This window comes from Leucobacter coleopterorum (assembly GCF_011382985.1).
GTDB lineage: Bacteria > Actinomycetota > Actinomycetes > Actinomycetales > Microbacteriaceae > Leucobacter > Leucobacter coleopterorum.
Window position 1 is genome coordinate 2,648,846 of the sequence record NZ_CP049933.1, and the last position, 57,671, is coordinate 2,706,516.

At 60.0% G+C, this 57,671-nt stretch carries 50 protein-coding genes and 5 pseudogenes (1 of these 55 cut by a window edge); 24 read left to right on the forward strand and 31 right to left on the reverse strand.

Annotation, left to right across the window (positions count from 1 at the left end):
* The first annotated feature begins 58 nt into the window (after positions 1–58).
* The 4 genes from G7066_RS12465 (at position 59) to G7066_RS12480 (ending at position 2,009) form a co-directional block, all read left to right on the forward strand.
* Positions 59–544: a GNAT family N-acetyltransferase gene (locus G7066_RS12465; RefSeq protein ID WP_166331423.1), complete on the forward strand. Its 486-nt coding sequence runs from the start codon at positions 59–61 to the stop codon at positions 542–544.
* Positions 545–656: 112 nt separating this feature from the next.
* Complete coding sequence (locus G7066_RS12470) at positions 657–1,115, forward strand: GNAT family N-acetyltransferase (protein WP_244302984.1); 459 nt, start codon at positions 657–659, stop codon at positions 1,113–1,115.
* Between the two features lie 49 nt (positions 1,116–1,164).
* Positions 1,165–1,677 (forward strand): GNAT family N-acetyltransferase, encoded by a 513-nt coding sequence (locus tag G7066_RS12475; RefSeq protein ID WP_166331424.1) that lies wholly within the window; start codon positions 1,165–1,167, stop codon positions 1,675–1,677.
* Positions 1,678–1,721: 44 nt separating this feature from the next.
* The gene (locus G7066_RS12480) at positions 1,722–2,009 is read left to right on the forward strand and encodes a putative quinol monooxygenase (protein ID WP_166331425.1); all 288 of its coding nucleotides are present in this window, start codon (positions 1,722–1,724) and stop codon (positions 2,007–2,009) included.
* 21 nt (positions 2,010–2,030) lie between these two features.
* Here G7066_RS12480 and G7066_RS12485 read toward each other — a convergent pair whose 3' ends face one another.
* On the reverse strand, positions 2,031–2,471 hold the full coding sequence (locus tag G7066_RS12485) for a MarR family winged helix-turn-helix transcriptional regulator (protein ID WP_166332065.1): 441 nt from the start codon (positions 2,469–2,471) through the stop codon (positions 2,031–2,033).
* 58 nt (positions 2,472–2,529) lie between these two features.
* On the opposite strand from G7066_RS12485, the gene G7066_RS12490 reads away from it, so the two are divergent.
* On the forward strand, positions 2,530–2,796 hold the full coding sequence (locus tag G7066_RS12490) for a hypothetical protein (RefSeq protein ID WP_166331426.1): 267 nt from the start codon (positions 2,530–2,532) through the stop codon (positions 2,794–2,796).
* Here the strand turns inward: G7066_RS12490 and G7066_RS17570 are convergent.
* Together G7066_RS17570 and G7066_RS17575 are read right to left on the reverse strand one after the other, a co-directional pair.
* Positions 2,784–3,065 (reverse strand): ASCH domain-containing protein, encoded by a 282-nt coding sequence (locus G7066_RS17570; protein ID WP_341873803.1) that lies wholly within the window; start codon positions 3,063–3,065, stop codon positions 2,784–2,786. The two genes, G7066_RS12490 and G7066_RS17570, sit on opposite strands and share 13 nt — an antisense overlap.
* The gene (locus G7066_RS17575) at positions 3,062–3,247 is read right to left on the reverse strand and encodes a hypothetical protein (RefSeq protein WP_341873804.1); all 186 of its coding nucleotides are present in this window, start codon (positions 3,245–3,247) and stop codon (positions 3,062–3,064) included. Before G7066_RS17575 ends, G7066_RS17570 begins: the two co-directional genes overlap by 4 nt.
* Before the next feature lie 144 nt (positions 3,248–3,391).
* Between G7066_RS17575 and G7066_RS12500 the strand changes: the two are divergent.
* Positions 3,392–4,425, forward strand: a pseudogene (locus G7066_RS12500) (NAD(P)-dependent alcohol dehydrogenase).
* A gap of 117 nt (positions 4,426–4,542) precedes the next feature.
* On the opposite strand, the gene G7066_RS12505 reads toward G7066_RS12500, so the two are convergent.
* Positions 4,543–5,502 (reverse strand): alpha/beta fold hydrolase, encoded by a 960-nt coding sequence (locus G7066_RS12505; protein ID WP_166331427.1) that lies wholly within the window; start codon positions 5,500–5,502, stop codon positions 4,543–4,545.
* 80 nt (positions 5,503–5,582) lie between these two features.
* Here G7066_RS12505 and G7066_RS12510 point away from each other — a divergent pair, with 80 nt between their 5' ends.
* Entirely contained in the window at positions 5,583–6,512 is a 930-nt protein-coding gene (locus tag G7066_RS12510; RefSeq protein ID WP_244302985.1) for a helix-turn-helix transcriptional regulator, read from the forward strand.
* 17 nt (positions 6,513–6,529) lie between these two features.
* On the opposite strand, the gene G7066_RS12515 is transcribed toward G7066_RS12510, so the two are convergent.
* On the reverse strand, positions 6,530–7,027 hold the full coding sequence (locus tag G7066_RS12515; protein WP_166331429.1) for an SRPBCC family protein: 498 nt from the start codon (positions 7,025–7,027) through the stop codon (positions 6,530–6,532).
* Between the two features lie 357 nt (positions 7,028–7,384).
* Here G7066_RS12515 and G7066_RS12520 point away from each other — a divergent pair, with 357 nt between their 5' ends.
* From G7066_RS12520 to G7066_RS12540, 5 genes and pseudogenes are all read left to right on the forward strand, one after another.
* Positions 7,385–10,702 (forward strand): S-layer homology domain-containing protein, encoded by a 3,318-nt coding sequence (locus G7066_RS12520; protein ID WP_166331430.1) that lies wholly within the window; start codon positions 7,385–7,387, stop codon positions 10,700–10,702.
* A 456-nt stretch (positions 10,703–11,158) separates the two neighbouring features.
* Positions 11,159–12,883, forward strand: coding sequence for an ABC-F family ATP-binding cassette domain-containing protein (locus tag G7066_RS12525; protein WP_166331431.1), 1,725 nt, complete (start codon positions 11,159–11,161; stop codon positions 12,881–12,883).
* A 263-nt stretch (positions 12,884–13,146) separates the two neighbouring features.
* A pseudogene (locus G7066_RS12530) lies at positions 13,147–13,775 on the forward strand (VIT1/CCC1 transporter family protein).
* 36 nt (positions 13,776–13,811) lie between these two features.
* The gene (locus tag G7066_RS12535) at positions 13,812–14,150 is read left to right on the forward strand and encodes an MGMT family protein (protein ID WP_166331432.1); all 339 of its coding nucleotides are present in this window, start codon (positions 13,812–13,814) and stop codon (positions 14,148–14,150) included.
* Complete coding sequence (locus G7066_RS12540) at positions 14,147–14,986, forward strand: LysR family transcriptional regulator (protein WP_166331433.1); 840 nt, start codon at positions 14,147–14,149, stop codon at positions 14,984–14,986. Before G7066_RS12535 ends, G7066_RS12540 begins: the two co-directional genes overlap by 4 nt.
* Before the next feature lie 22 nt (positions 14,987–15,008).
* Here G7066_RS12540 and G7066_RS12545 read toward each other — a convergent pair whose 3' ends face one another.
* From G7066_RS12545 to G7066_RS12565, 5 genes and pseudogenes are all read right to left on the reverse strand, one after another.
* Positions 15,009–17,084: an acyl-CoA dehydrogenase family protein gene (locus tag G7066_RS12545; protein WP_166331434.1), complete on the reverse strand. Its 2,076-nt coding sequence runs from the start codon at positions 17,082–17,084 to the stop codon at positions 15,009–15,011.
* A 339-nt stretch (positions 17,085–17,423) separates the two neighbouring features.
* Positions 17,424–17,609: pseudogene (locus tag G7066_RS12550) on the reverse strand (dihydrofolate reductase); the annotation flags it as partial.
* Positions 17,610–17,703: 94 nt separating this feature from the next.
* A complete protein-coding gene (locus G7066_RS12555) occupies positions 17,704–19,251 on the reverse strand; it encodes a DEAD/DEAH box helicase (RefSeq protein ID WP_166331435.1) in 1,548 nt (515 codons plus the stop codon).
* Between the two features lie 2 nt (positions 19,252–19,253).
* A complete protein-coding gene (locus G7066_RS12560) occupies positions 19,254–22,700 on the reverse strand; it encodes an efflux RND transporter permease subunit (protein ID WP_280116170.1) in 3,447 nt (1,148 codons plus the stop codon).
* Positions 22,701–22,708: 8 nt separating this feature from the next.
* Entirely contained in the window at positions 22,709–23,179 is a 471-nt protein-coding gene (locus G7066_RS12565; protein WP_166331436.1) for an efflux RND transporter permease subunit, read from the reverse strand.
* A gap of 84 nt (positions 23,180–23,263) precedes the next feature.
* On the opposite strand from G7066_RS12565, the gene G7066_RS12570 reads away from it, so the two are divergent.
* On the forward strand, positions 23,264–24,559 hold the full coding sequence (locus G7066_RS12570) for a DUF445 domain-containing protein (RefSeq protein WP_166331437.1): 1,296 nt from the start codon (positions 23,264–23,266) through the stop codon (positions 24,557–24,559).
* On the opposite strand, the gene G7066_RS12575 is transcribed toward G7066_RS12570, so the two are convergent.
* From G7066_RS12575 to G7066_RS12590, 4 genes are read right to left on the reverse strand one after another with little or no spacing between them, the layout of a single operon-like run.
* Positions 24,556–25,200 carry a hypothetical protein gene (locus G7066_RS12575; protein WP_166331438.1) on the reverse strand — a complete coding sequence of 215 codons (645 nt, stop codon included), beginning with the start codon at positions 25,198–25,200 and terminating at the stop codon, positions 24,556–24,558. The genes G7066_RS12570 and G7066_RS12575 overlap by 4 nt on opposite strands.
* A 41-nt stretch (positions 25,201–25,241) precedes the next feature.
* The gene (locus G7066_RS12580) at positions 25,242–25,382 is read right to left on the reverse strand and encodes a hypothetical protein (RefSeq protein ID WP_166331439.1); all 141 of its coding nucleotides are present in this window, start codon (positions 25,380–25,382) and stop codon (positions 25,242–25,244) included.
* Complete coding sequence (locus tag G7066_RS12585) at positions 25,376–26,644, reverse strand: hypothetical protein (protein WP_166331440.1); 1,269 nt, start codon at positions 26,642–26,644, stop codon at positions 25,376–25,378. The genes G7066_RS12580 and G7066_RS12585 overlap by 7 nt, the downstream gene beginning before the upstream one ends.
* 21 nt (positions 26,645–26,665) lie before the next feature.
* Positions 26,666–27,979 carry an LPXTG cell wall anchor domain-containing protein gene (locus G7066_RS12590; protein WP_166331441.1) on the reverse strand — a complete coding sequence of 438 codons (1,314 nt, stop codon included), beginning with the start codon at positions 27,977–27,979 and terminating at the stop codon, positions 26,666–26,668.
* A gap of 376 nt (positions 27,980–28,355) precedes the next feature.
* On the opposite strand from G7066_RS12590, the gene G7066_RS12595 reads away from it, so the two are divergent.
* On the forward strand, positions 28,356–28,544 hold the full coding sequence (locus tag G7066_RS12595; protein ID WP_166290408.1) for a DUF3073 domain-containing protein: 189 nt from the start codon (positions 28,356–28,358) through the stop codon (positions 28,542–28,544).
* Positions 28,545–28,630: 86 nt separating this feature from the next.
* On the opposite strand, the gene G7066_RS12600 is transcribed toward G7066_RS12595, so the two are convergent.
* From G7066_RS12600 to G7066_RS12660, 13 genes are all read right to left on the reverse strand, one after another.
* Complete coding sequence (locus G7066_RS12600; protein ID WP_166331442.1) at positions 28,631–29,371, reverse strand: phosphoglyceromutase; 741 nt, start codon at positions 29,369–29,371, stop codon at positions 28,631–28,633.
* A 9-nt stretch (positions 29,372–29,380) separates the two neighbouring features.
* The gene (gene ygfZ, locus G7066_RS12605) at positions 29,381–30,538 is read right to left on the reverse strand and encodes a CAF17-like 4Fe-4S cluster assembly/insertion protein YgfZ (protein ID WP_166331443.1); all 1,158 of its coding nucleotides are present in this window, start codon (positions 30,536–30,538) and stop codon (positions 29,381–29,383) included.
* A gap of 159 nt (positions 30,539–30,697) precedes the next feature.
* Positions 30,698–31,597 (reverse strand): class C sortase, encoded by a 900-nt coding sequence (locus G7066_RS12610; RefSeq protein WP_166331444.1) that lies wholly within the window; start codon positions 31,595–31,597, stop codon positions 30,698–30,700.
* 179 nt (positions 31,598–31,776) lie between these two features.
* Positions 31,777–33,189, reverse strand: coding sequence for a SpaH/EbpB family LPXTG-anchored major pilin (locus G7066_RS12615; RefSeq protein WP_166331445.1), 1,413 nt, complete (start codon positions 33,187–33,189; stop codon positions 31,777–31,779).
* Positions 33,190–33,252: 63 nt separating this feature from the next.
* The gene (locus tag G7066_RS12620) at positions 33,253–35,088 is read right to left on the reverse strand and encodes a SpaA isopeptide-forming pilin-related protein (RefSeq protein ID WP_166331446.1); all 1,836 of its coding nucleotides are present in this window, start codon (positions 35,086–35,088) and stop codon (positions 33,253–33,255) included.
* The gene (locus tag G7066_RS12625) at positions 35,085–36,149 is read right to left on the reverse strand and encodes a hypothetical protein (protein ID WP_166331447.1); all 1,065 of its coding nucleotides are present in this window, start codon (positions 36,147–36,149) and stop codon (positions 35,085–35,087) included. The genes G7066_RS12620 and G7066_RS12625 overlap by 4 nt, the downstream gene beginning before the upstream one ends.
* Before the next feature lie 26 nt (positions 36,150–36,175).
* Positions 36,176–36,685: a signal peptidase I gene (locus G7066_RS12630; protein WP_166331448.1), complete on the reverse strand. Its 510-nt coding sequence runs from the start codon at positions 36,683–36,685 to the stop codon at positions 36,176–36,178.
* A gap of 82 nt (positions 36,686–36,767) precedes the next feature.
* Positions 36,768–38,618 carry an RCC1 domain-containing protein gene (locus tag G7066_RS12635; RefSeq protein WP_205881450.1) on the reverse strand — a complete coding sequence of 617 codons (1,851 nt, stop codon included), beginning with the start codon at positions 38,616–38,618 and terminating at the stop codon, positions 36,768–36,770.
* Positions 38,619–38,718: 100 nt separating this feature from the next.
* Entirely contained in the window at positions 38,719–39,300 is a 582-nt protein-coding gene (locus G7066_RS12640) for a hypothetical protein (protein WP_166331450.1), read from the reverse strand.
* Between the two features lie 116 nt (positions 39,301–39,416).
* Positions 39,417–40,124, reverse strand: a complete 708-nt coding sequence (locus G7066_RS12645; protein WP_166331451.1) for a hypothetical protein — start codon at positions 40,122–40,124, stop codon at positions 39,417–39,419.
* 321 nt (positions 40,125–40,445) lie between these two features.
* Positions 40,446–41,171, reverse strand: a complete 726-nt coding sequence (locus tag G7066_RS12650) for a hypothetical protein (protein WP_166331452.1) — start codon at positions 41,169–41,171, stop codon at positions 40,446–40,448.
* 86 nt (positions 41,172–41,257) lie between these two features.
* A complete protein-coding gene (locus G7066_RS12655; RefSeq protein ID WP_166331453.1) occupies positions 41,258–41,554 on the reverse strand; it encodes a hypothetical protein in 297 nt (98 codons plus the stop codon).
* A gap of 20 nt (positions 41,555–41,574) precedes the next feature.
* Positions 41,575–42,912 (reverse strand): hypothetical protein, encoded by a 1,338-nt coding sequence (locus G7066_RS12660; protein ID WP_166331454.1) that lies wholly within the window; start codon positions 42,910–42,912, stop codon positions 41,575–41,577.
* A gap of 638 nt (positions 42,913–43,550) precedes the next feature.
* Between G7066_RS12660 and G7066_RS16490 the strand changes: the two genes are divergently transcribed.
* Both G7066_RS16490 and G7066_RS12665 read left to right on the forward strand, forming a co-directional pair.
* Entirely contained in the window at positions 43,551–46,148 is a 2,598-nt protein-coding gene (locus tag G7066_RS16490) for a hypothetical protein (protein ID WP_244302987.1), read from the forward strand.
* The gene (locus G7066_RS12665; protein WP_244302988.1) at positions 46,073–46,261 is read left to right on the forward strand and encodes a helix-turn-helix transcriptional regulator; all 189 of its coding nucleotides are present in this window, start codon (positions 46,073–46,075) and stop codon (positions 46,259–46,261) included. Before G7066_RS16490 ends, G7066_RS12665 begins: the two co-directional genes overlap by 76 nt.
* A gap of 14 nt (positions 46,262–46,275) precedes the next feature.
* Here the strand turns inward: G7066_RS12665 and G7066_RS12670 are convergent, their stop codons facing one another.
* Both G7066_RS12670 and G7066_RS12675 read right to left on the reverse strand, forming a co-directional pair.
* Positions 46,276–46,938: a DUF1345 domain-containing protein gene (locus G7066_RS12670; protein ID WP_166331455.1), complete on the reverse strand. Its 663-nt coding sequence runs from the start codon at positions 46,936–46,938 to the stop codon at positions 46,276–46,278.
* 51 nt (positions 46,939–46,989) lie between these two features.
* A complete protein-coding gene (locus G7066_RS12675) occupies positions 46,990–47,298 on the reverse strand; it encodes a hypothetical protein (RefSeq protein WP_244302989.1) in 309 nt (102 codons plus the stop codon).
* Between the two features lie 145 nt (positions 47,299–47,443).
* On the opposite strand from G7066_RS12675, the gene G7066_RS12680 reads away from it, so the two are divergent.
* From G7066_RS12680 to pstB, 8 genes and pseudogenes are all read left to right on the forward strand, one after another.
* Positions 47,444–48,118 (forward strand): winged helix-turn-helix transcriptional regulator, encoded by a 675-nt coding sequence (locus G7066_RS12680; RefSeq protein ID WP_166331456.1) that lies wholly within the window; start codon positions 47,444–47,446, stop codon positions 48,116–48,118.
* Positions 48,115–49,050: a mycothiol synthase gene (gene mshD / locus G7066_RS12685; protein WP_166331457.1), complete on the forward strand. Its 936-nt coding sequence runs from the start codon at positions 48,115–48,117 to the stop codon at positions 49,048–49,050. The genes G7066_RS12680 and mshD overlap by 4 nt, the downstream gene beginning before the upstream one ends.
* The gene (locus G7066_RS12690) at positions 49,047–51,170 is read left to right on the forward strand and encodes an RNA degradosome polyphosphate kinase (RefSeq protein WP_166331458.1); all 2,124 of its coding nucleotides are present in this window, start codon (positions 49,047–49,049) and stop codon (positions 51,168–51,170) included. The genes mshD and G7066_RS12690 overlap by 4 nt, the downstream gene beginning before the upstream one ends.
* On the forward strand, positions 51,167–52,120 hold the full coding sequence (locus G7066_RS12695; protein ID WP_166331459.1) for an NUDIX hydrolase: 954 nt from the start codon (positions 51,167–51,169) through the stop codon (positions 52,118–52,120). The genes G7066_RS12690 and G7066_RS12695 overlap by 4 nt, the downstream gene beginning before the upstream one ends.
* 173 nt (positions 52,121–52,293) lie before the next feature.
* Entirely contained in the window at positions 52,294–53,397 is a 1,104-nt protein-coding gene (gene pstS / locus G7066_RS12700) for a phosphate ABC transporter substrate-binding protein PstS (RefSeq protein ID WP_166331460.1), read from the forward strand.
* Between the two features lie 47 nt (positions 53,398–53,444).
* Positions 53,445–54,424 (forward strand): annotated as a pseudogene (gene pstC / locus G7066_RS12705) (phosphate ABC transporter permease subunit PstC).
* A pseudogene (gene pstA, locus G7066_RS12710) lies at positions 54,424–55,488 on the forward strand (phosphate ABC transporter permease PstA); the annotation flags it as partial. The pseudogenes pstC and pstA, both read left to right, overlap by 1 nt.
* A 36-nt stretch (positions 55,489–55,524) precedes the next feature.
* Positions 55,525–56,304: a phosphate ABC transporter ATP-binding protein PstB gene (gene pstB / locus G7066_RS12715; RefSeq protein WP_166332068.1), complete on the forward strand. Its 780-nt coding sequence runs from the start codon at positions 55,525–55,527 to the stop codon at positions 56,302–56,304.
* 101 nt (positions 56,305–56,405) lie between these two features.
* Here the strand turns inward: pstB and G7066_RS12720 are convergent, their stop codons facing one another.
* Positions 56,406–57,068 (reverse strand): hypothetical protein, encoded by a 663-nt coding sequence (locus G7066_RS12720; protein ID WP_244302990.1) that lies wholly within the window; start codon positions 57,066–57,068, stop codon positions 56,406–56,408.
* 280 nt (positions 57,069–57,348) lie between these two features.
* Positions 57,349–57,671 carry the final stretch of a putative Ig domain-containing protein gene (locus G7066_RS16495; RefSeq protein ID WP_244302991.1) on the reverse strand. It continues 916 nt past the right edge of the window, so the window shows 323 of its 1,239 coding nt (coding positions 917–1,239); its start codon lies beyond the right edge, outside the window; the stop codon is at positions 57,349–57,351.

The window sequence follows — 57,671 nt, forward strand, 5'->3', positions numbered from 1 at the left end:
TGCCGCCGCTCCCCTGATGGGGACCACGCAAGCATCTCATGACCTCTACGATGATTGAATGCAGACGAACGAGAGGATCGAATCGGCGATCCGCCAGGGGAGCATTCCCGACGACATTGAAGTGTGTGTCGAGATCTGGGTAAACGCCCTGCAGGCGCGGGACGGCGCAGTTGACGCAGAGTCCATGGCACAGAGAGTGCGTTCTTCGTTCGAGCGTCCGATCGTCAGATTCGCCATTACAGATGCGCCACACCGTGGGTTCGCACTGGTGGAGAGCGGTCTCGCTGACCCTGCGGAGGCATTCTTGCATTATCTGGCAGTTGATCCTGCAACAACCAAGCGTGGTTTGGGGCGCGCACTGCTCGCAGACGCCATTGAGCACACGGGTCGCCGCGGGTTCCGGTCGCTAATGCTGGAAGTGCGCGCCAACAACACACGCGCAATCGAGTTGTACACACGAGCGGGTTTTGTGCCGTTCGGGGAGCCAGTTCCCCACCCGCTTGCCGGGTATCCAATGCAGGCGTATCGACTTACGCTTCAGTAGATGTTCCTAGTTCGTGTGCCATAGGCGAGGATGAAGTGGCCCATAAAGTCGCGACTCCCAACAAGGAAAGCCCGCTGACACTTGAGCCACTCGGTGCCGCGATAATGGATCAGTGCACAACAACGTAGGTGGGTTGACGATTCGCCCCTGTAGTGGGGCTGCAGAGTACCCACAGCTGGTGGAGATCTGGCGCAGCGCAGTTCGGGCGACCCATGACTTTCTTGAGGAGTCCGACTTCGAGCGCATCGAAGCCAACCTTGCTTCAGCGTATTTTCCGGCGGTGACGCTTCTTGTCGCTGAGCGGGGCGGTCAATCCTTGGGGTTCGCCGGAATCGCCGAGGGGTCGCTCGAAATGCTCTTTGTCTCGGACGATGCCCGCGGAAAAGGGGTCGGTTCCGCCCTGCTTGCTGAAGCCATCTCCCACCGCGGCGTAACCATGGTCGACGTCAACGAGCAGAACCCTGCCGCGCTCGGGTTCTACCTCAGTCGCGGTTTCGTGCAGGTCGGTCGGAGCGAACTTGACGGCGATGGGTTGCCCTACCCAATTCTTCATCTGCAGCTTCCGGGCTGAAGGACCGTCACGGAGGGACGCGGTCTCAGCCGCCTGCCATAATCGAAGCATGATTCAGAGCCTGTCGCTGCCGACGATCTTGGATACCCGCGCAGGACCAATCACACTGCGACGCGCTCATACCGACGACATTGCGGCGGTGCTGGGCTTTCTCTACGACGATCCGATTAGCCAGGCCCGCGGTGACAGCTACGATCCGGCAGACCGCGCAGTCTACGTAGGGGCGCTCGAGGAGATCGCCCAAAGCCCCCAGAACGAACTCGTCGTCGCCGAGAACGCCGAGGGTACAGTCGTCGGCTGCCTGCAACTCACGACCATCCCAGGGCTGTCACGCAGGGGCGGCACAAGGCTTCTCGTCGAAAGTGTCCACGTCGCGTCGCAGTTCCAGTCCTCCGGCATCGGCGGTGCAATGATGAAGTGGGTCATGGAAGTCGCCGCCCCGGCCGTTGGCGCGGCGATGATCCAGCTGACCTCCGATAAGTCGCGGAAAGATGCTCACCGTTTTTACTTGCGGCTCGGATTCATCGATTCCCACGCCGGGTTCAAGCACAGGGTTGGGTAGCCGCGCAGCGTGACCACATCACAAACTCGAATGAGGCTAGCCACATGACCGAAGTCCGACTCACCGGAAAACTCATCTGCGCTACCGCGGAGGAGGCCGCACTCGTTGCGACCCTGTTACCGCACCACGTTGAGCTCACTCGGGCCGAAGTGGGCTGCCTCTCGTTTGAGGTCACACAAACAGCGGATCCGCTGGTGTGGTCTGTGAACGAGCGCTTCGACAGCGAGGCCGCATTTCAGTTACACCAGGATCGTGTGGCCACGAGCGAGTGGGGTCGACAGACCGCCGGGATCGCGCGCGACTACACGATCGAGGGCCTCTCAGCAGGCTAGTCAGCCGGGCCTAGCAGAAGCTCAGGCTCCGCGGTCCACCGCTTCAATCACAGCGGTGAGCTCATCACGAAGCGCCAGAAGCCGCTCGACCGGCAGTCCGAGCCTTTCAACAACTGCGGGCGGCACACCGAGAGCCTGTTTACGCAGCGCCCGCCCCGCCTCGGTGGGTGTCAGATAGAACGTGCGCTCATCGCCGTCAACGGGCGTGCGCTCAATGAATCCCAGGCGCTCCAGACGCTTGATGATCGGCGAGAGCGTCGCCGGGTCGAGCCGAAGCATGTCTGCGACCTCTCGGAAGCGCAGCGGCGCATCACCCCAGAGTGCCAGCATCACAAGGTACTGCGGATGGGTAAGGCCGAGGGGTTCCAGAATCGGTTTGTACACGCCGATCACACCTCTACTGGCGACGGCGAGCGCGAAGCACACCTGTCGATCCAGCTCGAGAGCGTCTTCTGGAAGCATATCCACGCCCCAATACTAGTGCCGTTAGCGCACAAACAAACGTGCTACGATTTCGTTTGTGGGCAAACAAAACAAGAAACGTCAGCTCTGGCACAAGACTCCGCACGATGGAGTCCCCGGGATCTACGCGGCGACCCAGCGGTTCCTCTATCAGTTCCAGGGTCCAGCGCAGCTCGGCGACAGAAACGAATCGGCGCATGTCGCGCCGCCCGATCCAAATTGCCCGGCCTGCAGGCAACCACTGCAGGATCACCACATCACCCCCGCCAGCCCGGGCAAATCGTCACACATGCAGTGCCCGCCGCCGAAGCCTCAGCTCGGCTGATACACCACCCGAAAGCGCTCGCAGATCACAGGCATATCGGGCTCGAAGCCCCGCGGGTTCTCGGAGTAGTTTCGCCAGTAATGCTCGTGGGTTTCGCACCAGTCAGCAAGAGTACGGTCACCCTCACCCTCGGAGTGAGCGTGCTCTGGGTCAACCTCGTTAAACGGCACGGTGCGAACCGAAGTTGTCTCGATGAGGGCGCGGGGCCGATCCTCACCATCAAGAATGATGCTGAACTCGCCGACATAGGGCAGAGGATCGCCGCTCACCTCGTAGTCCCAGAGCGACGAGGCGGTGCCAGTTTTGCCCCCTCAACCACAAGCGCGAGAAGCGAATCAGCGTGCGCCGGAGTAGCCCCGAAGGCCCAGGCCGGGGGTACCTGCTCTGGCAATCCGTCCACGTGTGCACGGCATAGCTCCCAAAACCCAGCAACATCGACGTTCTCGTTCATGCTGTCCACATTAACGCCCTTCGCGGCCCGGGTTGCTGCAGTTACAACAAGCTTAAGCTGCGAACCGCCCAGGACGCACCTCACTCAAGGGTGTAAGACTGGAGGTGCACCCCAACCGGGCGCGTTACCAATGAAGGGAACACTATGAAAGCCGTTCAGTATCGCGAAATTGGCAAGGGACCCGAAGTTGTTGAGATCCCAACCCCCGAACCAGGTCCTGGGCAGATCCGGCTGCGCGTCACCGCCGCTGGCCTCTGCCACTCCGACTGGTTCGTCATGGACCTGCCCGCCGAGGCCTACACCTACGGCCTGCCGCTCACACTCGGCCACGAGGGCGCGGGGTCGTCGACAAGCTTGGTGAGGGTGTCACGGGCGTCACGCTCGGTGAGCCCTACGCAATTTACGGCCCGTGGGGCTGCGGGCTCTGTCACGCCTGCGCTCAAGGCCAAGAGAACTACTGCACGCGCGCAGCTGAGCTCGGCATCCAGCCACCAGGCCTCGGGGCACCCGGCGCGATGGCCGAGTACGTGATCGTCGACGACAAGCGCCACCTCGTGCCACTCGGCGATCTCGACCCCGTCGAGGCCGTCTCCCTCACCGACGCCGGTCTCACGCCCTATCACGCGATCATGGCAGCTCAGGATCACCTCCGCGCCGGATCAACCGCCGTTGTTCTGGGTGTTGGCGGCCTCGGACACGTGGGTGTGCAGATCATCCGCGCAATCTCCGGTGCGACCGTGATCGCGGTCGACACTAGCGACGAGAAGCTTGCCCTGGCCCGCGAAGTCGGTGCTCATCACACGGTTATTTCGGGCCCCGAGGCCGCCGCGCAAATCCGCGAACTCACCAACGGTCAGGGTGCTGACGCGGTGTTCGATTTCGCGGGCGTGCAACCCACCATCGATATCGCTCGCGAGGTCGTTGCGGTGAACGGCAATATTCATATTGTCGGGATCGGCGGCGGGCTTCTGCCCACGGGCTTCTTCTCCACGCCCTTCGGCGCTTCGGTACGAGCACCCTACTGGGGCAGCCGCTCAGAACTTATGGAGGTTCTGGATCTCGCCCGCGTCGATGCCGTCAACGTGCACGTCGAGCGCTACCCCATCGACGAGGCACCAGAGGCTTACGCCCGCCTGCACCATGGCGAGGTACGCGGTCGCGCTGTCGTGATCCCGTAGCGGGGCATTTGCACGCCCTATCCCCGGCCCGCCCCTCTCATCCAATCCGGTGTAGCCATATGGCTAGTTGAGCGCTTGCCAACTAGCCATATGGCTACACCGGATTGAGCGCTTACTTTAGTCTGAGGCGACCCCGTGCCGCGCGAGCCAACCAAGGATGGCCTCATTCGTTTCAGCGTGCCGCTCTTGCTGCACCCAGTGGCCACTGTCGAGGCTGACCTCTTCGACGTTCGGCACGAAGTCCGAAAGGTTCTCGGAGCGCGCGACGGCATCTCTGTCGCCATAGATCATGAGGGCTGGCTGGTGAATGATCGGGTCGACCTCACCAAGCAGGTACCAGTTACGGTTGAGATTCCGGTACCAATTGATGCCGCCGGTGAATCCCGATTTCTCAAACGCAGAGGCGTAGACAGCCAGTTCGCTTTCGCTGAGCAGGGGTTCACCGAGGGGTGACTCCGAATGGGCAATTTCGATCATTGCCATTCCTGGCTTCGGCGGCGTCAGCGGTTCCTCCTTGCGATATAGATTGTTGATGAAGCGAGCAGGATTCGCATCGAACACCGCGTCGGCCACTCCTGGTTGCTTGTTGAAGTGAACGAAGTAATACTCGCTGCCAAGCACGGCCTCCATGAAATCCAGCCAGGGCATCTCGCCTCGAGCCAAGTATGGCAGGCTGAGGGCAACCACTCGGTTCACTCGCTGCGGATGCAGCAGAGTCAGGCTCCAGACCACAAACGCACCCCAGTCGTGACCTACAAAGGTGGCATCGAGATAGCCGTAGTGGTCGAGGAGGGCTACGAGGTCTCCGGTCAGGTGCTTAATGTCGTAAGCAGTCACCTCGTCCGGCCGAGCAGAATTACCAAACCCCCGCTGATTTGGGGCGATGACATGGTAGCCAGCCGCGACGAGGGCTGGCACCTGATAACGCCAGGTGTAGGCAAGATCGGGCCAACCGTGGCAAAGCACAATCGGGTTTCCGGCGTTCTGTTTCCCGGCTTCAAAGACTTCTAGCTCGACGCCGTTAACGGCGACGATGGTGGGTTCAGAGAAGGTGATTCCTTGAATTGATTCGTTCATGTTTCAAAGGTAAGTAGATAAACCGGTCATCCAGCGACCTGTTTTCTGAAATTATTGATTCTATGAGATCCGATCGATTGGTGGCTATCCTTCTCATGTTGCAGCGGCGTGGGCAAGTGACGGCCCCAGAAGTTGCCAAAGAACTGGAGGTATCCGAGCGCACCGCGCGTCGTGACCTCGATGCCCTGGGCATGGCCGGCATTCCCGTGTACTCGGTCCAGGGGCGCGCAGGCGGATGGCGACTCCTCGGCGGTGGCCGTACCGATCTCTCCGGTCTTACTGCGAGCGAGGCCCGAGCGCTGTTTCTCGTCGCTGGACCCGCAGCCTCAGCAACACCAGAGGTGAAGGCCGCCCTCCGCAAGCTCGTTCGCGCCCTGCCAGAGCCATTCCGTGAGCAGGCAGAGGCCGCGGCATCTTCATTGATCGTGGACTCGCAGGGGTGGGGTTCGAGCGGTGCCACAAATCAACCACCTCGTTTCCTTGACACGCTGCAGGACGCCGTCATTCGGGGCGTTCAAGCCCGGCTCGGCTACGTCGACAACGCGGGTAATGAGACCGGAAGAATCGTCCATCCGCTAGGGATCGTGGCCAAGGGCCCGTCGTGGTACCTCGTCACTCACACCGATGCGGGCCGGCGAACATTCAGGATCGACCGAGTCTCGTCTGTCACGGTCACCGATGAACCTGTTCAGAGGCCCGAGAACTTCCACCTCGCTGAAAGCTGGCGCGAGATCGCAACTGAAGCGGACCGCAGACGCACACCCGTCGAGGTCCATGCGATATGTGAGCCCGAAGGGCTCGTCTACCTACAAACCGCCGTTGGCGACAACCTGGAAATTGGAGCAGCCTCGAGCGACGGCCGCGTCGCCGTGGTGATCCGCGGACCCAGTGAATACGGGATCGCCGGTCATCTTGCCGGGCTCGTCGAGTGGCTCGAAATTACCGCCCCGCAATCAGTGCGAGATCATCTGGCGAGGATCGGCACCGCGCTCACCGAGCGCTATGGTTGACCGGCTCTACAGGCACCTCAGCCGAGCTGCGACAGAAACGCCTCACTCATCGAGGGGTAGTACTGGTCGAAGCTCGGTTGCTCTGTGCCCTCGGTCGCCGCGATGAGCAGGTCGAGGTAGTATTCCCAGCCGGGTCCGATGTCGCCGACTGCGTCTCCGGAATCGAGGTGGTGCACGAAGCGCAACAGCGAATCGTCTTCGCCGTCCTCCTCGAGAAACAGTTCCAGTTCCCAGCCGTCATCGTTGGTGGTGGTGTGCAGTTCCAGGTGGTGAGGTGCCTCGCAGGCAATAATCTTCGCCCGCACGGGTGGGCCGTCTTCTTCAAACGCCATGCGGATCCGCACGCTGCCGCCTGTGCGACCGTCACCATCCCAGGCCCCAAACCACTCGGCGGTGCGATCAGAAACGGTCAGGTAGCTCCAGGCCTCCTCGATCGGCAGGGCGAGGGATCGCACCAGCACCAGATCAACACCGCGCGCGGTCTTCACTACACGCCCAGTTGCCTCAATTGACACGATCACTCCTTACGTTCGACGGGTCTCACCCACATGAATGACAGCGTACCGCCGCAGGATCCTTGTATGCAGCCACTGGCTCAAGATTCCTGGGGGTACGGTTCGGCTCAATGACGCGCAGCACCAAGACTCACGGAACCCGGTGAGGCTTTCCGACGGCCACCAGAGCCGTTCGGCCAACCCCTGCCGAACTAGTCTTCTCAGCATCTCGCCGAGACACCGTCGGCGACAACCATTGGGTCACCGCTGCTGCTAACCGCTTTGCTGCGGTCGCGAGATGACTCCTGCTAATGTTAACGAGAATCATTCTCAATCGATGAGGTGTTTGATTCTTCACTCAACAGAGAGGTGTTATGGATGCGTTGGAGTAATTTAGCCAGATCGACAATTACGGTGGGGGTTTCTGCCGGGCTCGTGGGTGCTTCGCTCGCCGCAACCCCGGCGTTTGCGGCTGAAACCCTGGAGCCAAACGGGCGACTTGTCGTGACGACCGCGTCAAGCGCGATGGTGCTTGACGCCCAAACACTCGACCTGGTGAGTTCACACCCGCTCCCCAACAATTCGAAGGCATCAGCGAGTGTTGCTTCCGATGGACGCCACGTGTTCTTGCGGTCACGCGCCCAAAACAAAACGTGGATTCTTGACGGCGGGTCGTGGTCTGAACCGCACGGAGATCACGACCACTATTACGCACAGGAGCCTAAGCTCCTCAACAGCGTCGTTGAGGGCAACGCGCCGGGTCACGTGGTGAGCTCGCAAGGGCGTACGGTCGTGTACCACGATGGCACGGGGGTCGCAGCGAGCTTTGCAGAAAGTGATCTGGCGCGCGACTCCCTGAACATTCAAGAGTTCAACGCCGGAGCGCCGCACCACGGTATCGCGGTTCCGCTCAACAAGAAGACACTGGTGTCGCTGTGGAGCGCTGGCACGCTTCCCGGGGGCGTGAGCGTGTTCGGTGAGTCCGGTGAAACGCTGGAGACATTCGAAGACTGCCCCGAACTGCACGGCGAGGGCATCGTTGGCCAAAAGGCCGTGTTTGGCTGCCAAGATGGCATGCTCGTTACCGACGGTGTGACGGCGTCGAAGATTGCATACCCTAACAGCGATGGCCAGCGCGCTGGAGTGTTTGCATCGCCCGAACAGGGCGCGACAACGGTCGCCGGCAGCTACTACAGCGCTGGCAAAAACCCGAGGTCTCTGGTCATTGCCAACACCGCTCAAGGGACAGCGGGGCTTGTAGATCTCGGAGTCGAATACACATCGTTCACGCGCGGCCCCGGTGACGACATCGTGGTGGCGTCGGCCGATGGCAAGGTGCGCGTGGTGAACGACGAGACTCTGCAAGAAGACCACGTCTTTCAAGCCACCGCCACCTCTCTCGGTGCTGATGGGGAAACTCGGGTAGCCCCGCTCCCAGGACTGGCGGTCGCTGGAGACAACGCCTACGTCACGAACCCCGCACTGAAAGAACTCAGCAGTTGGAACCTCAAGACCGGCGCCGCCCAAAAGACCATCACTCTCGACGAAGCGCCGGTGAGCGTCGTGGCGGTTGGCCCCGCCTCTGAAACAGGAGAAGAACCAAACCCCGATCCAGAGCCCGTGCCTGACCTTGAAAAGAAAGAGACCAGCGACCCCGAACCGCGTCTTGCCCTCGCGTATGGCGATCGCGTGAGCCTGTGGAATGCTGCGTCACTGACGAAGGTTGCTGACGTCGCCACAAACGGTGCGCCAGTTCTTTGGGGATCAACCGATGACCGCCACATCTACGTCAACGATCGCGGCAGCAAGAAACTGCGTGTGCTCGACGCAGGATCATGGAGAGAACAGACCACGGATACCGACGGTCACGAAACCACAAAGTACTTCACCGCACAACCGAAGTTCTTAACCGCAGAGGTTGAGGGCGCAGCACCCGGTCATGTCGACCACTACGGCGGCGAGACCGTGGCCATGTATGAGGCAGAGGCAAAGGTGCGGCGAATCTCGAAGGAGAATCTCGCCAACGGCAGCCTGTCGAGTCTCACGATTGATTACACGGACAAGCAGCATGGTGCAGCGGTGCCGCTCAAGGATCACACCGTCATTACGCTGGCCGACAAGGCACGACCAGGGTTGCTGGGCAATGGGATCGCTATCTACAACGCGAAGGGCGAGTTCGTGAAGTCAGCAGAAAACTGTCCGCGGGCACACGGGCAGGGAGTCGCAGCAGATATTGCGCTCTTCACCTGCGTTGACGGCATCGTGGGAACCAACGGTGACGAAATTTTTGAGATGGAGTATCCGAGCGCCGGAAACCGGGCTGCAACGCTGGTGTCACCTAAAGGCGATTCCACCGTCATCTCTGGTGACTTCTACAACGCCGACACCCGCGCATCGACCGATTCCGTGCTGCTGATGGACGTGAAAAACAAAAGCTCACGCGCCGTAGCCGTGGGGTCGAGCTATGACTCCTACGGTGGGATGGTGCGTAACGATGCGGATGACATTATCGTCGTGACCGATGACGGCAAACTACATGTGATTGACGATCAGACTGGCGCGAAGCTTCTCGAAAGCCCTGTCAGCGACTCAGTGCTTGACGCGAACGGTACACTCGCTGGGACTCGGCACAAGCTGGAAGTCATCGGCGAGACCGCCTTTGTCGCAAACCCCAACACCCAGAAGCTCGCGACCGTCGACCTCAAGACAGGTAACGTAGTGAAGACCGCTGACCTGGATGCCTCGCTCTCGGGGCTATCGGTGGCGAACGCTCGGCCAACTGCTGCAGAGGAGCATGTTGAAACGACGCTCAGCATTACCGGTGCGGTGAAAGCCTACAAAGCTGGCGACACCGCAACGTTGGCTGCGAAGCAGAACCCAGAGACGGATGAGGATCACTACCACTGGTTCATCAAACGTGCTGGTGCGAAAGACTTCACTGTCATCAACGGTGAGCTTTCGGGCACACTGAAATACAAAGTGAAGGCTGAGGATCTGGATGCGCAGATTATTGCCCGACTGTATTCGCATGACCATGAGATCATCGCTGAGTCAAAGCCCGTGACTCTGACCGCCGCGAAAGAAGAAGTCAAGAAGTGCAAGACGCCACGTTCACGGTCAGTATTCACAGACGTAGCGCCGGGTCAAAAGTTCTACACAGAGATCGACTGGATGCACTGTGCCGGATTGACCACGGGCATCAAGACGCCTAATGGTGTGACATTTGCGCCGAAGCAAGAATTGTCTCGTGAAGCGATGGCAGCGTTTATGTTCCGAATGGAAGGTGACAACAAGTATGTCGCACCGAAGGTGTCTCCGTTTGCGGACGTAACACCGAGCGATAAGTTCTACCGGGAGATCGCGTGGATGGCGGAGAAGAAATTATCGACAGGTACACGTCAGGCGACGGGGAAGCCGCTGTTTAAGCCGAAAGATGAGCTTTCTCGTGAAGCGATGGCAGCGTTCATCTATCGCATGGAGAAACCCAAGGGCTATGTGGCTCCGAAGTCTGCTGTGTTTGCGGACATGAGGTCGGGCGCGAAGTTCTACACGGAGGTTTCGTGGATGTACGATGCGAAGCTCTCGACGGGTTACAAGCAGTCTGTGGGGAAGCCGAAGTTTGAGGCGAAGCGGTCGCTTTCACGTGAGGCGATGGCAGCGTTTATGTATCGCTTGGTGACTGACTACCGCAAGTAACAGCTGCTAGTTCCACGCGGGTGCTGGCTTCATATCCAACACCCGCGTGGAAGGCAAGCAAATAGATAACGCCCGAAATCTCGTCGGCTAATGACCCTTAGGCAGACTGAAACGATATCGGTAAGTCCCTTCATGCCGCTGTTCGATGCCGTCCACCACCTCACCGTAGATTGATCAAACCAGTGGCGACGCCCCAGTTGGAAGGCTCGTGAAGCACATCCTTCCGGACCCCGCTGCACGAGTTACCGTCGAACGTACACGACTCATTGCGCGCAGCCGCCCCACCGCCTACACTCAATACCGTGAAGATCTAACGCAGTCTATGTTCCGCGCCCGCGGCGCCGATCCTGTGTGCTCACCTCGTGGCCTCGCCGTTCTGAAAGAACCGCGCGCCACCCTCGCCTCAGCACGGCATGCCCGGCGGAGCTCTCCCTTCGTTCAGAGAGGCGGCTCAACATGCCCGCACCCCAAATCACGACCCCAGATCTGACCGCCGCCACCCGCGCATCACGTGGCGCAGATACAACAAGAGGTAACCAGCACCACCTGAAAGTCGACGGCGTTTCCCACGCCTACGGCGAGCGACGTGTGCTCAGCGACATCTCGTTCACAGCTAAAACCGGTGACCGCGTCGGCCTCATCGGCGAAAACGGCACAGGAAAGTCGACGCTGCTGCGCATTCTGGCGGGATCGGAAGCCCCAAACGCCGGCACGATCCGCTACCCCGGCAGCGTTGGCATGCTTACTCAAGAGCTCCCCTACCCTGACGGCACAGAGATGTCACAAGTGCTCGACGACGCACAACGATCCACGCTGCAAACCCTGCAGCGAATCGAACAACTGGGTGCCGCTTTTGGCGAGCACCCGGACGATCCTGCAATCGCAACCAGCTATGCCGAAGCACTAGAGCGCGCCGAGCATGAACAGGCCTGGGCGGCAGAAGCACGCCGCGGCGACATGCTCACGGGTCTCGGGCTGGGTGGGATCGAACCGTGCACGCGCATCGGGCGCCTTTCGGGCGGTCAGCGCCTCAGGCTCGCGCTTGCCACAGTGCTACTCAAAGCGCCGCACACGCTGCTACTCGACGAGCCTTCCAACCACCTCGACGACGCCTCGGCCGCCTACCTCGAACGTGTGCTGCGGCAGTGGTCCGGCATCGTGTTCGTGGCGAGCCACGACCGCGCGCTGCTCGACGCCGTCACAACGCGCATCCTCGACCTCGACCCGGTGACGCCGATCACGCAGCGCACCACTCTGCAAAACGATGACCCGGGTGCCGGGCTCGGACTGCGCGCCTGGGGCATGGGGTATTCCGCCGCCCGCGAGGCGCGCCGCGCCGAAATGGAGCGCTGGCGCGCCCGGTATGTGGCAGAGAGCGAGGAGCACACTGCACTCGTTCACGAGATCGAGGTGGGATCACGCGAGGTCAACCGCAAACACGAGTCCAAGTCTGAGTCGCGCATCACCCGCAAGTTTTACGCCGACAAGGACGCCAGGGTCACCGCCCGGCGCGCCCGCAACGCGCGAGTGCGGCTAGAAACACTCGAGCGGGATCGCGTACGCCGACCGCCCGAGCCGCTCAGGTTTAGGGGATTTGCGCAGGGTCCCGAGCGAACCACCGACGGCACTGAAGCAGTACTGCAAGCACACGAAGTGGCGCTCGACGCTCGCCTCAGCCCGGTCAGCTTCGCGCTGAAGCCCGGTGGCAGACTGATGTTGACGGGCCCGAACGGGGCTGGCAAATCGACGCTACTCGCGATCCTCGCCGGCAAACTCCAGCCGAGCAAAGGCTCTGTGCAACGAGCCTCCGTGGTGGGGTATCTGCCGCAAGAAGTAACGTTCAAGGACTCTACACAGACCGCGCGCGAAACCTATCGACGTGCAGTGGGCACCGATGTCGCCGAGGAATATCCGCTCGCCGAAACAGGTTTGCTCGCGGTGAGAGACCAAGATCGTCCGGTCGCTGCGCTCAGTGTCGGACAGCGCAGGCGACTCGCGCTTGCAGCACTCGTCGCCGATCCACCGCCAGTGCTGCTACTCGACGAGCCAACTAATCATCTCTCGCTCACACTCGTCGAAGAACTCGAAGAGGCCCTGCAGAGTTTTGAGGGGGCACTCATTATCGCGACGCACGATCGGTGGCTGCGATCCCGCTGGAGTGGAGAAGTGCTGGCAATGTGACCTCGTCAAGTTCGCCCCCACGAACTCATTTGCTCGCAGCTCCAAGCACAGACTCGGGCTATTCCCTCTCGCCGAATCCTTGCTAACGTTGCGGTTTGCCCACGTAGCGACTGCCAGAACAACAGCTACGTGAGCAGTGCCCGCACGCTGGACAACACGCAGGAGCCACCATGAGCGAGATCAACATCGCCAACCCGCACGAGTACGATCATCGTCACGCCGACATCACCTCGGGATGGTTGCGCGCTGCGGTGTTTGGGGCGATGGACGGCCTGGTGTCGAACCTCGGGCTCATCGCGGGTATTGCCGCCGCGGGCGCGGCCCCGGGCATCGTTGCGATCACCGGTGTTTCAGGACTCATCGCGGGGTCCATCTCTATGTCTCTGGGTGAATATGCCTCAGTGCGCACGGCCAACGAACAGGTCGACGCCGAGGTTCGTGTCGAGCGCGAGGCGCACGACCGCAACCCCGACGGCGAACGAGCAGAGCTCGCGCAACTCTTCGAGCGCCTCGGTATGGAAACAGACATTGCACGGACCGCCGCCGAGCAGGTACACGGTGACGCCGAGCAGGCCATTCGCGTGCACATCTCCCACGAACTCGGCATGAGCCCCGAAGAAAAGCCCTCCCCTGGGTCGCGGCGTTCTCGTCGCTCTTCGCGTTTGGCATTGGTGCGCTGATCCCGATCCTGCCCTTCCTCTTTGGCTTTGGCACCCTCGGTTGGGGTCTTGCTCTCGGTGGTGTTGGCCTGCTGCTCGCGGGTGGGATCGCGGCGCGCTTCACCCGCCGCAACTGGCTCGCCGGGGCGGCCCGCCAGTTATTGTTCGGTGGTTTGGCCGTCGGCGTAACCTATGGGGTCGGCAAACTGCTCGAGGTTTCTGCGCTCGTTTAGCAGTTGTTGACTGGCTCGGGGCCTTAGGCTTAACGGGTGCCCAGCCCAGAGTTTGTCGACGCGGTTCTCGCGACAGTCGCGCGTATACCCGCGGGCCGTGTGATGACCTACGGTGACGTCGGGATCGCCATCGGTTCCGAGGCACCCAGGGCCGTCGGCCGGGTCATGGCCCTGTATGGGCACGCGAGCCCCTGGTGGCGCGTCGTGCCCGCGAGTGGCCAGCCGCCACAGGGCCACGAGGTGCTCGCGCTGCCGCACTACCTTGAAGAGGGCACACCCCTGCGTGGTGAACTGCGTCCTGGCGAGTACAGAATCGCGCTTTCCTCGGCACGGCTGCCCTACACCCACGAAATCTATGCGGAGGTCGCACTGTGACAGAAACGACGGCAGAAGATTCGGGATCAGAGCCTTTGGTGTCCACAACGCCCACGCTTCGTCTTGGTTTTGCCCGCGGCGTTGCCCCCAGCAAATGGGCCGACCGCTGGAAAAAGGTGCAGCCTGGCATTGCGCTTGAGCTTGTACCACTAAACCTGGCGTTCGGCGGGCCAAAGCGGCCCGCAAGCTGCGACGTCGTGATCGAGCGTTCTGCCCCGGGTTCGCGCCCAGTTGGTGGCCGACACTCGCTCCGGCTCTACACGGAAGCCATTGCACTCGTCGTGCCCATCGACCACGAGCTTGCCAAGGCGGAAACGGTGTCGGTTGCCGACCTCGCTCTTGTGCCTCTGCTGGATCACCCTGATCATTCTTCCGAGTGGCCAGCAGCCGAGCCGTGGCAGGATCCAGCTTGGATGCCCCGCAACACTTTGGCGGCCCTTGAACTCGTCGCCGCGGGAACCGGTGCGATGCTGCTGCCGCAGCCACTCGCGCGACACATCTCAGACAAGCGCAAACACGCGATCCTGCGGGTGACGGGCGAACCAGCACTCCTGGGAAGCACCATTTGGGCCACCTGGGATGTGGATCGTGATGACCTCGACGTGCAGCAGCTCATTGGTGTGATGCGCGGTCGCACCGCCCGCAGTTCTCGCCCGGCTGCAAACGTCGGGCAGGATCCGGAACCCGTCTCCAAACCCCGCGCGCCTCAACCCAAGGCCACAAAAAAACCAAAGCTCAACCCAAACTCTCGCGGCGCTCAGCTCGCTGCGGCCCGCGAAAAAATCGAGCGAGCCAAGGCAGAAAAACGCAAGGCCGCCCGCCGCAAGCGACGCTAATTGCTCGCGGCGGGTCTCCAAGCTATTTCTTTGCTCGCGCGCGCAGTTCCTTCTCGTGGATCGGCCAGGTGCCAGCGGCGCGCTGCGCGTCGACGTACGTCTGTGCTTCAGCCTGACGCTCTTCTTCTATGCCACTCGCGATCTCGGCGCGAAGCAGTTCGGGGGTGAACCCAAACGCCTCAACGAGGTCAAGCGCGTGGGGGCGCAGCCGCCCGAGCAGACGATCAATGTAGGCGGTGACCGCCTCGGCACGCTGCGGAGAGATGCGCCCCTGCACGAGGTACCACGCGGCACTGTTCTCGATGAGCCCAAATCCGAAGAGATCTCGCAGCCAGATGAGCACGCGGCGCGAATCGGTGTCTTTGACCTTCTCAATGCCCTCGGTGAATGCTTCCCACTGCAAAAGTTCACCGTGGGCCCTCGCCGCTTCGATGAGCTTGTGCTGCTGAGCGTTAAACGCTTCTTCGCTCGCGACCGCATGCGCCAGCTTGTCGCCCTTCGGCACGTCTTTGGTCGCCTCACGCAATGCCATCGCGATCTCCGAAACCATCGTCTCGACTCGATCGGAGAGCAGTGCGTGCTGCGTCTCGGGGGCTCGCATGCTCTCAACAGAGCGTGCGACCTGTCCCAGATCAGCGATGCTCTGGCCGACCCTACGCAGACCAAAACGAGTCACACGGTCACCAAGCTGGCTCGCCGCCGCCTTCGCAAGAACCGCTCGGTCGGCATTCTTGAACTGCGCGGCGTAGTCGGTCAGCAATCGCTTACCCACCAGTTGCAGCAGCACGTTGTTGTCACCCTCGAAAGTGACATAGATGTCGAGGTCGGCACGCAACCCGGTGAGACGGTTCTTAGCCATGAATCCCGCACCGCCACACGCCTCGCGAGCTTCCTGCAGGGTGTCGAGTGCCGCCCAGGTTGAAAGTGGCTTGAGCGCGGCAGCGAGTGTTTCCAGGTCTTCGCGATTCTCGGGGGTATCGCCCGCTCCAGAGAACACCTCGTCAAAGACGGTAAGTAGCCGCTCCCCCGCAAATGCCATCGCGTAGCTCTGCGCGAGCCGCGGAAGCAGTCGACGCTGGTGCTGACCATAATCCATCAGCACGGTGTCGCAGCCCGAAGCACCAGGAAACTGCCGACGCTCGCTGCCGTAGCGAATCGCGATGGCAAGCGCGGCCTGCATTGCACGCACCGCTGATCCGTCAAGCGAAACACGGCCCTGCACCAGAGTGCCAATCATTGTAAAGAAGCGTCTACCCGGGCTCTCAATCGAGGAAGAGTAGGTACCGTCAGCCGATACATCTCCGTAACGGTTCAGCAAGTTCGTGCGCGGCACCCTCACGTTGGTGAAGTGCAGCCGCCCGTTATCAATACCGTTCAGGCCTCCTTTAACTCCGTCGTCTTCACTACCGACGCCGGGTAGCATGTCGCCCGCGGGCGTGCGAATCGGAACGAAGAACGCATGCACACCGTGGTTGACGTTGTTGGTGATAAGTTGCGCAAACACGACTGCAGCCTGCCCGTGTAGTGCGGCGTTACCCAGGTAATCCTTCCACGCACCCTTAAACGGGGTGTGGATCACAAATTCCTCGGTCTCAGCGTCGTACGTTGCCGTGGTACCGATCGAGGCAACATCTGATCCGTGACCGATCTCGGTCATCGCGAAGGCACCGGGCAGCTTGAGGGTCATCACATCGGGCAGCCACTTTTCGTGGTGTTCGCGAGTGCCGAGGTGCAGGATGGCGGCGCCAAAGAGTCCCCATTGCACACCGCTTTTAATCTGCATTGAAGGATCGGCAAGCACCAGTTCCTGATACGCCGCGATATTGCCGCCGTGATTGTCATCGCCGCCCAGAGATTTGGGGAAGGCCCTTTGAATCGCTCCTGACTCAACGAGAATGCCGAGTTGTTCAAGCACGCGCTGGCGGTGCTCTTCCATGGGCTGGCCATATATCGTGTGCATACGCGGATCCTCGGCCATCTGCCGCCCCTCAAGCCGCTCCTTCTTCCATTTGCCGAGCAGCGCATCACCGACAGCGCTGACGTCAATGCGGTCAGCGGAAGTGGCCTTGCTTGGACGAGAAATGGTGGTGTCGGTCATCGAAGCTCCTTAAGAAGTGGGCAGCGGGCGAATACACACGGAGTTCACACTGCTGTCCTCGCGATGAAGTCAGCGTAAGCCCGACCTCGGACACTGACAACCAATCGACTCACACCCCACAACAAAGCGCACGATCCACCCTGTTCAACTTTGTGCACGATCTCCAAAAATGGCCCTATATCCCTAGAGAGCTTCTCCAGACACCGGCGCTCCTTTCTCTCCACCGCTCAATCGGGTGTCGCCATATTGTGGGTTGGCTCGACGCGAACCCGCAATTTGGCAGCACTCGATAGTGTTCCCAGGATCACACCGCGCAGCAAGCCACGATTGACCAATTCCTCAGCGCCGCACTTGATATCGCAGGTGAGGCACCCGGTTATCCTGGACCACCTCCGGGTTCTCGAACAGGTGCCGCGCGTCGACCGACCCGAAGTAACACTTACCCGCCCCAAACACAACAGGCACCACATCCATGCGTACTTCGTCGACGAGACCAGCAGCAAACGCTTGACCGCCGACGTTGCCGCGGCAACCTCAACCACGTGTTCGACATCGAGCCATACATCGCTACGTTGCCAGCGAGACGCTCCTCTGCGTTGGAATACACCCGATAGTGATTTTAGAGCTTCTGCCCGGGCACAAAGTCGCCGAAGTAGGCGGGCTTGATCTCTGCGTTCTCCAGCATCTCACGCGTGCGTTTTTGGGCAGTGCGCGGGATCACCGTTATAACCTGCCCGGTTTTGCCTGCGCGGCCCGTTCGACCGGCGCGATGCAGGTAGGTCTTGTAGTCGCTTGGCGGATCCGCCTGCACCACCAGGTCAACATCGTCGACGTGGATGCCTCGCGCCGCGACGTCGGTCGCAACCAGCACTGCAGATTTTCCCTCGGCGAAGCGCGCCAGGTTTCGTTCGCGTTTCGACTGACTGAGATCGCCATGCAGTGCCGTGGCGTGCACTCCGGCGAGCTCCAAAAGCTCAGTGACCTGCTCGGCATACGCACGGGTGCGACAGAACACCATGATGCGCCCTCGCCGCAAGGCGAGCTGCGTGAGCACCTGATTTTTGTCTTCTCGCATCACGATGAGTACCTTGTGCGTTGAGGATCCGCGAGCTGCTTCTTCAGCCTCGTGCGCGGCGGGTTTACGCAAGAACTCGGCGATCAGCTCAGAAACCCCGCTGTCGAGCGTCGCCGAAAACAGCAGCCGTTGACCCCCGCGCTCAGTCTCGCGCAAGATACGCTGCACAGGTTCAAGGAAACCAAGATCACACATGTGATCGGCTTCATCAAGCACGGTCACCACGACCTCACGCAGGTCGAGCTTGCGGCGCGTCACAAGATCTTGCACACGGCCCGGTGTGCCGATCACGATATCGATGCCGCGCTCGAGCGCGTGCAATTGCGGATCAATCGGCACACCACCCACCATCTGTGCGGTGTAGAACCCAACGGACCTCGCGATCGGCTGCACCGTGCGATCGATCTGCAGTGCGAGCTCTCTGGTGGGGGCGAGGATCAGCGCTTTGGGTTTACGAGCGATTCGTTTCGGAGCGCGCTCTCCACGCTTCGGCTTCATCTGCGAAGCCTTAGGGTCGTTTACAAACAGACCCTGTGCCTTCAGAATAAGCAGCCGCTCAACCAAAGCAGCACCGAAGGCGATTGTTTTGCCAGAACCCGTTTGCGCGCGCCCGAGTACGTCACGGCCAAGCAGAGTGTCGGGAATCGTCGCGGCCTGAATCGGAAACGGCCTCACGGCTCCAAGCTCTTCGAGCGTGCGCACGATGTTGCCGCCAAGGCCGAGACCTGTAAACGTCGCTCCTGCAACGTCGTCAGCTGTCGTAAGTTTGGATTCAATCCGGCTCAGCACAATGTCTGGTTCAGCACGGTGAGTGTTCTTGCGGGCCGACGGCCCCACTCGAGCAATTTCGTCGCGCTCGTCGAACCTGCGGGCGGGTTCTTGGCCTCGGCGGCGCTGATCATTACGCTTCGAGTCGCGGCCATCAGAATCTCTGCTCGCAGAATCTTTTCGCGCGGGATCCCGCCGCCCGTCAGACTGCTTTGCGGGCTTGCCTGAACTGTCTGCGGACTGCCCACCAAATCGTTTCGGCTTGCGCCCACGATTCGGCTCGTAATTCGCTGGAGCTTTGAATCCCCGCCGTTTGCCAGCCATGACTAATCCTGCTCGCGATGCTCGCCGTGCTCGGATGGACCCGACTCACCCTGTTCGGGATCGCCTGCCTTGGTCTCGTTTGTTTCGGGGGCAGGCTTTGAGGCGCCCCCGTCATCGACCTCCTGGGTCGCCTGCCACAGCAGCTCTTCCCAGTTCAGTTCACCCGTGGTGACCGGAACCGCGTCGGCAGGGGCTTCAGCTGCGGGCTCGACACGAGACGAAGTGTCAGGAGAGTCTTCGGGCGTTTGCTCAGGGTCGAGCGCTGGCCGAGGCCTGCGCATCTTGACCGGCTCAGGGTTGAAGGTCACTTCCCGAATTCCGGGTAGCCCAAATTCAGAAGCCGCTGTTTCGGAATCCGATGTCTCGGCAGGCATCGGCTCGACGACATCCGGCTCAGCGGCCTCAGCTTCAACCGCATTCGGACCAGAAGACAACTCCGGCGCGATAGCGGCAACGGTTTCTTCTTCAGCAGGCAGTAGAGCAGTCCGTTGCGCAGTATCGCCTGATTGCGCCTTCGTTTCGTTAGGTCCGAGTTCGTCCCAGGGCTTTGAGGTGAACACCGCTTCGGGGTCACCCGCGGAAACCGCGCCAGCTGCGGTCCCCCCGCCGACAACAGCCAAAGCACCGGCTGGCTCGGGCCCGCGCACGGGTCCGCTCGGAGGTGCGCCTGCTCCTGCCCGCCTGTTCCGCCAGTTCTCACGAAGCCGCTCCACCGCAAAGTACAGCGTCGGCAGCACAACAAGCGTGAGTACAGTTGAGGAGAGCAGACCACCGATCACCACAACGGCGAGCGGCTGCGAGATGAAACCGCCCTTGCCAGTAATTCCGAAGGCCATCGGTGTCAGCGCAAAGATTGTCGCGAGTGCGGTCATAACGATGGGCCGCAGACGGTTCAAAGCACCGTGCATCACGGCATCTCGCAGCGCATCGCCCCGACTGCGGTACTGATTCACCAGGTCGATAAGCACAATCGCGTTTGTCACGACAATACCAACAAGCATCAGCACGCCGATCAGCGAGGGGATGCCGAGCGGGATGCCAGTAGCGATCAACAACAGAATCGCACCGGTTGCCGCGAACGGCACCGACACGAGCAACAGCAGTGGCTGCAATAGGCTGCGGAAAGTCGCGACCATCACGACGTACACGATGAGGATCGCGGCGAGCAGCGCGAGGCCCAACTGCTGGAAGGAATCCGCCTGCTGCGCCTGAACACCACCGATGTTCGCGCTCGCACCGGCAGGGAGCTTCACTTCTTCGAGCGCAGTGTTTACAGCTGTGCCTGCGGCCGTCAGGTCGTCTCCCTTGGGCAGCGCCGACACCGTCACCATGCGCACATTGTTCTCGGTGCGGATCGTCACAGGACCGTCAGCAACCTCAACCGTTGCGAGGGACTCAAGTGTCCTCGGACCAGCCGCAGTCTGAATCAGCAGCGCGTTGACTCCGGCCTCATCGTTCGGGGCTTCCCCCTCAGAGAGGTACACGGTGATCGTATCCGACTCCATCATGATCTGACCGATCTGGCTTGGTTGCATCTGCGCAGCGACTTGACCAGCAACGGCAGCCTCGGTCAGTCCAACCTCGGCAGCCTTGCTGCGATCAACAACAACACTCAAGTACGGTCGAGATTGGCCAAGATCGCTCTCAACCTGGCGCAGGCCGCCCTGTTTCTTGAGCGACGCTTCCACCGCGTCACTGGCCTCGACGAGCACCTTTTGATCTGGTGCGGTGACGTAGATCTCGATGGCAGTCGATCCGGCGATTCCGCCGCTCGACTGCCCGAGCGAGAATTCACCAGCATCGTCGAGCTTCTCAACGGCCTTACGAATCTGATCCTGCACCTCGCTCTGATTCGCATCAGGATCAGTGGTGAGCGAGTAGCTGATGGTTCCATCATTACCGCCGCCAAACAGAGCTGCCATGCCGTTCCCCGCGTTACCGATGGTGACCTGCACGGTCTCGACGGTGGGCAGGTTTTTCAGCGCGGTTTCGACACGTTCTGCTTGGGTCAGCTGCGCATCGAGACTCGTTCCCGGCGCAAGCGCCTGGGTGAGCCCCACGGAGTTCTGTTCGTCAGAGCCAATGAAATTGGTCTTCATGAACTGGGCGGAGAATCCGCTCAGCACCAGAACCAGCAGTGCCGACACAAGAGTGACTGCGGGCCGCTTCAGCGTCCAGGTGATAATCGGACGGTAACCGCGCTGCAGAGCGGTTACACTTTTTTCGCCCGAATCGGCTGTTGCCGCAGCATCGAGCCTCTCAGCACGACGACTGCGACGCGACGCCTTCTCACTGTCTGGCTTCAAGAACCAGTAGGCAAGCACGGGAACAATCGTGAGCGACACCAACAGCGACGCAACCAGCGCGATCGTCACGGTAAACGCAAACGGTCGGAAGAGTTCACCCACCATGCCGTCGACAAAGGCCATCGGCAAAAACACCGCAACCGTGGTGATCGTTGACGCAGTAATAGCCCCGGCCACCTCGCGTACTGCACGCACGATGGTTGCAGCCTTATCGCTATCGTGAGAGAGGTGTCTCTTGATGTTCTCAATCACCACGATCGAATCGTCAACAACACGACCAATTGAGATCGTGAGTGCACCGAGCGTCAGCAAATTGAGGGAGTACTCGGCAAAATTCAGTCCCACAAAGGTGAGTAGCACCGAGGTGGGAATGGAGATCGCTGTCACCAATGTCGCTCGAATAGACATCAAGAAGACCAGGATCACGAGAACGGCAAACACGAGCCCGAGCAGTCCCTCGGTCGTCAGCGTCTCAATCGAGTGCTCAACGTAGGGTGCCTGATCGAAGATAATGGTCAGCTTCGCTCCACCAAGTTTGTCCTTCAGATCGTCGAGCTTGTTCTGCACCGCATGCGACACATCGACCGTGTTCGCCGCAGACATCTTGGTGACACCAATCGTGAGGGCAGGAGCACCATTCACCCGCGAAATGCTCTGCTCTGGGTTCGGCTCGAGGTTCACTTCAGCGACAGAGCCAATGGTCGCAACCGCTGTCGGCTCCGCGGTGACAGGAGTAGCCGGGGTCTCTGTGGTCGTTGCCGAAGCTGGATCGGCACCGGCCGCTGCATCCTCCGACATCGAGACACCGGGCTGTTGAGCGGCCGCAGCTGCTTGCTGTTCGAGCACGGCTTGCTGCTGAGCGGCCAACGCCGCCGGGCTCAGTGCGAGTGGAAGCGCGGCGATCTCCTCAGCGGAGCGCACCTCCGACCCTGCCTGAACGGCGAGCGTGCGTTCCCCCTCGGTGACGGTGCCAGCCGCCATCAGCACGCCGCTCTGTTGAAGCGTGTCCTTAATCGACTGCTCCGTGAGTCCCTGGGCTGCAAGCGCTTCTGCGTTCGGAGTAATTGTGACGCGATCTCCGCGAGCACCAGCCAACTGCGCATCACGAACGCCATCGAGATCGCTCAACTCCGGGATCGCCACGCGCTCAATCAGCTTCGCAGTATCTTCTGCAGTGTCTCCCTCTGCGGGGCCACAGCAATTTGAATTACGGGGAAGTCATCGATGCTGCCAGACAGCACTTGCGTGTCAGCTGATTGGGGCAGCATCTTTGAGAGGCGGCTAATCGCACGCTCAACCCGCTGTTCGGTTACAGACAGATCTACGCCATATTCAAACTGCGCAACGATCATCGAGGCACCGGTGCTCGACGTAGCCGTAGTGCTCTCAAGCTTCGTCACACCTCGCAGTGCCGTTTCGATCGGCCCGGAGACGTCTTTGTTTACTACCTCGGGCGAAGCACCCGGGTAGGAGGTCACCACCGCGATCGCAGGGAACTGCACCGAGGGCATCAGCTCTTGCTTCAGCGACCCCACGCCGATCAGACCAAAGACCGCAGCAACCACGGTCACGAGCGCAATCAAAGCCCGATTTTTCAGGCTCAGCGCTGTGAAAATATACATAGGTTTGATTATCCCACGCCCCTACGACGTAGCGTGACCCGCCCGGTGTACGCAGTCGGCGGTTCACGGGTGGATAATACAAAGATGCCGCTGATCCGAAGTCGTCGCACACTCGGCGCCGTCACCCCCGCAGATTTCGAACGACTCGCCAGCCTTCGTCGCATGCAGGGCATTGCGCTCGGGTTGCTCGCCCTCATGGCGGTCATTTTTGTCGTCTCGTTTGCACTGCAAGAACGGATCTCCTGGCTCAGTTATGTGCGGGCGGCAAGCGAGGGCGGCATGGTGGGCGCACTCGCCGACTGGTTCGCCGTCACAGCCCTCTTCCGCTACCCCATGGGGATCAGGATTCCCCACACCAACCTGATCTCGAGCAAAAAGGACGACATCGGAGAGGGCCTCGGATCCTTCATCGAGGAGAACTTTCTTGCAGACGATGTTGTGCACGACAAACTCGCGCAGATTAGCGGCGCACGCATGGCGGGCGAGTGGGTTGCACAGCAGCCCAACGCTGAAAAGATCGGCGGCATGATCGCGAGCGCTGGACTCGGTGCGCTCACGGTGCTCGACGACAACGACGTTCGAGAGCTGATTGAGTCGCTCGTGCGCAGGCACATTATCGACCCGGATTGGGCTCCGCTACTCGGCCGCACTACCGCCAGCTTTGTCGAGGGCGGCCACCACGAAGCCCTTATCGACATGGCGGCTTCACGGTTTGAGGGCTGGCTGATCGCGCACCCCGCAGCGTTCGATCGCGTTGTGTCCTCGCGCCTGCCATCGTGGGTACCCGGGATTGTGGATCGTTTTATCGATGACAGGCTCCACTCCGAGGCCGTGCGCTTTACGCGGGCTGTTGCCACGGATCGCTCTCACCCCTTCCGCAACGCCATCAAGCGTTTCCTAAGCGACCTCGGACGAGACCTTCAGAATCAAAACACGCTGCAGCAGCAGCTTGAGGCTTTCAAACACGAGGTGTTCGACAGTCCCCGCATCCGATCCCTCGCCGCGACCAGCTGGGACGTCATGCAATCCACGCTCGTCGAGATGCTTGAGGATCCCAAGAGCGACATTCGCAGGAGGCTCGTGAAGGCACTTCAAGATTTTGGGCTCCGCTTGCAAGAAGACTCAACACTGCAGTACAAGATCGACGTGTGGGTGATGGGCGCGGTCGAGCACCTCGTGCACAATTACCGCCACGACATCGCAAACGTGATTACCGAAACGGTGCACCGCTGGGATGCCCGCGAGGCCGCCGAAAAAATCGAGCTGCAGGTCGGAAAGGATCTTCAGTTCATTCGCATTAATGGAACGATCGTAGGATCACTCGCGGGTCTTACCATCTACACAATTGCGACGCTCGTGATCGCACCGCTGGTGCACTAGTTCTTGAACTTGACCGGAAGCAACATGTCTTGCACCCGGTCAGATGATGCAGTGTGATCGGCGCGAGTCGCGATCGCGCACTGGCTCACGCGGCAGTCAAGTGTTCCCTCAACGGCATCGGGCACCGTGATGCGTGCGCTGAATGTTCCCGTCTTCGGATCGTCGTACCCCTGCGTGGCAAACGCACGCCACGCCCAGTCATCGGTAATCCAAACGCTGGACAGAGCCGTCGCACCCGCAGCTGCCCCGTCGGTGGCACCGCTGGGAACGCCACCGAGACAGGGCGACGGCTTTTCTTTCGGATCAGCGGGGATGCCACAGATTGCAACGTATATTCCGATGTCAGCATTAAAACCTTTGCCATCAACCACAAGCACTTCGCCCGGGGTGAGCGCGGCGAGATCGGCGGGTTTCCCGTCAACACTCATGACGCTCAATTCGCGCGTGCGGCCATCGGATCCGACCGCGCTGGTCTCAGACACAATGCGATCTGGTACCTGTTGACCCGATCCTCCAGTGCTCTGGTGAGTCAGGATCGGCAACAGCACGGCAACGACAATGCCCAGCACAAGCAGGGCAACGACGAGCAGAGTAACGAGCACGATTCGCTGAGTACGCGAGCGTGCACGAGTAGCATTCATGATCTAAGCGTAACGCGTTCAGCTCAGAGGTCGGGTGGCAACTACTTCCAAACGACCGCGGGAGAATCAGCGGTGAAATCGACGTACGGGGTCAGCAGCTGCCCGCCGTAGAGCAACTCGCCGGAGACCCTGGAACCGTTGTTCTCTGCCTCGAGCCGGGTCTTCACCTGAGCGTTCAACACACTGTAAGTGGTTCCCGGTGCGGCTGCATCAAGCTGAACAATGAGCGAATCGAGCGCTGCTTTACCCTCGATATCGAGCGAGCGACGAACCGTGCCCTCAATGGGGTTGCCCCGTCATTGAGTTTGGCCGACACGTCGAGTCCGCAGGGTGTCGCCAGAGTTGTCATCGCGATGCACTCGTCCAGAGAGGCGCGAACCATATCGCTGAAGCGCGCCGTGGTGTCTGGTGTGGCGGTCGGTTGGAGTGCGCCCAGAGCCGCGGCCTGCTCTGGGGTCGCGATCAGCATCACATCGGCATCCGTGCCGAAGACAAAAGCGTCTTGGTTCAACCCAAGCTGGTACGTGCCGGGAAACACACGAGCCTCAGCCTGTTCTGGAGCCACGCCGTTGAGCGTCACTCCAAAACCATTCAACGAGGAGAGCGGCACAGGAATCAAACCGTCGTTGAGTTGCCAACCACCCGAGGTGTTCCAGAGTCGAAATGTGCGTTCGACCGGAGTATCCCCCACCGTGAACTTCGCAGGAACTTCAACCTGCTCGCCAGATTCGACGGGCTCACCAACCGAGACATTCGAGAACGGCGCTAATTCGTTCGACCGCTTCAACACCTCCTCACTCAGCAGCGGCTCGGTTGGGCCCGCCCCAACAATCTTGCGAGCGGTTTCTGCGTCACCGCTCGCGAGCGCATCAAGGTAGGTCTTCACCGTCTTGGGCGCAGCTTTGATTGACTGCTGCATACCCATTGCGTCGACAACGGACGGTGCCATCACCGCACGCAACGCGTAGCCGCCACCGAATGCAAGCAAAACAGCGAGAACGGCAACGACGAGACCCACTGGCCGTTTGCGACGTGCCTTCGTCGCAGGGCTCGGCCACGAAGGCGGTGCGGGAATCGAAGTCAGCAGTTCTGGGTCGGGCTGAGGCACCTCGGGCTGGGTGGCGTCTGGCTCAACCGGCTCTGTTTGTTCAAGAGGTGCAGGCTCTTGAACGGTTGGTTCGGGATCAGCGGCGGTGATTGCACGCTCAAACCAGTCTGCGCTGTGATCGTTTTCGATGGGGCTCGGCTCGGGCGTGACGGGCTCGGGCAGAACCGGCTCAGGCAGCACAATCGGAGTGACTTCTTCGACCGCGTTTACCGGAGGGGTGTCGGTCAACTCAGTCTCATCTTCTTGGGTCTCCGACTGCGGGTCGGTGAACCCAAGGTAGGGAAACGGGCTTTCCCATTCGTCATCTGGATCAACACCTGATCCGGTTGTTCTCATTGGTAGCTGACCAGTAAAGGCTTAGGCAACACTGCGACGCGCACGGCGCCGAACCAAGAGGCTTGCAGCACCGAGCACAACGCTTCCTGCTGCCAGGAGCGCGAAAGTCCCCGCCGTCTCGGAACCGGTTGCGGCCAGTCGCGAGGTGGTGACGGTGCCAGCAACAAACCCTGTTCCAGTAGACCCGTCGGTGGAGTCACCGATAATGATGCGGTTCCAGCCGATCAACTCTCCGCCGTCGTAGACGGCGAGACGGTGCGAACCGGTCAGACCGGCGGGAAGCGTAACCGTGACGTTGCCATCGGAGTCAACCTTGTGACGCCCAAGGTAGGTCGGCTCGGAAAAGACATAGACGTCAACCTCTTTGCCAGCAAACTGAGTTCCAACAAAAATCTTGACCTGTGCACCTGCAACGGCTGTTGGCTGTGCGCCAACCTTACCTTCAAGCGCCGGCGAAAGCTGGTTCTCGTTGGGTGCCGAGGATGGAGGAGTACCCCCGCCTGTTGTTGTCTTTTCGTCGGTGTTCTTGTCTTTTCCGGTTTCAGTCGATTTGTCTTTGCTGCCGTTCGGGCCCTTTTCCTTTTCAGGATTTGTCTCGGGAGCGGGCTTCACCTCGGGCACGAACTCCGGCCATTCCGTCGGGGCCTCCGAAGCCGCCTCGAAACCGGGGTTTGGCACGGCAGTCAGCTTGACTGGAGCCACAATGACATGCGGACCCGGAGCCCAGATCTTGCCGGTTGAATCTCGGTAAGTGAACTCGTTAGATTCGGGGACAGTAAGGGTAAAAGTTTTGGAATCAAACGAGGGCACCTCTGGCGTTGCTGGGGTCACGTCGACCCTCGCACCCGCCAAGAACCGTGCACCGTCTTTGCTCACCTCAAACAGCATGACTGAATAGGCACCGGAGGGCTTAAATGAGACCGTCTTTTCAACGCTCTTCCGGAAGGTAAGATCCTGGCTCTTTACTTCCTGGGTAAGGTCAGCCATGGCCTGCTCGATCCCTGGGAATGCTGCAGCAGCCCCGACGCCTTCCGCGTTCCAGGCCGTGACGTCTTGAGGCGCATCAGCGGCGTAGACGCCAAGTTTAAGCGAGCTGTCAGTACCCCAGAGAGCGCTTGTGTAGCTGAAAGACATCGTGAAGCCCTCAGCGCTCGGAACAACCTTGAAGTTGTTGTCGACCCAAATGCTTCCACGTGAAGCAGGCGTCGTCGCTTCTGAAATTGCGGTCTCGCCGCCGGTCGATGCATCTGAATTAGCATTCGCGGCGCTAACGCCAGAAGTGAGAACAAAGGCCGATGCCGCCAACAGAACAGCAGCGTGCTTTACAAACTTCATTTTGAACTCTCCGTGTTGGGGTCAGCCGTGTCGCCACCTTGAACAAATCAGAACACTGCTATCTATCTGACCCCCAGTTCAGGTATTTCTACCTAAACCCCCACCCTGACAGGGGACCGAGTAAACATATCACTTTCATAAGCTCAGAGAAAATTGACGGCATCGTTTGAGGTCTTTTGTGGCGCAGATCTGCACGATTGCGCAGTTGTTCGCCGAAAACAACAGACATGTGGCTGACACCTGGCTCCCCCACCTCTTCATGGCAAGGCTAGTCACAGACTCTCTCATGCTAGAATCTGCTCTATACGTCTATGTTTATTGGTACCTGTCTCGCCGGCTCTAGTCCGCGGGACCTGAATGTGTAAGGGGGTCACGCATGGGGCGCGGCCGTCAAAAGGCAAAGCACACCAAAGTCGCCAGGGAGCTGAAGTATTTCAGTCCTGACACGAACTACTCTGCGCTTGAGCGAGAACTAGGAACGCCGTCTTCGGGAGGAACCGAAGAGGACGCCTGGGCCGAATACGCGGAGAAGTACGGCGACGACGACAAAGACGACGAACGCTAGACGTCTTGCAGCTAAATATCCGAGCGGACTGGTTAGACCGGTCCACTCGGATATTTGTTGTTCGTCCGTAAACGAACGGCCGTGGCCTAGCGCCCCTGGCTCGCAACCGCGGCAGCGCCAGCTGCGGCGGCCTCTGGGTCAAGGTACCGGCCCGGCCCGGTCACCGTACCATCTTCGTTGATCTCGTAAACCAGCGGCATACCCGTCGGAATATTGAGACCCGCGATGTCTTCGTCAGAGATACCTTCAAGGTGTTTCACGAGCGCACGCAGCGAGTTGCCGTGTGCGGTGACTAGCACAGTCTTACCTGCGTTGAGGTCACTCAAAATCTCCGATTCCCAATAGGGCAGCAGGCGATCAATCACGTCCTTGAGACACTCTGTCTGCGGACGTACGCCGTCGATACCGACATAGCGCGGATCGTTTGCCTGCGACCACTCACTCGAATCGTCGAGCACGGGCGGAGGCGTATCGAACGATCGGCGCCACTCCATGAACTGCTGCTCGCCGTATTTCTCGAGTGTCTCAGCCTTATCGAGTCCCTGCAGAGCACCGTAGTGGCGCTCGTTCAGTCGCCACGAACGCTTGACGGGAATCCACAGCCGGTCCGCGGTGTCCAGCGCCAGGTTTGCGGTCTGGATCGCACGGCTCAGCATCGAGGTGTGCAGCACGTCGGGCAGCATGCCCGCCTCGGCAAGCAGCTCGCCGGCGGCCGCAGCCTCGCTTCGACCCTTCTCAGTGAGCCGCACATCGACCCATCCGGTGAAGAGGTTTTTCTGGTTCCATTCGCTCTGGCCGTGGCGCAGCAAGATCAGGGTGTGTGTCATATTTCCAGCCTATCCGGTCGGTGTTTCGCGCCGCGGAGTGAGGCGCACGGTCGGTTCAATGGTGCGGGTTCTGCCAGCGTCAGCGGGCACAACAATCTCTTGACTGGCGGCAATGCGCTGGCCCTCTACGTTGCCTGGCTCGGCACCGGTCTCTCCAGCGCGCAGTTCGAGCGGGGCATCTTCGGGCACCGCGCGCTTGAGCAGTGCAAGCGCAATGCCACCCCACTCGTAGTGCAGCACAGCCCGAGTCACACGGCCCACGGGGCGAGATTCGGGATCCTGCGCTTCACCCTCGCGATACACAAGCGCACCGGGCACGGGCAGTTCCCCACCGGAGCCATCGAGGTGCAATAGCACCAGGCGACGGGGCGGGTGCCCGAGGTTGTGCACCTTCGCGATCGTTTCCTGCCCCCGGTAGCAACCCTTATTCAGGTGAACCGCGGTGCGCATCCAGTCGAGTTCGTGTGGGATCGCGCGCGCATCGACCTCGCCGTGCTGCGAGGGACGCCACGCTCTCACCTCGAGGGCGTCAAGGGCCATGAGGCCCGCAACTCGCACGCTGCCGGATCGCGCCAACGCGGCAACGGCGCTGAGCTGATCCCGAGCGAACACAAACTGCACCGCAGACCAATCGGCCCCGGCGTGCTCGCCGTGCGCGTACTGAACACCGCCACGAGCCACACTCGCCCAGGGATCGCGCCACTCGGCAGCAGGCCCCAGCGAACGCAACGCTCCGGCCGCGGCTCCCTCAAACGCGAGTATGGCCGCGTACTCCGCAGACACGTCTTGCACATCCACCCGCAGCGCAAAACGCATGCGGACAAGAAACGCGGCGAGCGGCTCGGCCGATCCCGCGTCAACGAGCAACCAGGCTCGCTCACCATCGTCAACAAGGCGGATGACCCGCTCTATCCGACCGTTCGGGTCAAGCAGGATCGTCTCCACACTCTCGCCAGGGCGCAAACCAGTGAGCTGCTGGCTCGTCATCGAGTGCAGCCAGCTCAGCCGATCCTCACCCGACACCACCACGATGCCGTTGTGAGAGAGATCAACGAACGCGTCTCCGGCAGCGAGCGCACGCTGCTCGGGCAGTGGCTCACCAAAGTGCGCGGCAACACCGACTTCGGCGTCCGCAACGGCCCCGGGCAGCTCAAGAAACGGATTCATCGTTCACGCACCCGCGGAGCAGTCAGAAGCAACGAACTAGCGCTGCCCCTTGAACAGCTTGTAGATGACTGTTCCCGACACCCAGGCGATCGCCAGCGATGCAAGACCAAGAAGCCCGAGAAAGAAAAGTTCGAGAGCAAGAAGCATGGTGTCAGTCTATCAAACGCTGGGGGCAACTCGGCGCTGCTGACGAACCTTCTTGTTGGGCCAGAACAGGATCGCCGAAATGCCACCGAGCACAACGATGGGCGGAAAGATCCACCAGGGAAACTCGGCTTTAGTGGCGGCCGACACGAGTTCAGATTTCTTCGTGGGAGCGGGAATCCGCTCACCTCGAATCAGCAAGCGGTGCGTGTTGACGTTCACTGGCGTACAGGTAATGAGCGTCACAAGGTCTTTGTTCTTTTCGAGAGCGAGATGGGTCGTGTCGTCGGGCAGCACAACTTTGATCTGATCGACTCGGTAGTAGATCGTTTCGCCGAGCGCCGAGATAGTGAAGGTATCGCCCTTTTTCACACCGTGCAGGCTCGTGAACATGGCGCCGTTCGGCAGCCCCGAGTGCCCGGTGAGCACAGAGTGTGTGCCCTCGCCACCAACAGGGAGAGAGGATCCGAAGAGATGCCCCACCCCCCTGTCTAGCGAACTGGCGCCAGTGCCATGGTAGATCGGCAGATTGATTTTGGCACTGGGCACGTTCAGCTCTGCCATCACGTCGGTGTCGACGACCTTCATCTGTTTGAGGTAGTCGCGGGTCGCCAGTTCGGGGGTTTCTCCCGAGGCCGAGAAGGGGTCCTGCAGTGGGCCGTTCGGCAGCGATTCGTTGTAATCTCGCGCCTTCTTCAGAAGCCCGTCGAGTTCGTCTGAAGAGGCGCTCTCTATGTGCTTGGCGTAGGCATCGATCTGGCTTTGTTGTGCACGATCCGTGAGCCAGCTCGCCGCCGGTGGATACACCGCGATGCCAACTCCAACGACCGCGACGGCCATCATGATGACGCGCTGCAGCGTCACCGATTTCAGTCGCTTCAGCACGGCGCTTTTACCCGAGAACATCAGTTTCATGACTTGCGCATTCGTCCGTGGGCAAGGATCCCTGCGCACAAGGATCCTTGCCCACGGCTTCTGGAGCGACTAGGCCTTAGCAGCCTGCAGTCGACGCTGACGAACGATCATGAACACCACACCAGCAATGATGAGCGCTCCGCCACCGTAAAACAGGCTCGCGGAAAGCACTGAACCGGTCAGCGGCAGGGTGAAACCACCGTTATTGAGAGCATCCTCGATCGTGTAATCGGGGTTGTTTTGCCCGCGACGTAATCGTTGACAACAACCTCGTATGGCTCAGCGAGCAGCGAGTAGCCCGCGGGGGCTTTGGTCTCTACCAGCCAGTAGCTCTGGTAGCCGGGGTCGGCCGAGGTAACGCGCTCTCCGTTTGCCCAGTCCGACACACGAAGACCGGTGAGCATGATCTGACCGGAGGCGTTTGTGGTGAAGGTGGTGGCACCTCCGACCTCGATCTGGCCTGTGCGCGCAATCGCGTCTGCACGCGTCTTGAAGATCTGGAACTCTGCGTCCTTGAGCTTGACCGTTGACTTACCTGCCTCAACCTTTTCGATCAGCAGATCGCCGAAGTGTGTCTCTTCGCTTGGGTTGACCGGTCCGCCAGGCTGGCCAGGCTGAATCGAGAAGCTCGCAGCGTTGGGGTAGACAAGTGCGGTGTTTTCGATCGTGCCCACGGTGTTCACTGTTGTGGGGATGGTCACCTGCACACGATCAGTCGCGTCAGCGGCGCGAGCGGCAACGAGCTTAGCCCTGCCATCAACTGTGAAATCAATGGTGACGGTTGTCTTTGCAGGGGTGCCTGACGTAGCCTCTGTGAGCACGTAGTCGGTGCCTTCAGCGAGAGTCGTTGCGCTCTTCTCAAACTTCACAATGGTCGTGCCGTTTGTGTAGCTCAGCTTGGAGTCGAGCGGATCAACGATGCGGTAACCGTCAATGACTGCGGCGTCGGGGATCTCGCCGTAAATGTTCCAGGTAATCACGTCACCGAGCTTCACCTTGCCGGTGTCGTCAACGGTCTTCTCGTTCTTGTCACCAAAGGTAGCGTTCTTCGGGTAAACGTGAACGTTGTAAAGCCAGTCGTTGAGGTTGGCAGGATCAGTTATGGGAACTGTCACAAGGAAGGGCTCTGCCGGAAGGTACCCGGAGGGTGTGACGGTCTCTTCGACCAGGTAGAGGCCGACGGCCAAATTCGAGAACGTTGCGACACCGCCACCAGCAGTCACCTGTGTGGCAGCAGTTCCCAACGTGTGTCCACCCAGGTTCGTTGGAGTGAGCGTCTTGAGAGCTTCCCAGCCCGCATTGGTCGAGAGGTCAATGCCGTTCACCTTTTTAGCGGTGAAGGTAACGCCATTCAGTGGCGTGAGGCCGCTGAGTACAGGGTCAGACGGGCTGATCTCGCGGCCGTCGTTGGGAAGAGCCGTTGCGGTTGCCGGCTTTTCGTACTTGTGAACAGTGATCGAAGCATCGTTTTTGGTCGGGTCAATGGTCGGTGCAGCCGACGCTGCCACACCTGCGCTCACCATGAGCGCACCACCCACGACGAGTGCCGCGAGCAGTCTGAACGTTCCGTTCCGTTTTCTGGGGGAATGCATTATTTCTCCTTGGATATTGACTGACCCGTGAAAACGGGACACTTGGGGGAAGAACCGCGAGGGTTAGGCGGTCTTGCGACTTCGGTAACGCGTGTTCAGCGCCAGTCCCGAAGCCACGAGTGTGAGGAGGACGCCGGCGCCGATATAGGGCAGCGAGCCGAATCCGCCGGTGAGGGGTAGCGCCACGGGTGCCGAGTTAACAACTGTGACCGTCCACTTATCCACGCTCATTTGGCTGTGTTTGGTCGGCTCTGCAAGCGTGAGCACACCCGTGTCACTGAGCACAAACTTGGCGGGTTCCGGCAACAAGGTGAAGCCCGCGGGGCTCGACACCTCACTGAGCCAGTAGGTGCCGGGTCGCAGACCTTTGAGTTTGAAGACTCCCGGGTTGCCGCTCTCTTCGGTGAGCGTTGTGAGCACCGTACCCGGTGTTCCCGCAGCGTCCTGCAACACCTCAAACGAGGCTCCCGTCAGCGGAGTCACTGCCCCACCAACATCTCGAGAGACTTTTTTCACCTCGAACAGCGCACCGGTGACGTGAGTCGTCGAGCACTCCGTCGGCATCGGTGAGGCGCCCGCGACACAGTTGGTCGGGGTGGTGGCTCCCGCTGCCGTTACCGTGTTGGTGAGTGACTCAAACCACGCATCATCATCAACCACAACGCGGTATTTGAGCGTCATCTTTTCACCCGCTGGCAGGTCTGCAGCGACGGTCTTCAGCAGGTCAGAAGCACCTGGATTGGCAACGCTAACGGCCGATCCCGAACCGATGGTGAGCGTCGCGGATCCGGGAACGAATGTTCCAGCACCGAGCACCCCACTCAGATCGTCAGTCAGCACCACATCATCAATGTCACGGGTGCCGGCGGTCGCCGTCACCTCGTAGTCAATGACATCACCGGGTTTCACAACACCACCGGCGGGAGTGAGCGCATTGACGGTCGCCGACTTCGCGACGGACCAGGCCGCGCTTGCGGGCGGTGCCGGAGCGGTGGTTGATTCACTCACCGTTGAGGTCAAGTGGTTTGCGTCACCCGAGTAGGTCACCACATAGGCGAGGCTGCTGCTCTGCTGTCCGGTCAGCTCGGCCACAAAACGTCCGTTGGCATCGAGTGTTGCCTCGACCGCATTACCGCCGTTCACCGTGACCGTCACCTTGCCGGTTGGAATAGTGCCGTACTGCGCGGTCACCTGCCCACGGATGGTTGTGGTCACACCTATCTGAGTGTCACCGCTCAACTCCAACGGGCTCAGAGCAATCGCGGTGCTGGCTTTTGTGACGATCAGGTTTGCATTGGCGACCACGGCGCTCGAACCACTCGGACCGGTGTAGCTGACGCTCATCGGGTGCGTACCCACGAGGTAACTGTTGCCCGCGTTTGGCAGTATAAAGTTCGCCGCATACCCCGCAACTGTGACGGTGTCGCGCAGCACCGAGTCAATGGCGAGAGCCGCGGTACCGCCGTCCTTTCCAGCGCTGTCTAAGCTGGCAGAAACGGTGCCACCCTGCCCATAGACGACAGTGACGTCATTCAGGGATGCCGACCGTTTTCGCACTGGCTCAAGCACGTACAGAGTCTTAGCGTTGGTGTAAGGAACAAACACCCTGCCATTGGTCATGACGATGTTGCCGTAGTGAAAGGCGAAGCGAGCTCCTTCGGAGAGCCCATCGGGTCGAAACTCGACCTCTGGAACCGGCTGCTGCCGGTTGTTCACATCGCCGCTCACGTAGTTCAGCGAAGCGAGGTCATAGAAGAGCAGTTCACCCTTTTCGAACTGGCCCCCGCTGCGGTTCATTGAGCTCATGACCAGCTTGCCGTCTCGCACGTCAAAGTTCACGGCCGCGTTGTAGTGGTACCGCGGCGGGATAATTTTGCCCCCGAGTTGCAGGCCCGTCACGTCATCAAAGATGTAAATGGCACCCTGAGTTGTTGTGCCGGTGTGGAACGCACTCGAGTAGATACCGCCAACAGGATCAGCGGGTCGTCGCTGGTGAAGTTAATCTCCTGAGACGAAGAGACAAACAGTTTGCCTTCTGCAAACTTCAGCACCGTACTGAACGGATCCGTCGTCACTCCTGAGGGATGGAACGTTTTGGGGTCCATGGGGTTTTGGATCACACGCGGGTTTGTTGCTTGCACGCCGCTCACATCGAAGAGTGTGACTTTACCGAGACGGCAGGTGTCAGCAACCCCGGTGCCGTAGCGGTCACAGGTGCTCACGGGCATTGGGGAGGCAACGGCAAGTTTTGTCCCGTTGAACGCGGTCGACATGCCAAACTCTTCGTTAGTGCTTGCGAGATTGTGCTCGACCCTGGCCCAGTCCCCGGTCACCAAATTGATGAGATAGACGGCTCCGTTACCGATGCCACTCGCACGAACGGCGCTCTCTGCAGAAACCGCGGCCACGTCACCGCTCACCTCAAGCCGGAGACCAAACGATGCCCTGTTCTCAGCACCCACCGGCTCATCTACGGTCAACGTCTTTTCGTAGGTCCAGGTGTTAGTGCCACTCAAACGATAGACATACACCTCTGCGGTGGTCTCTGAAAATCCGCCAGCTTTGACGTAGTTCTTGGGGTTCGGCGTCACAACCGCGCGCCCATTTGCCGCATCAACAACCACACGCCGAGCAAACGTTCCCTGCATTGTCGGCGGCGGAGTGAGGGTGGCGGTTTCCCAGTCGTCATCACCGGGACCCGTGAAGTGTCTGATCACGACTGAGTTGTAGTTTGCGATGTAGGCTGCGTAGTCGCCCGAAGCACTCACCACACCTGCCGTTGTGCCGTTGCCCACGTCAAAGAGGGTCGACACCCGATACCCCTCGTAGTCATCGTTAAACCCTGCCTGAGCTGCAGCAGGGATCACCAGGAGCCCCATAATGATGGCCGCGACAGCGGCGAAACGCCCAAAACGGCGGATGCGCCCGTCCCCGGTGGACGTGTGCTGCATGCTCTGCATCTTCTTCTCCTAGGTGTACGTTGTGACTACGCGGCTTGAACGGGGTTCAACTCTTCGGAATGTGTGTCGGCGGGTTTGCCGTCGGATCTCTTGTCTGACCTGAGCTTCTGCGGATCCATGATGGTGAGGATGAGGAGCCCCACCAGAACGGCGATCGCCACGGCCAAACCGATCTTGCTTTTCAGCGCCAACGCCAGGTAGCCGACGTAGGGGATCCAACCGATCACCTCTCCGACCTCGGCAAACAGGTAGTTATCGAAATCATTGACCTGGTTGGCGTCCCCCTTCAGCGTGAAGGAGTGGCCACCTTTCACCTCTTGGATCGCAACCACCCTGTGTGTGACCTGGCCTTGATTGTTCGGGCGCTCAACGGTCAGGATGTCGCCAACTTTGACGTCGCTCGAGGGAATCGTGCGCGCAAAGGTGAGATCCCCGTGTGAATCGTTGGTTCCATCGACCCCGAAATCACCACCGAGGGTCTGATACCACCGATCACTCCCACGAGAAAAACAATGATGCAGAGCGCGCCCAGGCATGACAAGACCCACAACAGCGTCGATCTGATGCGCGCATAGACGCGCAAACCCGCGCTGAGCGTCGGAAGTTCAGCGTCGCGCGCTACCACTTCCACACCAACTCAATCGTCGGGATGCGGGTGTTTGCCTCGTCATCGGTATCACCGTAGGGATCGCTGGTGTTCGAGGTTGGGAGGTGATCACCGTACGCTGTAAGCGCTGCGGGATCAGCGGCAGCGCAGCCATACGCCTCGGCGGTGGTGTCGTACGACCCGCGAGCGTAGCGGCCACCCCAGCCATAGAGCTTTCCATCTGGTGTTGTCGCGTACGACCAGCAGGTGCCCGCTGCGATTTGCGAGGCCTTACCAACCTTGCTGAGCGAGGTATTCAGTGTCGGTACGGCCGTGGCGGCCCTGGTCTTGCAGGTTGCCCCGCCCACGCTGTCGGCGATGCCGGTCGCCTGGCAGAAACTGTCAGAACCGTAACCGTACACAGTGCCGTCTGCCATCAGCAGAAGCGTGTGGTCGAGACCGTTGGCGACTTCGCGCACCCCGAGGCGCATGGCCGAAAGGGAGGTCGTGACCGCGGGATCGCCGGTGGTGCTAACGGCGTCGACTTTCACCGGGTAGTCGCCGTCGTTCTCCTGCGCGTTCGAGCTCGGCCACTCCTGCACCGGCCCGTCCCACTCAAGAACCGTGTACAGGGGATGGTTGATACTGAGGGCACTCGGAGTGCGCCCGAGATACTTGCGCACATCGAGTGTGCCCATTCTGCCGGTACCCCAGGTGTACAGCTCGCCGTTTTGCAGCACCATCTGGTTAGCGCGGTCGCGTGATCCGACCTGCCGAACTGGGCAGGTGGCCGACACACGATCAACTGCGCTCACAGTCCCTGCGCATCCCGCTGCGAGTTCTGCGCTCGAGTACTTCGTGTTCACTACCGAGTTCACCCCAAAGGCCACCCGTGGGCAGTCCATCTGCGAGAAGATACCGAAGCTGGTTTTTTGATTCGCAAAGTCCCGCGTCTGAGCGTAGAAGCTGCCGACACCAAGGGTGTTGTACCCCCAGCTGTACACAACCCCCGTTTGTGTGACGAGCAGACCACCATTGGCACCCACTGACATGGAGTGCACCTTCTTGGCCGCTGACCCCGCGTCGTAACCGCTGATCACACCACCAACAGGGTGCTGAGTACAGGTTGTTGACTCGTAGGGCACTATGTAGCGGTCAAAAAACCGCGAGTTGAAAAGAGTGGGAGCACCCCAGGCGGCTGATTCCTCTTCGCGAGCTTGTTTGTCAGTCGACAAGATGTGGCCCGATCCAAAATCGGGCATCACAACACCCGATCGAGTCTGCCATCCCGTGTAGCCCCACACGTACAGTTCCCCAGCGTCTGTGAGTGCAAAAAACTGCTGGTGCGCTGATTGCAGATCAACGATCTTTTGCTTGACACCATCGGAGTTCCGCACAACGATCTCGGTCGGTGTCAGTTGAAACTTCGTCGAGACGTTCTGCACATTCTGCATGCCCGCATAGTTGGATCCCCACCCGAACACACGCCCGTCGCCAGTGAGAGCGGCAAACGCCTCTGCGGCGGTATTGGATCCCGTTTTTGAGGCGGCAGCGACCTTAACCGCTTTCATGCCTTTAGCCCCAAACCCCGTCACCGCGACCGGAGCGCCAGTGGTCAGAGAAGCATCGTTGCCGTTACCGGCGTATCCTCCGGCCCACTTCAAACTGCTGGCGTTTGAGCGCGGACGGTAGCCCGTCACCCAAACTGACCCGTCGCTACCAACGACCGCGCCAGACGCGGCGGAGAGTGTGTTCTGGCCGAAGTAATTCACCACCGGCTTCTTTTCGGTCTGCAGCACAGCGTCGGCGTGAACCACATCGATGAACCCAGCCTGTGTCATTGACAGGGGTGAAGCGAGGGCTGCCACAACGGCAATACTCATTGCCGCGAAGAGGCCCCGCCGCAGTGTGGTGCTGTGGCCCCTGAGCGTCGTTCTATGCATCCTGTAACGCACTACCCACCTACCGATGTTCCTGAGAAGGTCAGCGTGAACTTGGCGCTGCCCCATTGAGAGACCTCTTTTGTGTTGTGGTGAGGTCGTCCTTGAATGTGAACCACAGGTCGACCACAACGGAGCTATTTGCGTTGGTGCCGGCTACCCAGGTGTCACCGTTTGCGAGTTGAGCGCGTCCGCGACTGTCGAGGGTCACCACGTTTGTCGCGGTGGCCGGAGTGAGCTGTGTGCTTGCCGTTGGAGAAGCAGGATTGCCAAATACTGTGCTGCCGTTCACACTCGCGCTCACACGCACAAACCCCGAGAGATCGTCAAGCACCCCCGCCACGGGCTTCACCGACATGCCCAGGCTTGCCTGTGTCTCGGGCGAGTTATTGAAAACACGAACGCTGACTTTGTGGGTCGCTCCAGGCAAAAAATCCTTACCGTCAAAGGTGTAGCTGGTGGAGTCGGCACCGATTTGCTGAACCCGGTTGTTCTGCCCAACGAGGCCAATCGAGAAGGGTTTGCTTGTAATAACATCACCCATGCCGAGAAAGGCGTTGTCTCGAAACACGGCGGCCGTTGTGAGCGCGGTGGCAAGCAGAAAAATGCCTGCGGTAGCGAGCAAGGTCCACTTGTTTCGTCGCTTGCCCGCGGGGGTGCTATCCCGTGAGTCATGTCATGCCCTCCGTGGGGTGTTGTGTGGGACCGCAGTTGCCTGCCTGCTCAACATCTGTGCGCGCATTAACCGGTCACTCCTTGCAGGTCGGTAATGCCAGAGAGCAGATTGCTCTCGGAGCTGACCACGATGCCCGGGTACATACCCTGGCCATACGCTGCGTCTTGGAAGCCGGGTGAAGCCGGATTCAGCCAAACGTTTATTCTGAACGTGCGTTTGCCAGGGTCAGTCGCGCTTGTGGCCTTCGCGATAGTGGAGCCCGTCAGAACTGTCCCGCCTCCGGCGTTGATCTCAGCAACACTCTTTCGCACAATCGAATTGATCGGTGTTGCGGGAGTGGTGATGTCGGTCACGCTCATCAACATGTGGTCGAACGGATCTATCCCGCCAACCGCCGCAGGACCACCGCGTGTATCTCGAGCGTTACGCACCGCGAGCACAAGGTTGCCCGTGGCCGCCTGAGAGGTGTTGCACACCGTAATCTCGTAGGTCGCGGTCGGATCGTTTGGGCTTGCCGCGTCGTAAGCGATCACTGCTCCTGCCGTGTTGGTCGCCACGATAACGGCAGTGCTCTGGCTCGCCGCATCTGCTGAGCAGGTTTTGCCCGAGGCCGGATCAGTAATCTTTGCGTCAAAGTTGCCTGTTACGGCCACACCAGCTTCGGAGTCATCCGTGAAGGCAGCAAAGGAGAGCACAACCGTGAGACTGAGTGCGAGCGCGGCGACGGCCGACAACAGCACACGGAATCTTGGTTGAGAAAGAATTCGTCTCATGCAACTTCTCCTGAAACCATTGACAATGGGGAGGTCGGGCACCTCAGAGCTACAGAAAGCGGTGGCAACTGCCCTGCCGCGCAGTTGCGCCGTTGGGGCGACACAACTTGCGAGTAATTCGGTTGAGCAACTGATCATCATTTCGCTTTCAAACATTTGCTTCTGAGGTGCCCCAGTTCGATACCGGGGAGGACGGACAGGTGTTACCCAGCGGTGATCCCCTGCTAGTTCGGGGTAGGGAGCCGGGAACACAGGCTGAGTATTCACTCACTTGTCTGTCTACAAGGGAGGTTCCCCCGCATCGAATCTTGTGAAGCCTCGTTAGAGGCCCGTCGCGGCGAAGTGCACCACGAACTTTGTTGCGCCCTGGGTAAGCTTCATGTTGTTGACAGCACCCTGATCTTTCAAGCGAAACTTCATCGTCACCAAAGCAGCGGTATTCTGCTGCAGCGGTGCGCCTGCGCCCATGATTTCGTTGAAGCCCGCGGGCTCAGGATCGCCAACGTTTGCTGGCTCAGCGCCCACAAGCCCGTTACACGATCCCCACCCGATCGCCTGGACACCACGAACGTCAACTGCACACTCAAGGCTTTCGGTGTAGTAGTCAATCTGGGCCGCCGTCAGTCCAGGAATCGCCTGCGAGCCTCCGGGCTTAATGTCTGCGTTGCGGTTGAGGATCTTAATGTCGATCTTCATGTCGATGTTGCCAGCGGAGACATTCTTGATGGGAATGTTCACGATTGCTGCTGCCCCACCCGGAACCAGCGTCTTCAAGTCAGGGTTGATCACCAGACCGGGGCTGCTGCGAACATCGTAATCTTGGTAGTTTGCAGCGGCATCCGAGAGGATCGGGGTGTTCTCCTTCGACACCTTGAGGTCAAACACCTTGTCGGCGCCGGGGCCAATGGTGTTGTTGCTGGCCGAAGAGCCAAGTCCCAAGAAGGCGTTATCCACGAAGAGCGCTGACGTGAGCAGCGCTCCAACTGCAAGCACCGACCCAGAGGCGATGAGCGCTCGGCGCTTTCCGGTCATTTTCTTCTTTGCCATGGATGCTCCTTGTATCTTTCTGATGTACCCCATCGGTCAGATGAGGAAGTCTGTTGACTAGATGTAGATTTCGCAGCGCGGAACGCTCACGCCCGAAAGCGCACCAAAACGAACAACATCTTTACCGTCGCCATCTCGGGCGATCTGTATGGGAACCGCAGTAACGTATTTGTCGGTGATCTGTTTGGTGACGCCCCCGAGATACGGTGGAAGGCACCCTTCGTTGACAGCGCGTAGTGGGCGTTGGCACCCCAGTGATACAGCGACTTTGGGGTTCCCGGCATCGTGCCAATCTGATTCGGTGCTGCAAAGCCCGTGAACCACTCCCAGAGCTTCCCGTCGCTGGTGCCAAAGTAGATCCCGTTCTGATTCCCGAGCCGCATCCCGTATTTCTCGATCGCGCTCACGTTTGACGCAACCAGGGTAGGAACAGCATTGGTCGGGGCGTAGTAGAGAGCCCCGAGGCGAGTAGCACAAACGGCTCGCTCGAGTCGTTCCACGAGATCGCGACAGGGGTGCCCGGTACCCTCTGGGTTGAGTAGCTTGTGGTGCCGGTGTTGACGTTTCCGGCCACTGCTGTCTCGACAAAGGAGTACGTTCCGATACGCCCATCGTTCAGCGCAAAACGAAACGCGCCACCACGGTTGACGTGCGCAATGACGGCAACGTCGGTCGCAGCCACCACCGTGCTGAATGGAGACCAGACTCCGGCTACCGTGCACAGTTCCCCGTCTTCAAACAGCACAAGCGGCACGGGGTTCTGCACACTCGACTCGTTCACTGCGATGGTTGCGGCAAGATCCTTGACCTTTTTGTTTGACCGTTCGGTCATGACCGATTTTCCCTGGGGAAAGTAATGCTTCTTCGCCGCGATAGGTTCGCTCGGGTTGCCTTGATCAAGAGGAGCCTGCGACGAGTACAGGCAAAGACCGTACTTCCCCGAAATGTCAATGTAGCGCCACGCGTAAAACAGCGTGCCCCACCTCGTTGAACTCATCGCCCGAACCTGCTGTCCAGTCACGACAGGAAGAGTTTGCGGACGAGCATCCATTTCGCTCTTGTTCAGTCCGCCCATGTATTCTTGCGGGCCGTCGTACAGCCAGATGTCACGCGCACGGTTGTCGATAAGCAAGCTGGGTCGAATATCGATCGGCATGACTGTGCGAATCGTGCCCCAGGGGTTCTGGTTCCAGTCCTCACACACCTGACCGACGTCCTTAACAACTCGGTCGTCAGATTCGTTCCACCAGTAAAGGTGTCCGGCGCCAATGGCCGGGGGTGTCGGTTCCGTGACTTTGGGGGCGAGAATAATGTAGGCGACCGCCTTCTGCGTGCCGTACGATGCAGTGACGATGCCCGGCAGCACACTCTCGTTCTCTACACGGATCCCGTCAATCTCAAGTTTTCCGGCGGCAGCCAGAGTAAAGAATCGCGGGTACACAGTCCCGTCGGCCCAGCGAACGCCGTGAGAGACCCCAACAAAGATCGTTTCCCCGGCAGGGATCGGGGTGCCATTTGTTTGATACGCGTCGAGGACAACCTTCGCCGCAGAGTCGATTGTGGGAATGACCACCTGATCTGGAACAAATTCAAAGCTCGATGCCGCCCCGGCTGCCGTGGCCCCGGCACCAAACACCAGGGTTGTCGCGGGAACCGACCACACTGCCGCGCGAAGCAAGGATCGACGCGGCAACGTCTTTCCTGCACCATCTTGCTCATGCCTATCGCGTGCAGACGTCATTACTCGACTTCGTTTCTTTCTCTAAAGGGAGGATCAACGCTGAAATTTGGGCAACATCAACTTTCGTTGTGTCTTTGGACCGCCGAATCGTCCGTCTGGGTGACTTCAATGCGAAGGAGTTTTGGGGAAACTCGTGCAATGCCTCTGCGTCTTAGAGGAGAGCAGGTGCCGTACGTGACTCGGTACGTCAATTGTGCGCACGGAGGGGGCCGAAAATTACCAATACTTCGGGGTTTTAGTCCCCATTTTCATGCCCGGGGTGAAGAGGTTCCAAGCAAATTAAGACGCTAAGCATGAACCTTTAACCCACGCCGCTTCCATCACCCCAGGGATGAAAACTGGGATTAATTAATCCCAGTTTCGTCATTTTGTGCCCGCTTAAACACTCACAATCAGATTCTGGGCTCAGTTCACCCCGTTTGCCACGAGCACGAGTCGGGTGCGAAAGTTTACGAGTTCCAAAATTTGCTGGGGGGCAACATAAGTGTCTGGAGATATCTGCGCGGTATTTCATCATTCAAGGGCGCAGCAACATTCGTCCTAGAGAAGCATGGGCTTCGAATTATCAAGCCCATTGCCCAGGTTGCCGCTGCAGCTCACTCTTAATTCATCCTGCATTTTTGGAAAAGAGACTCGTCTTGAATGAACAACACTCTGTTCCCGGTACTCGAACTGCGCGGGTTCCCTCGTCTCCCCGTTTTCTGCGCTCGTGCGTCACTCGCCCGAGGCTTCTTGATGTGCTCGACGCCGGGTTTGAGTACCAGGTCACACTCCTGCGTGCGCCCTCCGGTTACGGGAAGACACAGCTCGTTGCCGATTGGCTCGAAAAGCGCCTACCCGCTCACCCGGAGACTCACGCACTCTGGGTAGACGTTGTTGATTCTCACCGATCTGCAAGCCATGTCAGGCACCTGCTGTGGCGAGAACTCGTAGAAATCATTCGTGCTGATCCGACGCTCGCCGAGCAGGAGAGTTCTCCTTTCACCTCGACTTTGCTCGATGCAGCCTCGTTCACTGCCTACACTCCCTCACGTCAGCGAGCCGCATTGCTCGAATTGCTCGACCTGAGTGTCGAAAAGACACTGCTCGTTGTGTTTGATTGTGATGAACTCGGCCTTGACGGCGAGTCGTTCGCTGACTGCGAGTGGCTTCTGCAGAAGGCCCGCAATCTTCGTGTCTGGGTTGCTGGCCCCTTCGAAGCGTTCTCGATCAACGCGACGTTTGAGCTATCCATCGACTGTCACGTCATACCGTCCGAGGTTCTACTTTTTACAGCGAGTGAAACTTCGGAGGCTGCGCGGCTTCTTTCAGTGCGTCTCAATCAAGCAGAGGCTGAGCATCTCCGCTCGATCACCAACGGGCTCCCTCGACTTGTTCGTGAGGTCATTTTGCGGGCGACCTCACACGCAGACACCAGCAAGACAGAGTCAACCACAACCCGTTTTCGCAGAGCGGTTCAACAATCGGTTCAGCGATCCATGCAAGACATGAGCGCACACTCAAGCCTTGATCTCAACGCTCTCGCTGCGCTGTCTTACCCACCGTTTCTCACCGAGCAACTCGCGAATGCCATTCAAAGTGACCCCCACGCGAGCGATGCCCTCACCGCACTCCAGCGAACTGGCTACGGTGGTTGGGAGAGCGTTGGCGACCGACAGCAGTTCATCATGCTCGAGACCGTTCGCTCGTATCTGCAAGAGCATCACTCGCTTGACCCCGAACTCGTCGCGCAAATTCGCAGGCAGAGTGCCAACGAAATGGAGCGCATCGGCTACCCCATCGAGGCGTGCCAGGAGTATTTGCTTCTCGAAGACGAAGCCGGTGTAGAACGCGTGCTGCAGCAGCACTTTCCATGGGGACTCTGGGTCAAACGATACGAGCTGAGCGACATCATGCGAGCAGTTCCCCGAGAGATGCTGCTTCGCAGGCCGCTCTTTCTTGGCATTCGTGCTGCCTCCACGTATTGGGCGTACGGTATCGACAAGCGTGAGTTCACTGAGTTGCGGACGGTGGTCGACACCATCGACGCCTCGGGAGCGGTGTTTGATGCCAGGGAAGAACTCTTGTTCATTGCGGCAAAGATCTTTCTGCTGACCACGCGGGATCCAGAAGCCCACATCGATGAGGTCAAACATCAGCTCCTCTTGCACGCTCAAGACGGCACGACACTGAAAAGCCCTCTTCTCGATCTCATCTTTGGAGTGGCCCTCAACCACCTCGCCTCACTGCATATTCAACTCGGTCGCTACACCGAGTCGGAGACACTGCTCGATCTTTTGATCGGTACAAAGTTGCCGGATCGTGCCGTGGCAATGCGGTTGCGTGCGCAGGGCCACAAGGCTGTTTCGCTGGTGCTGCGCGGTGATGTGAAGCAGTCAAGAGAACTGCTCAACGAGTGCCACACGAGCGACTATTGGTCCCTCATCTCTGGAACCTACTGGGCGAGGTTCTTCCGGCTAGCTGAGGCCTACATTGCCATCGAGGATTTCGACCACAGGCTGGCACTCGAGATCGTTGCCGAGCTCAGAGAGGACTCCAATACCTATGAAGACGGACTCCTCGTGGTGCACGCCCACGTCATGGCGTTGCTGCTCGGTGGCTTCACGAACGAAGCGATGGAGACGCTGAGAGACGCACTCGACGTGGTCAACGCATCCGAGATGAACTGGGGTGCCTACCAGGTCGATCTGCTGCGAGCGCTGCAGATCGACCTGCTACTGGCCTCGGAACACTTTGCGACGGCGCGCTCCCACCTTGAAACGGGCAGATCCAACACCTCACCGTACTTTCGGGCGCTCAACCGTTTTGCGCTGCGCACGGGCGACGCCATCCAGGTGCTCGCCCGCGCCAAAACGGTGCTTAATGAGCCAAATCGCACGATTAGAGAGCGCGCGGAACACTTGATTCTTCAGGCGGTTGCCGCGCACGAGCTCAACAACGATGCGCTCGCGGCTGACTCTTGGCGACGGGCCTTGGAACTCAACCGCAGGTTCGGAATCACCACTCCGCTTCTGCAGATTGCGACCGTGGATATGGTGATCACAAACGGCGAGACGCTCCAAATATTCGGTGAGACTCCCCTGCCGTACTCAGCCAGACTCGAGTCTTTCAAAGGCTGGCGGTTCAGTCGATCCCGAAGCTCACCAAGCGTGAAGGTCTGGTGCTCGAGCGCTACGCCAAGAGTGCCTCCGTTGCCGAAATTGCGAGTTCCCTCAGTGTGTCCCCAAACACTGTAAAAAGTCAGATACGCAGCATTTACAAGAAACTCGGGGTGAGCGGGCGCGGCGCGGCGCTAGCCAGGGCCGTTGACCTGGGGATCTTGCGTAGCCCTGCCTCCGCAAAAGAGTGAGTGGTGGCAATGGCTCAGCCGCTGAGGCCACCAAACAGCAGCGAGACCATCATCGCAACGATCACGGTGTTAAAAATGAAAGCAAAGATCACGTTTGCGCGCACCGTTTGCCAGGCCTGGCGGGTGTTGATGCTTGCTGAGACCGTCGCTGCCATCGTGGAAAGCAGGATAGCCAGGGTGAGGTAATCGCCGAGACGGGGCTCTTCATCGTGCTCAATCCCGAGTGTGATGTGATGGGTGCCGTGTTCGTTCACCGCAGTGCTCAAATGACCGTATTGCAAGGCGAAGGAGTAGACCATCAGGGCCCATGAGCACACAACCGTCAGCATTCCCAGCGTGATGTATACCCAGTCGCTCCGGTAGTCAGGTGTCTGCGCAATAAAGACCGTCAGAACAATCGAAACCAGTGCCGCAGTCATCGTCCAACTGGATGGACCACCGTATCCGAAGAGCTGACTCCAGAGCGTGCGCGGTTTTGTTTCGAGCTGAGGCAGCCGTTTCGCGTAGGCGAGATGTGTCGAGGCGAGATACACGAGCACGAACAGCGGCCACACGATGAGATACGCGAGAATCCAGTAATCCAGAAGATCTTCGCGGGGTACGCCATCGCGATAGACCTCAATGATGCTGGGAAGTGCAATGAGGATCGCCACCACAATTGCGAACGCACTACTCAAGTTTGCTCTCGCAGAGTCACTCAAACGTTGTAATGCCAGCACCCGGCAATACTACAGGTGCAGAATCAACAACCCGATGGCATCGATCACGGCAATGACAAGCACGGATCCCGCCACGCTAAAGGCAACCCGTGTAATAAACCCAACACGCTGTGCGGTGCCCAACTGCAACGCAAACGTCACAAGGGTGCTCGCCCCAATCGCAAACACAAGCCAAGAAAAACGCTCTTCGCCACGCACAAACACGGTTACGAGAACCCCGATCACCGCAGCAACAACCCACGCGGTCACAAGCCTAGGCACATACCAGGCCTGCACATCCGCCATCTCCCAGGCGTCAACGTCCTCTGACTCGCTCACCTCGCCATTGTCGCACAGAGGGCTGTCCATGGGCACCTGTTCCAGCAGCTCGCACTCGCGCGTAACGCTCTCGAAACACGGACACGCAATAGTTACAACCAAGCAATAGTATGGGGAATACGTCGTGCGAGAAGGGAGCGGGTTTATGCAGCTGCTCTGCCTCACCGACCGGGATCCAGCAGATTCACTGCCCGGGCTGGACCTTCTTCCGCACGAGATTCGTACGTCGCCACTCTCACTACGCGTGCCAGAAACGATGGCTGACCGCTTCGATGCGATCCTCATCGACGGCACTCTCGATCCTCGCCGCGCTCGCACCGCAAGCATGAGCCTGATCGATTCGACTGAGACCCCGCGGGTTGTCGTGCTCTCAGAGGTCGCGTTGCCAGTTCTCACGACCGATTGGGGAGTTCGGGATCTGCTGCTGCCGACAGCGAGCCCTGCGGAGATCGAACTCAGGCTTCGCCTGCTTGAGCGCCCATCCTTCGCCGACGAGACGCCCTCACCCGCGGTGCAGGCGGCGGGCGTGGTGATCGATGAGTCGAACTTCATCGCGAGGGTCTACGGCCGCACACTCGACCTGACCTACAAGGAGTTCGAGCTGCTTCACTTCTTAACGGGCCACCCCGGTCGAGTCTTCACTCGCGAGCAGTTGCTCAGCGAAGTGTGGGGCACCGATTATTTCGGCGGCACCCGCACGGTCGACGTGCACGTGCGACGCCTGCGCGCGAAGCTCGGTGACCACGAAGGGCTCATCAGCACCGTTCGCGGTGTTGGGTATGGATTTGCCCGCGCACGTTATGAGGAGACCACTGAATGACTTCCGTCCCCGCTTCCAGTGGTGATCTGGCGATTGCGCGAGCCATCATCGCCGCGGCCGAAGAGCACGACGGTGCCTCACCCGTCTCAGATCAGGCGATGCTCGCGGTCGCGCAGGGGCAGCGAGAGCTGATGCTGTTCGGTACCGATGCCGCGGAGCCCACCGCGGTCGGCATCGTTGGTGACGGTGAGGTTGACCTGGTTGTGCACCCAAAACACCGCGGGCACGGGATCGGTACGGCCGCGCTCACCGAGCTTGTTGCGCGCGGTTCGGCGTCCACAGGTTCAGGATCCGGCAGTTCGGAATCGCTGCGCGCCTGGTCACACGGTGACAATCCCGCGGCTGACGCGATCCTCACAAGGACAGGATTTGCTCCGGTGCGCTCATTGTTTCGAATGGCGCTCGATCCCGACCTACTGCCGAGCGACGGCCGGGATCCGGCCGCTCTCCCTGCGCCCGAGGGATTTGTGCTGCGCAACTACCGGGCGGGCAACGCCGCGGATGCCGCGGACTGGGTTCGTGTCAACGCCGCTGCCTTCGCCGACCACCCTGAGCAGGGTCGCATCACGGTCGCTGACTTCAATCTCATTACGCACGAAAACTGGTTCGATCCGGCCGATCTCTTTATTCTGGCGGGACCCGGGGGCGTCGCAGCAGGATCAACCTGGATCAAAACGACCCCTGGCGAGAGTGAGCTCTACGCAATCGGAGTCCACCCAGATCACGCGGGCCACGGCCTCGGTCGTTACCTGCTCGACGTCACGCTGGCTCGCATGGCGCATCACCAGCCTGAACGAGTCACCCTCTACGTTGACGGCAACAACACCCGTGCTGTGAAGATGTACGAGGCCGCCGGGTTTAACATTGATTCACGCAGCCGGCAGTGGGAGCGACCGGCAATGTCAGTAGCTAATGCCAGAATGGATGCATGAGCGAACAGACGCGCGACGTTTCAGCCCGCGACAGCCTGCCCGCGGATCGGTACATTGACCGCGAGCTGAGCTGGCTTGCGTTTAACCAGAGGGTGCTCGAACTGGCTGAAGATCCAACGATCCCGCTGCTCGAACGAGCCAACTTTCTCGCCATCTTCGCATCGAATCTCGACGAGTTCTTTATGGTGCGAGTCGCTGGCCTCAAACGCCGAATCGTTACCGGCCTCGCGGTGCCGACCAACGTTGGCCGCGCACCCACCGACGTGCTCGAAGACATCAACCGTACCGCCTACGAACTGCAGCTGCGGCACGCCCGCTGCTTTGTCGATCAGGTGCAACCCGCGCTGGCAGAGGCCGGGGTTCGGATCGTCGAGTGGGAGCAGCTCGACAAGGCTGATCGCGAGATCTTGACCGGCTACTACGAGCAGAACATCTACCCGGTGCTCATGCCGCTCGCAGTTGATCCGGCTCACCCCTTCCCCTACATTTCGGGTCGCGCGCTCAACTTGTCGATTCGGGTGCGCAACCCGCGCACCGACAAGATTGAGTTCGCTCGATTGAAGGTGCCGCAGATGATCCCTCGTTATGTACGGGTGGATCGGCGCGAGTCCGACGACAACGTTCGCTTCATTGCGCTCGAAGAGCTGATCGCGAACCAGCTCGATGGCCTCTTCCCAGGCATGGAAGTCATCGACGACCACGTCTTCCGAGTCACGCGCAACGAAGACATGGAGATCGAAGAGGACGAGACTGAGAACCTCATCCAGGCGCTCGAGAAAGAGCTGCTGCGGCGGCGCTTTGGCCCACCGATTCGACTTGAGCTCTCCGACGACATGGACGAGGCGACACTCGAACTGCTCGTCTCAGAGTTCGATATCGACGAGCAGCAGGTGTACACGCTCCCCTCACCGCTCGATTTGAGTGGCCTGTTTGCGCTCGGTGGTGTGCAGCGCCCCGACCTCAAGTTCAAGCCGCACATTCCGGTAACGCACCCCAAGTTTCGCAAGAGCTCACCGAGTGAAAAGCCCGACATCTTTGCAGCCATCGCGCGCCGCGAAGTGCTGGTGCATCACCCCTACGAGTCGTTTGCGACGAGTGTGCAGGCTTTTGTTGAGCAGGCCGCCGCTGACCCTGACGTGCTTGCTATCAAACAAACCCTGTACCGCACCTCGGGCGACAGCCCCATTATCGCGGCACTCATCGCGGCGGCTGAGGCAGGCAAGCAGGTGCTCGCGCTTGTTGAGGTGAAGGCTCGTTTTGATGAGGAAGCGAATATCTCGTGGGCGCGCAAGCTCGAGCAGGCTGGCGTGCACGTGGTCTACGGTCTTGTCGGGCTGAAGACCCATTGCAAATTGGTGCAGGTCATTCGTCAAGAGGGTGGGCAGTTGAAGCACTACTGCCACATCGGCACGGGCAACTACAACCCGAAGACCAGCCGCATCTACGAAGACTTTGGTCTGTTCACGACCTCGCCCGAGGTCGGCCGCGACGTCACAAAACTGTTCAACGTGCTCTCGGGGTACGCAATCGAAACGGACTACGACCGCCTGTTGGTTGCACCCCTGCAGCTGCGGGCTGGGCTGCTTGAGCGAATCGAGCGGGAGGCCGAAAACGCTCGCGCCGGATTGCCGAGTGGCATTAAACTCAAGGCCAACTCGATGGTCGACGAGGTCATTATCGACGCTCTCTACCTCGCTGGTCAGGCCGGTGTTCCCATCGAAATCTGGGTGCGCGGCATTTGCTCGATCCGCGCGGGCGTGCCAGGGCTCTCCGAGAACATCCAGGTGCGCTCGGTGCTGGGGCGTTACCTCGAACACTCGCGCATCTACGCGTTCGAGAACAACGGGGATCGCGAGGTGTTCATTGGCTCAGCCGATCTGATGCACCGCAACCTCGACCGCCGCATTGAGGTGCTGGTGCGCATCATCGACCGCGAGCACCTCGGCCGCATCGATCGCTTCTTCGAGTTTGCGTTCAGCGACAACGTGTCGTCGTGGCGCATGCTGCCTGACGGCACGTGGCAGCGTCGGGTCATAAGCGAAGAGGGCGAGCTGCTGCCAGATCTGCAAGACCTCGTGATGCTCGACCGCACAGCCGCCGGTTCAAGGAGAGCCCGTTGAGCAAAGAGACTCTCGCTGCCGGCACTGTGTGCTGGAGGCGCGTGACGCTACCGAATGGCGGTACCCAGTTGATGGTGCTGCTGATCCACCGCACCAAGCAGAAAGACGTGTCGTTTCCAAAGGGCAAGCTCGATCCTGGCGAGAGCATGCCCGAGGCCGCCGTGCGCGAGACCTGGGAAGAAACGGGGCTCTCGGTTGCGCTGGGTTCGCACCTCGGCACGATCCACTACGGCATCGGTGGCGGCAACAAAAAGACGGTTCAGTACTGGGCGGCAGAGGTAACACCCGAAATGGCGCTGGCCTCGACCTTCACGCCAAACTCCGAGGTGCAGGCGCTTGAGTGGGTGCCGCTCGAGGCCGCACGCAAACGGCTGAGCTACAAGGCCGACCGCGAATTGTATGATGTCTTTCTTGAACTCGCTGCGCACGACCTGCTCGATACGTTCACCGTGACGTTTTTGCGGCATGCCAGAGCTGAGTCTCGCGGCGAACAGTTTCCCGTCGATTGCGAGCGGCCCCTCACTGAGACCGGCACAGTGCAGGCCGCGACCGTCGCGCACATCTTGGAATCCTTCGGCCCGCGCCGCATCTACTCGTCGACGGCAGTGCGCTGCCTTGAGACCGTTGCGCCACTTTCCGAGCGCACCAGCCGCAAGGTTCGCGCGAAAACCTCACTGAGCCAAGATAACTGGGACACGGGCGACCTCGACGGTCTGCGCAAGCTCGTCGGAAAGATCGTCTCTCGCGGCAGCAACGTTGTCGTCTGCAGCCACCGGCCCGTGCTTCCCGACCTCGTGCGCGAATTAATACTCGCGACGGGCAGTCTGCCAGGCAAATATGTCGAGAAAGCGGCGGACATGCCACCGGCAGGTTTCTCGGTGTTTCACCTGTCACGCACCCGCCCAGGGGCTGGCATCCTTGGTGTGGAGACTTACCCCCTGGAGCACTAGCAGCGGTTCCCGCCGAGAGGAGCACCAAGGCTGAGTCGCGGAATAGCGATCCCGAAGCCCCACGTTCACTCGCTGTTCACCTCTTGGCAGACCTCAATACACCCAGCCTGTCTAGCTTGGAATGTGTGGCCAGTGTGGCCGCACATTTCATCAGCTCTCAGATTGGTTCTCAAGTGAAGCTTTCAACACTGATCAAGACCGCGGCTATCGGAAGCATTGCCGCGCTCGCACTCACCTCTTGCGCCGCGAACGAGTCGTCCGCCAAGCCATCCGACGACACCAGCACTACTTCCTCCCTCTCTGGTGAGCTCATCGGTGCAGGTGCTTCGTCGCAGGGCTCCGCGCAAGAGGCCTGGATCTCTGGGTTCCAGACAGCAAACGAACAAGTCACCGTGAACTACGACCCCACGGGATCGGGTGCCGGGCGTGAGACCTTCCAGAAAGGCGCGAGTGCGTTTGCCGGCTCCGACCGAGCCTTCACCGTCGAAGAAATCGAGGCTGGCCCGTTCGAATCCTGCGCTGCCGACAGCGACATCGTCGAGTTCCCGGCTTACATCTCGCCCATCGCGCTGATCTTCAACGTCGAGGGAGTCGACTCCCTGAAGCTTGACGCTTCAACCGTCGCGAAGATTTTCTCGGGCAAGATCACCAAGTGGAACGACCCGGCAATCGCGTCGCAAAACTCGGGCGCCACACTGCCAGACCAGAACATTGTTCCCGTGCACCGCTCCGATAAGTCGGGCACCACCGAGAACTTCACCGACTACCTCGCCGCAGCAGCGCCCGCCGACTGGGCGGCAGGGGCGATCGAAGAGTGGCCCACCGACCTGGGTGGCGAAGCAGCCCAGGGCACTTCAGGTGTGGTTGAGGCCGTGACCAACGGTGTCGGCACTATCGGTTACGCTGACGCGTCGCGCGCTGGTGATCTGTCCACCGTCGAGATCAAGGTTGGCGACAAGTACGTTGCATACTCACCCGAGGCAGCTGCAGCCATCGTCGATGCATCACCACTCGAAGAAGGCCGCAGCACCCACGACCTGGCCATCAAGATTGACCGCACCAGCACCACTGATGGCACCTACCCGATCGTGCTCGTGAGCTACCTCATCGGTTGCCAGAACTACAAGGATGCAGCTCAGGCCGATCTCGTGAAGGCCTACTTCAACTACATCGTAAGCACCGAGGGTCAGGATCAGGCGGCCGAGGCCGCCGGCAGCGCCCCGATCTCGGATAACCTGCGCAGCAAGGTGCAGGTCGCAATCGACGCGATCAAGTAGTTCTCGCTCCGCCTAGGTACGAGTCATAGCAGCTCACTCGAGATGCTATGACTCGTACTTCGCGGAGGACGACCGTAGCCAACGACCACCGAAGGACACCATTGACAACAGCTAAGCCAGTTCTGAGCCGAGGAGATCGTGTCTTCTCGCGCTCAGCAGTGTTTGCCGGGAGCATGATCCTCGTGACGCTCGCGGCCGTTGCCGCGTTTTTGATTGTGCAGAGCCTGCCCGCTTTCTTCGCGACAGGCGAGAACGCGAGCCTGCTCACCACCAATTTCTGGGCCTACGTGGGCCCCTGGTGTTCGGCACGGTCTGGGCCGCTACGCTGGCACTCATCATCGCTTTGCCACTCTCCATTGGCATCGCCCTCTTCATCTCGCACTACGCACCACGCAAGCTCGCGCAGGTTCTCGGCTACATTGTCGATCTACTCGCCGCGGTGCCCAGTGTGGTGTTTGGTTTGTGGGGTATTGGAGTGCTCTCCCCCGCTGCCCAACCGGTCTATGCCTGGTTGAACGATAACCTGGGCTGGATCCCGCTCTTTGGCGGTGTGGTCACTGGCACGGGACGCACGATCCTCACCGCCGCCCTCGTGCTCGCGGTCATGATCCTGCCGATCATGACCGCCATCTGCCGCGAGGTCTTTCTTCAGGCGCCCGCGCTGCACGAAGAGGCCGCCCTCGCACTCGGCGCAACACGCTGGGAGATGATCCGCCTCGCGGTGCTGCCTTTCGGCCGCCCCGGCATCGTCTCGGCGGCCATGCTTGGTCTGGGTCGCGCACTCGGCGAGACAATGGCCGTCGCCATGGTGCTCTCGGCGACGGGTGTGGTGAGTTTCCGCCTCCTCACCTCAGAGAACCCCTCAACCATCGCCGCAAACATTGCGCTCTCCTTCCCTGAGGCATACGGCGAAAACATCAACGTGCTGATTGCAACTGGTCTGATCCTCTTCATCGTCACATTCTTGGTGAACGCGGTCGCTCGATGGATCGTGAGCCGCCGCGCCGAGTTCAACGGAGCTAACTAATGGCCATTACCGTTCGCCCCAGCGCCGCATCCACACTCGCGGGTAACCGTCTTTCCCGCAGCACCCCGTGGATGACCCTCGCGGCAAGCCTTGCCGCCGCGTTTGCCCTGTTCGGCCTCATCGCACTCGCCTCGGGCCAAGAGTTCTCACTCATCGGCGCAACCCTCACCGGGCTGCTCGCGTACCTGCTCATTATCTCGGTCCTCTCCGCCACCGTTGAGGGTCGACGCCAGACCATGGACCGCTTCATCACCGGCATTGTGACTGGCGCGTTTTTGCTGGCAATGGTGCCGCTGGTGTCGCTCGGGATCACGGTGATTGAAAATGGTCTCGCGCGTTTCGACGCTGAGTTCTTCACCTCCTCAATGCGCAACGTCACAGGTGAGGGTGGTGGTGCACTACACGCGATGGTCGGCACACTACTGATTACCCTTGCGGCAACTGTCATCTCCGTACCTCTCGGGCTCATGACCTCCATTTACCTGGTTGAGTACGGTCGAGGACGACTCGCCCGCATCATTACCTTCCTCGTTGATGTGATGACGGGTATTCCGTCGATCGTCGCGGGTTTGTTCGCCTACGCGGTGTTTGCGCTCTTTTTGGGCCCCGGCGTGCGCATGGGCATCATTGGCGCGGTCGCGCTATCGGTGCTCATGATCCCGGTGGTCGTTCGCTCAAGCGAGGAGATGCTTAGGCTGGTGCCGAACGAACTTCGTGAGGCCGCCTACGCGCTGGGAGTGCCCAAGTGGCGCACGATCCTGAAGGTGGTGTTGCCCACCTCAATCGCGGGCATTACGACGGGAATCATGCTCTCAATCGCCCGTGTGATCGGCGAGACCGCTCCGTTGCTCATTACCGCGGGCTTCACCGCTTCCATGAACTACGACCTGTTCAAAGACCGCATGCAATCACTTCCCGTGTACGTCTACACACAGTTCGCAAACCAGGGCAATCCGGCATTCGCGTTTCTCGACAGGGCATGGGCGGCGGCACTCCTGCTGATCCTCATCGTCATGGCGCTCAACCTTGCGGCCCGCCTCGTTGCTCGCAAGTTCGCCCCAAGACCGGCCGCTAGCTCTACCCGAAAGAAAGAACACAATATGTCGAAGCGCATCGAGGTTACCGACCTCAACGTTTACTACTCCAAGTTTCTCGCGGTCGAGGGTGTCACGATGAACATCGAGCCCCGCAGCGTCACCGCGTTCATTGGGCCATCTGGCTGCGGCAAGTCCACCTTCTTGCGCACGCTCAATCGTATGCACGAGGCAATTCCGGGCGCGCGCGTGGAGGGTGAGGTGCTGCTCGACGGCGAAAACCTGTACGCGGCGGGCGTCGATCCCGTGCTCGTACGCCGCCAGGTCGGCATGGTGTTTCAGCGCCCCAATCCGTTTCCCACGATGTCAATCCGCGAGAACGTGCTCGCGGGTGTGCGGCTGAACAATCGCAAGATGTCAAAGTCGGACGCTGAAGAGCTGGTCGAGGGTTCGCTGCGCGGTGCAAACCTGTGGAACGAGGTGAAGGATCGGCTGGACAAGCCGGGCTCCGGGCTCTCTGGCGGGCAGCAGCAGCGTCTCTGCATTGCGCGCGCGATCGCAGTTTCGCCCGAGGTGCTCCTGATGGATGAACCGTGTTCGGCTCTCGACCCGATCTCGACCCTCGCGATCGAGGATCTGATCGACGAACTGAAGCAGCAGTACACAATCGTGATCGTGACCCACAACATGCAGCAGGCCTCGCGGGTGTCGGATCGCACGGCGTTCTTCAATATCGCCGGCACCGGCAAGCCAGGCAAACTGATCGAGTACGACGACACCAGCACGATGTTCTCGACGCCGTCAGTTCAGGCGACCGAGGACTATGTCTCTGGTCGGTTTGGGTAGCCGCTTTCGGGCACAAAAATACCGAGCCGCAGAAACGCCTCTCGGCGGAAGGCCGCTCGAGGCGGCAAAAATTGGAGCCCGGGGTTACTGCGGCCCGGCAGCTACGAGTTTAGCGCAGGATCAACCACGGCCCAACTACTCCAGCGTGCCGTCGCGCCAGCGCGTGGCACCACCATGCAGATCGTGGGCGAAAGTTGAGTATCGCAGGGCCCTTGTGGTGAGTGTGGTCGCGTGCTCGTCGTTGTCGTTATCGCGCGAGTCGGCGAGGTCGGCGGCCCCAGCGACATGATCCTGCAGTAGCTAGCTGCACGTTCAAGGGCGTCACCGAGATCTCCAGTGAAGGCACCCCTCAAGATCGTGTCGCAGAGTTCGGTGATCGAGGCGGGGGTCGCGGGTTCTGCAACGCCCGCAACGACGGGGTCAATTGTTACCGCGATTACGGCACCTCGACGATACAGATCCGCAGTTAGCTCGGGGTCCGTGCCAGCCACGCGACGCAGCAAGTACAGGCGCCAAAGAACCCCCGCGAGTGAGTGTGCTCCCTGACGCGCCCACAGTTCCGCAATGTCGTTAATACCGTCGCCCGAAGCGAGCTGCACCACCCGCTCCACGATGACCGGATCGGCACCCTTGCGCACGCGATCGAGCAAAGCCCAGGAGGTCTCCTGTGCGATGCGGTGGGATGCCCCTGGCTCATCAGAACCGATCAGCCAATCAAAGCTATAACTTGGTAGCAGTACGGGGCGCAGGTGCTCTCTAGTCAATGGTCTCCATTCAAACATGTATCGTGATTCCGGTGGCCTCAGGAGTATACGCTTCTCTGCTTCAAAAGGAATGTCGGGGAGTCGAAGTCGCTTTTTCTGTGGTTGACCCCTTGTGTTGGGCAATCTGATACCTGGCTGCAGCGGATGTGCACTACCTACTGATTGAAAGACCCGAACACAAAAGTGGGCCAGAGTGGACACATCATTCGTTGTGTCCACTCTGGCCCAGTCCAGGGGCGCACGAGACGATGCCTGCGCGCTTTGTGCTATTCGATTGGAGCTACCTCTGGTAGGTCATTTCGAGTCGGTAGATGAACGCGGCCATCGCCTCACGCGACAGGTCGTCCTTGGGACGGTAGCTGCCATCGGCGTAACCAGTCGACAGCTTCGATTCCTTCATCCACGCAATCTCCTTGGAGAACTTCTGACCCGTCGCGACATCCGCAAACACAGGCACCTTACGCGGAACCGTGCACGAAGGTGTTGTGCCTGCTGCGGTGACCTTGAGCGTGTAGTTCGCGGTCGCAACTCCAGCCGTGTTCCTCGCTTCAACCGTAAACGAGAACGAAGCACTCTTGGTCGGCTTACCCGTGATCTTTCCCG

What these genes read in the sequence shown, in the direction of transcription:
- G7066_RS12465 (WP_166331423.1), top strand. Translation starts at nt 59, where the DNA reads ATGCAGACGAACGAGAGGATCGAATCGGCGATCCGCCAGGGGAGCATT.
- G7066_RS12475 (WP_166331424.1), top strand. Translation starts at nt 1,165, where the DNA reads ATGATTCAGAGCCTGTCGCTGCCGACGATCTTGGATACCCGCGCAGGA.
- G7066_RS12480 (WP_166331425.1), top strand. Translation starts at nt 1,722, where the DNA reads ATGACCGAAGTCCGACTCACCGGAAAACTCATCTGCGCTACCGCGGAG.
- G7066_RS12485 (WP_166332065.1), bottom strand. Translation starts at nt 2,471, where the DNA reads ATGCTTCCAGAAGACGCTCTCGAGCTGGATCGACAGGTGTGCTTCGCG.
- G7066_RS17575 (WP_341873804.1), bottom strand. Translation starts at nt 3,247, where the DNA reads ATGAACGAGAACGTCGATGTTGCTGGGTTTTGGGAGCTATGCCGTGCA.
- G7066_RS12505 (WP_166331427.1), bottom strand. Translation starts at nt 5,502, where the DNA reads ATGAACGAATCAATTCAAGGAATCACCTTCTCTGAACCCACCATCGTC.
- G7066_RS12520 (WP_166331430.1), top strand. Translation starts at nt 7,385, where the DNA reads ATGCGTTGGAGTAATTTAGCCAGATCGACAATTACGGTGGGGGTTTCT.
- G7066_RS12525 (WP_166331431.1), top strand. Translation starts at nt 11,159, where the DNA reads ATGCCCGCACCCCAAATCACGACCCCAGATCTGACCGCCGCCACCCGC.
- G7066_RS12545 (WP_166331434.1), bottom strand. Translation starts at nt 17,084, where the DNA reads ATGACCGACACCACCATTTCTCGTCCAAGCAAGGCCACTTCCGCTGAC.
- G7066_RS12555 (WP_166331435.1), bottom strand. Translation starts at nt 19,251, where the DNA reads ATGGCTGGCAAACGGCGGGGATTCAAAGCTCCAGCGAATTACGAGCCG.
- G7066_RS12565 (WP_166331436.1), bottom strand. Translation starts at nt 23,179, where the DNA reads ATGTATATTTTCACAGCGCTGAGCCTGAAAAATCGGGCTTTGATTGCG.
- G7066_RS12570 (WP_166331437.1), top strand. Translation starts at nt 23,264, where the DNA reads ATGCCGCTGATCCGAAGTCGTCGCACACTCGGCGCCGTCACCCCCGCA.
- G7066_RS12575 (WP_166331438.1), bottom strand. Translation starts at nt 25,200, where the DNA reads ATGAATGCTACTCGTGCACGCTCGCGTACTCAGCGAATCGTGCTCGTT.
- G7066_RS12585 (WP_166331440.1), bottom strand. Translation starts at nt 26,644, where the DNA reads ATGAGAACAACCGGATCAGGTGTTGATCCAGATGACGAATGGGAAAGC.
- G7066_RS12590 (WP_166331441.1), bottom strand. Translation starts at nt 27,979, where the DNA reads ATGAAGTTTGTAAAGCACGCTGCTGTTCTGTTGGCGGCATCGGCCTTT.
- G7066_RS12595 (WP_166290408.1), top strand. Translation starts at nt 28,356, where the DNA reads ATGGGGCGCGGCCGTCAAAAGGCAAAGCACACCAAAGTCGCCAGGGAG.
- G7066_RS12600 (WP_166331442.1), bottom strand. Translation starts at nt 29,371, where the DNA reads ATGACACACACCCTGATCTTGCTGCGCCACGGCCAGAGCGAATGGAAC.
- ygfZ (WP_166331443.1), bottom strand. Translation starts at nt 30,538, where the DNA reads ATGAATCCGTTTCTTGAGCTGCCCGGGGCCGTTGCGGACGCCGAAGTC.
- G7066_RS12610 (WP_166331444.1), bottom strand. Translation starts at nt 31,597, where the DNA reads ATGAAACTGATGTTCTCGGGTAAAAGCGCCGTGCTGAAGCGACTGAAA.
- G7066_RS12615 (WP_166331445.1), bottom strand. Translation starts at nt 33,189, where the DNA reads ATGCATTCCCCCAGAAAACGGAACGGAACGTTCAGACTGCTCGCGGCA.
- G7066_RS12625 (WP_166331447.1), bottom strand. Translation starts at nt 36,149, where the DNA reads ATGCAGAGCATGCAGCACACGTCCACCGGGGACGGGCGCATCCGCCGT.
- G7066_RS12630 (WP_166331448.1), bottom strand. Translation starts at nt 36,685, where the DNA reads ATGCCTGGGCGCGCTCTGCATCATTGTTTTTCTCGTGGGAGTGATCGG.
- G7066_RS12635 (WP_205881450.1), bottom strand. Translation starts at nt 38,618, where the DNA reads ATGAGTATTGCCGTTGTGGCAGCCCTCGCTTCACCCCTGTCAATGACA.
- G7066_RS12645 (WP_166331451.1), bottom strand. Translation starts at nt 40,124, where the DNA reads ATGAGACGAATTCTTTCTCAACCAAGATTCCGTGTGCTGTTGTCGGCC.
- G7066_RS12650 (WP_166331452.1), bottom strand. Translation starts at nt 41,171, where the DNA reads ATGGCAAAGAAGAAAATGACCGGAAAGCGCCGAGCGCTCATCGCCTCT.
- G7066_RS12655 (WP_166331453.1), bottom strand. Translation starts at nt 41,554, where the DNA reads ATGCGGCTCGGGAATCAGAACGGGATCTACTTTGGCACCAGCGACGGG.
- G7066_RS12660 (WP_166331454.1), bottom strand. Translation starts at nt 42,912, where the DNA reads ATGACGTCTGCACGCGATAGGCATGAGCAAGATGGTGCAGGAAAGACG.
- G7066_RS12680 (WP_166331456.1), top strand. Translation starts at nt 47,444, where the DNA reads ATGCAGCTGCTCTGCCTCACCGACCGGGATCCAGCAGATTCACTGCCC.
- mshD (WP_166331457.1), top strand. Translation starts at nt 48,115, where the DNA reads ATGACTTCCGTCCCCGCTTCCAGTGGTGATCTGGCGATTGCGCGAGCC.
- G7066_RS12690 (WP_166331458.1), top strand. Translation starts at nt 49,047, where the DNA reads ATGAGCGAACAGACGCGCGACGTTTCAGCCCGCGACAGCCTGCCCGCG.
- pstB (WP_166332068.1), top strand. Translation starts at nt 55,525, where the DNA reads ATGTCGAAGCGCATCGAGGTTACCGACCTCAACGTTTACTACTCCAAG.